Annotated in this window: 56 protein-coding genes, 2 tRNA genes and 1 other RNA gene (1 of these 59 running past the window's edge); 15 read left to right on the top strand and 44 right to left on the bottom strand. The window is 51.7% G+C overall.

All coding sequences use genetic code 11. The annotated features are described in order from the left end of the window. Window positions 1–840, top strand: the 3' portion of a protein-coding gene (locus QOR60_RS00295; RefSeq protein WP_283581365.1) for a mechanosensitive ion channel family protein. Its footprint begins 114 nt before the window's first position; the window shows 840 of its 954 coding nt (coding positions 115–954); the start codon falls outside the window, past its left edge; its stop codon occupies window positions 838–840. A gap of 121 nt (window positions 841–961) precedes the next feature. Here QOR60_RS00295 and cbpB read toward each other — a convergent pair whose 3' ends face one another. Further along, entirely contained in the window at window positions 962–1,432 is a 471-nt protein-coding gene (gene cbpB / locus QOR60_RS00290) for a cyclic-di-AMP-binding protein CbpB (RefSeq protein ID WP_283581991.1), read from the bottom strand. A 364-nt stretch (window positions 1,433–1,796) separates the two neighbouring features. Further along, complete coding sequence (locus QOR60_RS00285; protein WP_283581364.1) at window positions 1,797–3,146, bottom strand: glucose-6-phosphate isomerase; 1,350 nt, start codon at window positions 3,144–3,146, stop codon at window positions 1,797–1,799. A gap of 502 nt (window positions 3,147–3,648) precedes the next feature. On the opposite strand from QOR60_RS00285, the gene QOR60_RS00280 reads away from it, so the two are divergent. Next, window positions 3,649–5,646, top strand: coding sequence for an LTA synthase family protein (locus tag QOR60_RS00280; RefSeq protein ID WP_408612545.1), 1,998 nt, complete (start codon window positions 3,649–3,651; stop codon window positions 5,644–5,646). Between the two features lie 93 nt (window positions 5,647–5,739). On the opposite strand, the gene QOR60_RS00275 is transcribed toward QOR60_RS00280, so the two are convergent. The 10 genes from QOR60_RS00275 to gap form a co-directional block, all read right to left on the bottom strand. Beyond that, complete coding sequence (locus QOR60_RS00275; RefSeq protein WP_283581363.1) at window positions 5,740–6,033, bottom strand: hypothetical protein; 294 nt, start codon at window positions 6,031–6,033, stop codon at window positions 5,740–5,742. Between the two features lie 15 nt (window positions 6,034–6,048). After that, window positions 6,049–6,270, bottom strand: a complete 222-nt coding sequence (locus tag QOR60_RS00270; RefSeq protein WP_283581362.1) for a class II bacteriocin — start codon at window positions 6,268–6,270, stop codon at window positions 6,049–6,051. A 289-nt stretch (window positions 6,271–6,559) separates the two neighbouring features. Beyond that, window positions 6,560–7,021, bottom strand: coding sequence for an SsrA-binding protein SmpB (smpB, locus tag QOR60_RS00265; protein WP_283581361.1), 462 nt, complete (start codon window positions 7,019–7,021; stop codon window positions 6,560–6,562). A 32-nt stretch (window positions 7,022–7,053) separates the two neighbouring features. Beyond that, window positions 7,054–9,435 carry a ribonuclease R gene (gene rnr, locus QOR60_RS00260; protein ID WP_283581360.1) on the bottom strand — a complete coding sequence of 794 codons (2,382 nt, stop codon included), beginning with the start codon at window positions 9,433–9,435 and terminating at the stop codon, window positions 7,054–7,056. A 140-nt stretch (window positions 9,436–9,575) separates the two neighbouring features. Continuing rightward, window positions 9,576–9,812 carry a preprotein translocase subunit SecG gene (secG, locus tag QOR60_RS00255; RefSeq protein ID WP_283581359.1) on the bottom strand — a complete coding sequence of 79 codons (237 nt, stop codon included), beginning with the start codon at window positions 9,810–9,812 and terminating at the stop codon, window positions 9,576–9,578. 55 nt (window positions 9,813–9,867) lie between these two features. Continuing rightward, on the bottom strand, window positions 9,868–11,469 hold the full coding sequence (locus tag QOR60_RS00250; protein WP_283581358.1) for a ClC family H(+)/Cl(-) exchange transporter: 1,602 nt from the start codon (window positions 11,467–11,469) through the stop codon (window positions 9,868–9,870). Window positions 11,470–11,580: 111 nt separating this feature from the next. Continuing rightward, the gene (eno, locus tag QOR60_RS00245; RefSeq protein WP_283581357.1) at window positions 11,581–12,906 is read right to left on the bottom strand and encodes a phosphopyruvate hydratase; all 1,326 of its coding nucleotides are present in this window, start codon (window positions 12,904–12,906) and stop codon (window positions 11,581–11,583) included. Between the two features lie 114 nt (window positions 12,907–13,020). Continuing rightward, entirely contained in the window at window positions 13,021–13,776 is a 756-nt protein-coding gene (gene tpiA, locus QOR60_RS00240; RefSeq protein ID WP_283581356.1) for a triose-phosphate isomerase, read from the bottom strand. A 146-nt stretch (window positions 13,777–13,922) separates the two neighbouring features. Then, window positions 13,923–15,125, bottom strand: a complete 1,203-nt coding sequence (locus tag QOR60_RS00235) for a phosphoglycerate kinase (protein WP_283581355.1) — start codon at window positions 15,123–15,125, stop codon at window positions 13,923–13,925. Between the two features lie 98 nt (window positions 15,126–15,223). Then, the gene (gene gap, locus QOR60_RS00230) at window positions 15,224–16,237 is read right to left on the bottom strand and encodes a type I glyceraldehyde-3-phosphate dehydrogenase (protein WP_283581354.1); all 1,014 of its coding nucleotides are present in this window, start codon (window positions 16,235–16,237) and stop codon (window positions 15,224–15,226) included. A 408-nt stretch (window positions 16,238–16,645) separates the two neighbouring features. Between gap and QOR60_RS00225 the strand changes: the two genes are divergently transcribed. The 3 genes from QOR60_RS00225 (at window position 16,646) to QOR60_RS00215 (ending at window position 17,630) form a co-directional block, all read left to right on the top strand. Next, window positions 16,646–16,717 (top strand) — tRNA-Arg (locus tag QOR60_RS00225). A 159-nt stretch (window positions 16,718–16,876) separates the two neighbouring features. Continuing rightward, a complete protein-coding gene (clpP, locus tag QOR60_RS00220; protein WP_283581353.1) occupies window positions 16,877–17,470 on the top strand; it encodes an ATP-dependent Clp endopeptidase proteolytic subunit ClpP in 594 nt (197 codons plus the stop codon). A gap of 22 nt (window positions 17,471–17,492) precedes the next feature. Next, complete coding sequence (locus tag QOR60_RS00215) at window positions 17,493–17,630, top strand: hypothetical protein (RefSeq protein ID WP_283581352.1); 138 nt, start codon at window positions 17,493–17,495, stop codon at window positions 17,628–17,630. Between the two features lie 215 nt (window positions 17,631–17,845). Here QOR60_RS00215 and groL read toward each other — a convergent pair whose 3' ends face one another. The 3 genes from groL to QOR60_RS00200 all read right to left on the bottom strand — a co-directional run bounded on the left by groL (window position 17,846) and on the right by QOR60_RS00200 (window position 20,678). Continuing rightward, a complete protein-coding gene (gene groL / locus QOR60_RS00210) occupies window positions 17,846–19,480 on the bottom strand; it encodes a chaperonin GroEL (RefSeq protein ID WP_283581351.1) in 1,635 nt (544 codons plus the stop codon). Window positions 19,481–19,531: 51 nt separating this feature from the next. Next, window positions 19,532–19,816 (bottom strand): co-chaperone GroES, encoded by a 285-nt coding sequence (gene groES / locus QOR60_RS00205; protein ID WP_283581350.1) that lies wholly within the window; start codon window positions 19,814–19,816, stop codon window positions 19,532–19,534. Window positions 19,817–20,036: 220 nt separating this feature from the next. Beyond that, on the bottom strand, window positions 20,037–20,678 hold the full coding sequence (locus QOR60_RS00200) for a redox-sensing transcriptional repressor Rex (protein ID WP_283581349.1): 642 nt from the start codon (window positions 20,676–20,678) through the stop codon (window positions 20,037–20,039). Window positions 20,679–20,838: 160 nt separating this feature from the next. Between QOR60_RS00200 and QOR60_RS00195 the strand changes: the two genes are divergently transcribed. Then, the gene (locus tag QOR60_RS00195) at window positions 20,839–22,782 is read left to right on the top strand and encodes an ABC-F family ATP-binding cassette domain-containing protein (protein ID WP_283581348.1); all 1,944 of its coding nucleotides are present in this window, start codon (window positions 20,839–20,841) and stop codon (window positions 22,780–22,782) included. A 94-nt stretch (window positions 22,783–22,876) separates the two neighbouring features. Here QOR60_RS00195 and QOR60_RS00190 read toward each other — a convergent pair whose 3' ends face one another. The 16 genes from QOR60_RS00190 to QOR60_RS00115 all read right to left on the bottom strand — a co-directional run bounded on the left by QOR60_RS00190 (window position 22,877) and on the right by QOR60_RS00115 (window position 33,695). Beyond that, window positions 22,877–23,221 (bottom strand): type II toxin-antitoxin system PemK/MazF family toxin, encoded by a 345-nt coding sequence (locus tag QOR60_RS00190; RefSeq protein WP_283581347.1) that lies wholly within the window; start codon window positions 23,219–23,221, stop codon window positions 22,877–22,879. Next, window positions 23,221–23,472: a type II toxin-antitoxin system PrlF family antitoxin gene (locus QOR60_RS00185; RefSeq protein WP_283581346.1), complete on the bottom strand. Its 252-nt coding sequence runs from the start codon at window positions 23,470–23,472 to the stop codon at window positions 23,221–23,223. The genes QOR60_RS00190 and QOR60_RS00185 overlap by 1 nt, the downstream gene beginning before the upstream one ends. Window positions 23,473–23,669: 197 nt before the next feature. Further along, window positions 23,670–24,707, bottom strand: coding sequence for a tRNA (adenosine(37)-N6)-threonylcarbamoyltransferase complex transferase subunit TsaD (gene tsaD, locus QOR60_RS00180; protein ID WP_283581345.1), 1,038 nt, complete (start codon window positions 24,705–24,707; stop codon window positions 23,670–23,672). Next, window positions 24,707–25,282, bottom strand: coding sequence for a ribosomal protein S18-alanine N-acetyltransferase (gene rimI / locus QOR60_RS00175; protein WP_283581344.1), 576 nt, complete (start codon window positions 25,280–25,282; stop codon window positions 24,707–24,709). Before rimI ends, tsaD begins: the two co-directional genes overlap by 1 nt. Then, window positions 25,266–25,994 (bottom strand): tRNA (adenosine(37)-N6)-threonylcarbamoyltransferase complex dimerization subunit type 1 TsaB, encoded by a 729-nt coding sequence (gene tsaB / locus QOR60_RS00170; protein WP_283581343.1) that lies wholly within the window; start codon window positions 25,992–25,994, stop codon window positions 25,266–25,268. The genes rimI and tsaB overlap by 17 nt, the downstream gene beginning before the upstream one ends. Continuing rightward, window positions 25,991–26,755, bottom strand: coding sequence for an acyl-[acyl-carrier-protein] thioesterase (locus tag QOR60_RS00165; protein ID WP_283581342.1), 765 nt, complete (start codon window positions 26,753–26,755; stop codon window positions 25,991–25,993). Before QOR60_RS00165 ends, tsaB begins: the two co-directional genes overlap by 4 nt. Window positions 26,756–26,758: 3 nt before the next feature. Next, a complete protein-coding gene (gene rsmI / locus QOR60_RS00160; protein ID WP_283581989.1) occupies window positions 26,759–27,637 on the bottom strand; it encodes a 16S rRNA (cytidine(1402)-2'-O)-methyltransferase in 879 nt (292 codons plus the stop codon). After that, the gene (locus QOR60_RS00155) at window positions 27,637–27,984 is read right to left on the bottom strand and encodes a DNA replication initiation control protein YabA (protein ID WP_283581341.1); all 348 of its coding nucleotides are present in this window, start codon (window positions 27,982–27,984) and stop codon (window positions 27,637–27,639) included. Before QOR60_RS00155 ends, rsmI begins: the two co-directional genes overlap by 1 nt. Window positions 27,985–27,996: 12 nt before the next feature. Next, window positions 27,997–28,980, bottom strand: coding sequence for a DNA polymerase III subunit delta' (gene holB / locus QOR60_RS00150; RefSeq protein WP_283581340.1), 984 nt, complete (start codon window positions 28,978–28,980; stop codon window positions 27,997–27,999). 22 nt (window positions 28,981–29,002) lie between these two features. Continuing rightward, entirely contained in the window at window positions 29,003–29,659 is a 657-nt protein-coding gene (tmk, locus tag QOR60_RS00145; RefSeq protein WP_283581339.1) for a dTMP kinase, read from the bottom strand. 39 nt (window positions 29,660–29,698) lie between these two features. Continuing rightward, on the bottom strand, window positions 29,699–30,298 hold the full coding sequence (gene recR / locus QOR60_RS00140) for a recombination mediator RecR (protein ID WP_283581338.1): 600 nt from the start codon (window positions 30,296–30,298) through the stop codon (window positions 29,699–29,701). A 17-nt stretch (window positions 30,299–30,315) separates the two neighbouring features. Continuing rightward, window positions 30,316–30,630: a YbaB/EbfC family nucleoid-associated protein gene (locus tag QOR60_RS00135; protein ID WP_283581337.1), complete on the bottom strand. Its 315-nt coding sequence runs from the start codon at window positions 30,628–30,630 to the stop codon at window positions 30,316–30,318. Between the two features lie 37 nt (window positions 30,631–30,667). Continuing rightward, window positions 30,668–32,371, bottom strand: coding sequence for a DNA polymerase III subunit gamma/tau (gene dnaX / locus QOR60_RS00130; RefSeq protein ID WP_283581336.1), 1,704 nt, complete (start codon window positions 32,369–32,371; stop codon window positions 30,668–30,670). An 84-nt stretch (window positions 32,372–32,455) separates the two neighbouring features. Further along, an RNA gene (gene ffs, locus QOR60_RS00125) (signal recognition particle sRNA small type) lies at window positions 32,456–32,542 on the bottom strand. Between the two features lie 47 nt (window positions 32,543–32,589). Continuing rightward, window positions 32,590–33,093, bottom strand: a complete 504-nt coding sequence (gene tadA / locus QOR60_RS00120) for a tRNA adenosine(34) deaminase TadA (protein ID WP_283581335.1) — start codon at window positions 33,091–33,093, stop codon at window positions 32,590–32,592. Continuing rightward, window positions 33,093–33,695: a class I SAM-dependent methyltransferase gene (locus QOR60_RS00115; protein WP_283581334.1), complete on the bottom strand. Its 603-nt coding sequence runs from the start codon at window positions 33,693–33,695 to the stop codon at window positions 33,093–33,095. The genes tadA and QOR60_RS00115 overlap by 1 nt, the downstream gene beginning before the upstream one ends. Window positions 33,696–33,913: 218 nt before the next feature. Here QOR60_RS00115 and nrdH point away from each other — a divergent pair, with 218 nt between their 5' ends. Further along, window positions 33,914–34,144 carry a glutaredoxin-like protein NrdH gene (gene nrdH / locus QOR60_RS00110; protein WP_283581333.1) on the top strand — a complete coding sequence of 77 codons (231 nt, stop codon included), beginning with the start codon at window positions 33,914–33,916 and terminating at the stop codon, window positions 34,142–34,144. Between the two features lie 106 nt (window positions 34,145–34,250). Beyond that, complete coding sequence (nrdE, locus tag QOR60_RS00105; RefSeq protein WP_283581332.1) at window positions 34,251–36,422, top strand: class 1b ribonucleoside-diphosphate reductase subunit alpha; 2,172 nt, start codon at window positions 34,251–34,253, stop codon at window positions 36,420–36,422. Between the two features lie 198 nt (window positions 36,423–36,620). Here nrdE and galU read toward each other — a convergent pair whose 3' ends face one another. Beyond that, on the bottom strand, window positions 36,621–37,490 hold the full coding sequence (galU, locus tag QOR60_RS00100) for a UTP--glucose-1-phosphate uridylyltransferase GalU (protein WP_283581331.1): 870 nt from the start codon (window positions 37,488–37,490) through the stop codon (window positions 36,621–36,623). Window positions 37,491–37,604: 114 nt separating this feature from the next. After that, complete coding sequence (gene map / locus QOR60_RS00095; RefSeq protein WP_283581330.1) at window positions 37,605–38,405, bottom strand: type I methionyl aminopeptidase; 801 nt, start codon at window positions 38,403–38,405, stop codon at window positions 37,605–37,607. Window positions 38,406–38,543: 138 nt separating this feature from the next. Between map and QOR60_RS00090 the strand changes: the two genes are divergently transcribed. Together QOR60_RS00090 and QOR60_RS00085 are read left to right on the top strand one after the other, a co-directional pair. Continuing rightward, window positions 38,544–39,005, top strand: a complete 462-nt coding sequence (locus QOR60_RS00090) for a flavodoxin (RefSeq protein ID WP_283581329.1) — start codon at window positions 38,544–38,546, stop codon at window positions 39,003–39,005. Window positions 39,006–39,028: 23 nt separating this feature from the next. Beyond that, window positions 39,029–39,967, top strand: a complete 939-nt coding sequence (locus QOR60_RS00085; RefSeq protein WP_283581328.1) for a glycosyltransferase family 2 protein — start codon at window positions 39,029–39,031, stop codon at window positions 39,965–39,967. A gap of 72 nt (window positions 39,968–40,039) precedes the next feature. On the opposite strand, the gene sufB is transcribed toward QOR60_RS00085, so the two are convergent. Genes sufB through nrdD form a run of 7 tightly spaced genes read right to left on the bottom strand, consistent with a single transcriptional unit; the run spans window position 40,040 to window position 47,593 of the window. Further along, entirely contained in the window at window positions 40,040–41,455 is a 1,416-nt protein-coding gene (gene sufB, locus QOR60_RS00080; protein ID WP_283581327.1) for a Fe-S cluster assembly protein SufB, read from the bottom strand. After that, entirely contained in the window at window positions 41,433–41,882 is a 450-nt protein-coding gene (sufU, locus tag QOR60_RS00075) for a Fe-S cluster assembly sulfur transfer protein SufU (RefSeq protein WP_283581326.1), read from the bottom strand. The genes sufB and sufU overlap by 23 nt, the downstream gene beginning before the upstream one ends. Beyond that, entirely contained in the window at window positions 41,869–43,104 is a 1,236-nt protein-coding gene (locus tag QOR60_RS00070; RefSeq protein WP_283581325.1) for an aminotransferase class V-fold PLP-dependent enzyme, read from the bottom strand. Before QOR60_RS00070 ends, sufU begins: the two co-directional genes overlap by 14 nt. Next, window positions 43,091–44,038, bottom strand: coding sequence for a SufD family Fe-S cluster assembly protein (locus tag QOR60_RS00065; protein WP_283581324.1), 948 nt, complete (start codon window positions 44,036–44,038; stop codon window positions 43,091–43,093). The genes QOR60_RS00070 and QOR60_RS00065 overlap by 14 nt, the downstream gene beginning before the upstream one ends. Before the next feature lie 2 nt (window positions 44,039–44,040). Beyond that, a complete protein-coding gene (sufC, locus tag QOR60_RS00060) occupies window positions 44,041–44,811 on the bottom strand; it encodes a Fe-S cluster assembly ATPase SufC (protein ID WP_283581323.1) in 771 nt (256 codons plus the stop codon). Window positions 44,812–44,823: 12 nt separating this feature from the next. After that, complete coding sequence (gene nrdG / locus QOR60_RS00055) at window positions 44,824–45,399, bottom strand: anaerobic ribonucleoside-triphosphate reductase activating protein (protein ID WP_283581322.1); 576 nt, start codon at window positions 45,397–45,399, stop codon at window positions 44,824–44,826. Next, window positions 45,392–47,593 (bottom strand): anaerobic ribonucleoside-triphosphate reductase, encoded by a 2,202-nt coding sequence (gene nrdD, locus QOR60_RS00050; protein WP_283581321.1) that lies wholly within the window; start codon window positions 47,591–47,593, stop codon window positions 45,392–45,394. Before nrdD ends, nrdG begins: the two co-directional genes overlap by 8 nt. A 259-nt stretch (window positions 47,594–47,852) precedes the next feature. On the opposite strand from nrdD, the gene QOR60_RS00045 reads away from it, so the two are divergent. The 3 genes from QOR60_RS00045 (at window position 47,853) to QOR60_RS00035 (ending at window position 53,077) form a co-directional block, all read left to right on the top strand. Continuing rightward, entirely contained in the window at window positions 47,853–50,738 is a 2,886-nt protein-coding gene (locus QOR60_RS00045) for a YfhO family protein (protein ID WP_283581320.1), read from the top strand. A 233-nt stretch (window positions 50,739–50,971) separates the two neighbouring features. Beyond that, a complete protein-coding gene (locus tag QOR60_RS00040; RefSeq protein WP_283581319.1) occupies window positions 50,972–52,261 on the top strand; it encodes a glycosyltransferase family 2 protein in 1,290 nt (429 codons plus the stop codon). 33 nt (window positions 52,262–52,294) lie between these two features. Continuing rightward, a complete protein-coding gene (locus QOR60_RS00035; protein ID WP_283581318.1) occupies window positions 52,295–53,077 on the top strand; it encodes a hypothetical protein in 783 nt (260 codons plus the stop codon). A gap of 134 nt (window positions 53,078–53,211) precedes the next feature. On the opposite strand, the gene wecB is transcribed toward QOR60_RS00035, so the two are convergent. From wecB to QOR60_RS00020, 3 genes are all read right to left on the bottom strand, one after another. Beyond that, entirely contained in the window at window positions 53,212–54,369 is a 1,158-nt protein-coding gene (gene wecB / locus QOR60_RS00030) for a non-hydrolyzing UDP-N-acetylglucosamine 2-epimerase (RefSeq protein ID WP_283581317.1), read from the bottom strand. A 68-nt stretch (window positions 54,370–54,437) separates the two neighbouring features. Then, window positions 54,438–54,511: transfer RNA gene (locus tag QOR60_RS00025), tRNA-Arg, on the bottom strand. A 52-nt stretch (window positions 54,512–54,563) separates the two neighbouring features. Then, window positions 54,564–55,814, bottom strand: a complete 1,251-nt coding sequence (locus tag QOR60_RS00020; protein WP_283581316.1) for a DEAD/DEAH box helicase — start codon at window positions 55,812–55,814, stop codon at window positions 54,564–54,566. Window positions 55,815–55,996: 182 nt separating this feature from the next. Between QOR60_RS00020 and QOR60_RS00015 the strand changes: the two genes are divergently transcribed. Together QOR60_RS00015 and QOR60_RS00010 are read left to right on the top strand one after the other, a co-directional pair. Further along, window positions 55,997–56,344, top strand: a complete 348-nt coding sequence (locus tag QOR60_RS00015) for a DUF4828 domain-containing protein (protein WP_283581315.1) — start codon at window positions 55,997–55,999, stop codon at window positions 56,342–56,344. Between the two features lie 184 nt (window positions 56,345–56,528). Beyond that, the gene (locus QOR60_RS00010) at window positions 56,529–57,314 is read left to right on the top strand and encodes a sulfite exporter TauE/SafE family protein (RefSeq protein ID WP_283581314.1); all 786 of its coding nucleotides are present in this window, start codon (window positions 56,529–56,531) and stop codon (window positions 57,312–57,314) included. Window positions 57,315–57,383: 69 nt separating this feature from the next. Here the strand turns inward: QOR60_RS00010 and QOR60_RS00005 are convergent. Beyond that, window positions 57,384–57,671, bottom strand: a 288-nt coding sequence (locus QOR60_RS00005) for an IS3 family transposase (protein WP_283581313.1), incomplete at its 5' end; no start/stop codon positions are given.

Genomic DNA, 57,671 nt, shown 5'->3' with positions numbered 1-57,671 from the left:
ATCATCGGCCATGCCATCGTTCTGGTCGCTTCGCTTATTTTACTCACCCTCTTCTTCCTAATTGTCAATTCTGTCGGAAAACGGGTAATTAAGCACTCCTTTAGTCGTGCCCGTGCGGCTAAAGAACCGGCTCCTAAGGAAGAGGACCCCGAAGAGGCGGCTGAACGCTTGCGAGCACAGGGGCGGCTAAAAACGATTGAAACGCTCTTACAAAATATCTTTCATTACGTCATCCTGTTCTTCTACGTGTACGCCATTTTGTCCGTGCTGGGAATTCCGGTAGGGACCCTAATTGCTGGGGCTGGAATTGTTAGTGTCGCCCTTGGGCTTGGTGCCAAGGGGTTGGTTTCTGACATTATTACCGGCCTCTTTATTCTGATCGAACAGCAGTATGCGGTCGGCGATACCGTCAAAATCGGTGATATTACCGGAAAGGTAAAGGCGGTCGGCCTGCGAACCACGCAAATCCAGGCAAGCGACGGCACCCTCTCGTTTATTCCTAACCGGAATATTTCGATCGTAAGTAATATGTCACGGAATAACATGCTCGCCTTGATTAACGTGTACATTAACCCGCAACAGGATATCGCCAAGATGGAACGGATTATCTCTGCAATTAACGATGACCTTGATTTAGCCAAATACCCGGACATCATCGCCGGCCGAAAGCCCGTCTTAAACGGAACGGTTGACATGGGGAACGGCGCCATTGCCATCCAGGTTCAAATCAAAACGCGAAATGGTGCCCAGGGAAAAATCCAGCGGCAGTTCCTTGAGAAGTACATCATCGCTCTCCGAAAAGCTGGCTTTGACATTCGAACGGCCCCCGTTTCGTTTTAATTGTGGGGTAATTAGTAAGTAATAACTAAATGAGCGTGGCGGAAGAATGAAACCCTTGAATCACTCGATTCGTTGGTTACTAACTTCCACCACGCTCATTTTTATTCTAAAAACGGTCCGCTTATTTTCCCTTCGGCGTGAGCGAATACTGCTCCCCTAACGTATGGACCATATAATTAACGCTCTTCATTACCTCACGGCGGGTAACAATTCCCATAAAATGATTTTTCTCGTCAACGACAACTAAGAAATTCCGGTCAATCAATAACCGTAAGACTTCCTCAACGTCATACGGCGCCTTGATTGTCGCAACATCCCGTTCCATCACATCACGCACGGTCATCGTTCCTAAAACCGAAGTATCAATGCCGTCTAACCCCAGCATTTGATTCGTAATCATCGGTAAGGACAGTAAGCCCTTAAACCGCCCATCACTATCTAACACCGGAATTTTCGCATACCCGATTTTTGTGAGAACCAAGAGTGCGTGTTCAAGATTATTGCTCTCCTGAACGTTAGCAACAACATCAGCTGGAATCATGAATTTATTTTCCCGTGCCGTCAATAAACGGCGAACAGTTGCGGATAACATTCTCTCCACCTCAATTCACCCTCCATTTTAGCGAAAAATCGTCCCTAATTTCAAACTATATTGCTACAAAAAAGGCCGTGACCTCCATCACAGCCTTTCGTTCTGTTTGTTTAGCCTTGGTAATTGGGCGCCGTACCTTCTTAATCGGGCTCCGCTCGAACCACCTATGCGCAAATAATAAGCCCCTCCTTGACCGGCTATGCCGCTCAGCGTCGCGCCTTAATTTATTTGCACGATGATTCGGCTCCGCACCTTCTTAATCGGGCTCCGCCTAAAATCCGTCACCTAAGCCTGCTCCCTTGGCCGCGCGTTCCGCGCCCTACGTCTGATTACCGTTATGGGGATAAGGCCGTGGCTTCGCACCTTAGTTTAACCGCTTATCCAGTTCCGCCGTCTTTTCTTCGTAGCCTGGCCGGCCCAGCAGTGCAAACATGTTCTGCTTGTATGCTTCAACCCCTGGCTGGTTGAACGGGTTAACCCCGTTTAAGTAACCGGAGATTGCCACGGCAATTTCAAAGAAGTAGATCAGGTAACCCAGCGTGTATTCGCTTTGGTCAGGGATGTTGACGATCATTTCCGGAACGCCCCCGTCAGTGTGGGCCAAAACAACCCCTTGGCAGGCTTTCTTGTTAGCGTGATCCATCGTCTTGCCCTTCAGGTAGTTCAACCCATCAAGGTTCCGGTCGTCCATCGGAACGTCAATGTCGTGGTTCGGATTCTCAACGTTGATAACCGTCTCCATCAGAGCCCGCCGGCCTTCCTGGATGTACTGGCCAAGAGAGTGCAGGTCCGTGGTGAAGTTGGCTGATGACGGGTAAATGCCCTTGCCATCCTTACCTTCTGATTCACCCATTAACTGCTTCCACCATTCGCCGAAGTAAACCAGTGATGGTTCGTAGTTTTCTAAGAGTTCAATGTTGTAGCCCTTCCGGAAAAGAATGTTCCGCATTGCAGCGTACTGGTATGCTTCATTCTTCTTCAGGTCAGCATTTGCGTATGCTTCGCGGGCATCAGCAGCCCCCTTCATTAATTGGTCAATGTCAACGCCTGAAGCAGCAATCGGTAAGAGACCAACCGCCGTCAGCACTGAGAACCGCCCACCAATGTCATCCGGCACAACAAATTCTTCGTAACCTTCGTCATCGGCTAACGTCTTTAAAGCACCCTTAGCTCGGTCCGTCGTAGCGTAAATCCGCTCACGAGCGCCTTCCTTACCGTACTTTTCTTCCAACTTCTGCTTGAAGATCCGGAAGGCCATTGCTGGCTCCAACGTCGTTCCGGACTTGGAAATAACGTTCACTGAGAAGTCACGGTCGCCAATGATGTCAAGCAGATCGTGCAGGTATGATGATGACAGTGAATCCCCTGCAAAGAAGATCTGCGGGGCCTTCCGCTGATCAGCACCCAACAGGTTAAAGAAGTTGTGGTTTAAGAATTCAATGGCTGCCCGGGCACCCAGGTATGAACCACCAATCCCGAGAACAACTAATACCTCAGAATCGCTCATAATCTTCTTAGCAGCTGCCTTGATCCGGGCAAACTCATCCTTGTCGTAGTCGACAGGCAGGTTTAACCAGCCCCGGAAGTCGTTTCCGGCTCCGGTCCCATCCCGGAGTTCCTTGTCAGCAGCCGTGACCATCGGCTGCATTTGGTCAAGCTCGTAGTCGTTAACAAACTTGGTTAGGTTGGACATATCAAACTTAATGTGTGCCATGCGCAATCCGCTCCTTTATTACTTTGTTTACGCTTTCCATTATACAACAACCCTGCCAAAAAATAACCCGAAAAACAGATAAATTATGATTATTGCTTATAAACACTTACTGCGCGGACACGCCATCATTATTCTTCGGGACAAACCATTATTCTTCGCAAGACTGCATTATGTTTCCGTAAATTCACCGGCGAAAAATTGCGTTTCCCGACCTCCGGCGTTAAAATCAGAAACTGTAAAATTGAATAATCAAAATGAAGGGACGGTTGCAACCGTGATACTCAAAAAACTACGAAACCTTATCAACACGCGGTGGGGTTTCTTCACCCTGTTAACCGTTCTTTTCTGGCTTAAAACGATTTTTGTTTATCTTGTTGATTTTCGGCTCGGAGCCCACGGCGTTTATGAATACGCCGTGATGCTCTTTAACCCGATTGCGACAACGCTTCTCCTACTAGGAATTGCGTTGTACATTAAGCGGCCCCTTCCGGCCTACGGGTTAATGATGATTATCTACATCGCAAACACGGCACTGCTGCTGTTTAACGTGATTTACTACCGGGAATTCACCGACTTTATGACCATTAACGTCATTCTCGGATATTCTTCGGTGTCCGAAGGTTTAAGTACAAGTTCCATTGCGCTTCTCAAGCCCCAGGACATCGTCGTTGTGGCAGACGTTTTAATCCTTCTCCTGCTGTTGATTACCAGGATTATTAAACTCGACAAGCGGCCGATTCCGCGGCGCCAAGCGTTTGCGTTAACCGCCGCTTCCCTGTTCTTACTCCTCTTCAACATTACCTTAGGAGAGATTAGTCGTCCCCAGCTGCTGACGCGGACGTTTGACCGGGAATACCTTGTTCGTTACCTCGGGCTTGATTCGTTTACCGTATACAATGCCCTAAAAACGGCCAAGAATTCTTCTGTCAGGAAAAGTGCTGATAGCGAAGACCTGAATAAGATCATCAATTACACGCAATCCCACTACGCAAAACCCAACCCGAAAATGTTTGGCGTTGCGAAGGGAAAGAACGTAATTATCATCCACCTGGAGAGTTTCCAGCAGTTTCTTATTAATTACAAGCTTGACGGAAAGGAAGTCACGCCCTTCCTGAACAGCCTGTATAACGGAAAGGACTTTTACAGCTTCGATAACTTCTTTAACCAGGTCGGGCAAGGAAAAACCTCTGATGCCGAAACAATGCTTGAAACGGGAACGTTTGGGTTACCGCAGGGGTCCCTCTTCTCAACACTAGGAACCTCAAATACCTTTGAGGCGGCTCCGGCCATCCTCCAACAGGATGAGGGGTACACTTCAGCGGTCTTCCACGGCAACCACGCATCGTTCTGGAACCGGAATAACACGTACAAGAATTTCGGGTACGACTACTTCTTCTCGGCCCGGTATTACAATACCAGTGCCAATAACCTGACGGAGTACGGGTTAAAGGATAAACTACTGTTCCACGACTCAATTAAGTACCTCGAACGGCTTCAACAGCCGTTTTACGTGAAGTACATTACGGTCTCCAACCACTTCCCGTATAGCTTGGATAAACAGAACCGGTCATTCCCGGCAGCCAACACAGATGACCAGTCAATCAACAACTACTTCGTGACGGCCCACTACCTGGATCAGTCCGTCCAGCAGTTCTTCCAGTACCTGCATAAGTCAGGGCTGTATGACAATTCGGTCATTATTCTGTATGGTGATCACTACGGGATTTCAAACACCCGCAACATTAAGCTTGCTCCACTCCTCGGCAAATCGTCGTCAACGTGGAACAACTTTGACAACGCGCAGATGCAACGGGTACCGTTTATGATTCACATTCCGGGCCAAACAAATGGTGGGGTTCAACACCAGTACGGGGGCGAGATTGACGTCTTACCGACGCTTCTTCACCTGTTAGGGATCAACTCCAAGCCATTCTTAATGTTTGGGACTGACCTGTTCTCGCCGCAACACAGTCAGGTAGTGGCTTTCCGAAACGGGAACTTTGTTACCCCGAAGTACACGGTAATTGGAAGTACCGTATACCAGAACAGCAACGGGCGGGTTGTTACTCATCCGTCCGCAAAGCTTGCTCGGCAACTAAAACGGGATAAACACCGGGTTAACGAAGAATTAACCCTTTCCGATTCGTTGAACAACAAAAACCTCCTGCGGTTCTATGTCCCGCAAGGGTTTACCCCGGTTAACCCCCAGAACTACATTTACAAGGGGGATTTTGCACAGATCACTAAGATTCAACGCGAACTGGGGAAACGGTCAACGAGTCTGTGGACGAAGAACGGTGATAAAACAACGATTGGTGATTATGACTCCGACGCACCGGAATTAAAGACCACCGATAAGAACAAGAACGCTGTTCGGCACGCCCGCCGGGAAATGCAAAAAGCAAAGCAGAACCCGACCCTCCAAAAGGAGTGGCGCCGTCAAGAACGAAACCTCCGTTCGCTGTTTACGCCAAAAAAGAACGGAATTTTTAATCCATAATTTATCTTATTGATATTAATTGCTATAAGATAGGAATAGCGTAGCTCGCAATTGAGCTACGCTATTTTTATCACCACAACCACGGTTACCCTGCTAGATTGAAAACGCGTATTTAATGTTAGATAACTGACGAATTTTCTCAAATGCCTGTAACTGCCGCTTACTTAGTTCGATCTGATTCTCACGTAAACAATGCGCAACCTCTAAGTTGAAGGCGTTCAAAATGTACGGCACCGGTCTATTAGGAGACCTAAATTCTAAAATGTACTTTGCAATTAACTCCTTCAGTGGCTTTTCAGGCATCTCATCAGAAAGAGAATCATTAAGCACCACCAAAATTTTAAGCACAGCCTCTTGCCGTTCTTTTCCTCCAGCAAACCATTTCATAGTATTCCCTCTTTTTTACTCATGCCATCCTGCATGACCGCCTGTAAACCAATTTGCTGCCGAATTATTAAAAATATTCGACCAAGCTTTCCCCCAATCAACGTGACAAGTGTGTTTGTTACAATATACACCGTTACCATAATACGTATCAGCATGAACACGTGATAACGATCCATCCAAAAACCACAAAATACCCAATGTAGCAATAATTAAGCCAATCCTTTTAACAACTATCATAGCAAATACACTTCCTTTCTCAGACCATCCTTGACCTTGAGCAAAAGTTAGCACATTTTTCTGAGTTATGCAAGCGTTTTCTTTGATTTAATGTAACTCTTTCTTAGCCCTTTAAAATTTTCCCATCAAGAAAAGCGTTCATTCCCCACACCCGTAAAATCATAACAATAAAAAACAGCATCGATGGCTATTCCCATCAATGCTGAATATCATAGAACAAATTATGTAATGTAAGGGAACCGCAGTTCATCTTCTAGTTCCCCTTAACTCAGATAATTCTTTACCGTACCTACCTCTTCAGCGCCCTTCTAATCTCGCGCTCCTGGTCCCGCTTCTTGAGCGTTTGCCGTTTGTCGTACTCGTGCTTTCCTTCAGCCACTCCCAACAAAACCTTCGCAAACCCGTGTTTCAGGTACATCTTAAGCGGAACAAGCGTGACTCCCTTCCGCTGCGTTTCCCCGGCTAACCGGGCAATTTCCTTCTTATGCAAGAGAAGCTTCCGGTTACGCAGTTCATCGTGGTTAAACCGGTTTCCCTGCGCATACTGGGCGATGTGAACGTTCATTAACCACACCTCACCATTCCGGACCTGGGCAAACCCGTCCTTTAAGGTCACCCGGCTAGCCCGGACCGACTTAATTTCCGTTCCCGTCAGGGCAATTCCCGCCTCAATGGTCGAAACAATCCGGTAATCATGCCGGGCCTTCTTGTTCTGTGCGAGTGGTTTTTCATGGTGCTGTGCCTTTGCCATTCAATCGCCTCCCTTTACTTTATTCGCCTTAACTAACGCCGCCGACTATGTTCCCGGCTATTCCGCCGGTGGTAGCCCTGGTTATGACCGTTTTCGCGGTTTCCGTGATAATTATGGTTATTCTGCCGGTTTCCACTACGATGGTTATCCCGGTGGAAGCCATTACCACTTCCCCGTGATTCCCGCGGCCGCCGCGTATCCGCAACGTGGTACTTCTCTAATAGATTAGTCTTCGGTGCACCCGGTGCATCAACCAGCGTAAAGTCGACCTCCTGTTGTTCAACGTTAACGTTGATTAACTTAACCCGAACTTCCTGCCCAATCCGGAAGGTCCGTTTCTTCCGCCGCCCAACCAGCGCTAAAGCCTTCTCAACAAATTCATAGTAGTCGTCCTTCAGTTCGCTGATGTGGATTAACCCCTCAACGGTGTTCGGAAGGGCAATGAACATTCCAAACTTGGTTACCGAGCTAACAACGGCATCGAATACTTCACCGACGTGCTCCTTCATGTATTCGGCCTTCTTCAGGGCATCGGAATCCCGTTCGGTATCGACCGCACGCCGTTCTGTTTCTGAACTGTGGGCCGTAATCTCATCAAGCTGGTCGCGGTACTTGGCCTGAGCCTCTTCCCCCGTACCATTTTCCTTGTACCACCGAATTAACCGGTGCACCATCAAATCCGGGTACCGCCGAATTGGTGACGTGAAGTGCGTGTAGTCCTTCGCAGCCAACCCAAAGTGTCCTGCCGGGGACGGTGCGTACTTCGCCTGTTGCATCGCCCGCAACATCATCGTTGAAACGGTCGCCTCTTCCGGGTTCCCGGCAACCTGCTTGAGCACGCCCTGGAAGTCCTTCGGTTTGAGGTGCCCATGCCGGCCCTTCACGTGAATGCCAAAGCTTTGAAGGAGTTCAAGGAACGCATCCACCTTTTCCTGATCAGGGTTTTCATGAATCCGGTAAACAAACGGAACGTTTAGGTCGTGATAGTGCTTGGCCACCGTCTCATTGGCGGCCAGCATAAACGATTCCACCATCCGTTCACTGGTCCCCCGTTCCCGGAGCTCAATCTTCACCGGATGCCCCTGATCGTCCAGAATTACCTTGGCTTCGTTATCATCAAATTCGATGGCGCCCCGCTTATGCCGCATCCGTAAGAGAATCTTGTGGAGTTCAGCCATATCACGGAACATCGGAACGAGATCGTGGTACCGCTCCTTCATGGCCTCGTCATCGGATTCCAAAATCTTGTTAATTGCCACGTACGTCATTCGTTCCGTTGAGCGAATGACACTCGGGAAGATCTTATGGTTAACCACCTCACCCTGCGAATTAATTTCCATTTCACAGGTCATGGCCAGCCGTTCAACGTGCGGGTTTAACGAACAAATCCCGTTTGATAACTCCTTCGGTAGCATCGGAATTACCCGGTCCGTTAAATAAACCGACGTCCCGCGTTTAAAGGCCTCCTTATCCAGGGGCGTTCCCGGCGTCACGTAGTGGGACACGTCGGCGATGTGCACCCCGAGGTGGTAGTTCCCGTTATCTAACTTCCAGACATTCACCGCATCATCGAGGTCCTTTGATTCGATACTATCAATCGTAACGAGGGGCTGATCAGTCAGGTCAACCCGGCCTTCCTTTTCAGCAGCTGTAACGTGGTCCGGAATATGTGAGACCTGTTCCTTCACTTCATCCGGAAATTCATGCGGGATGTCGTGCTCGTACACGATCTGCGTGATGTCCATTCCTGGGTCATTAACGTTCCCTAAGACCTTGGTAACCGCTCCTTCCAGCACACCCGGAATATGCTCATCCGGGTACGCCGAAATTGACGCAATGACCAATTCGTGCGGCTTAGGTTTCAGGCCGGTGTTCATCACCAGAAAACGGTAACTTGCCAGCTTTTTATCCCGTAAATGTAAGGTTCCAATCACGCCATCCGGGTAGTGTTCATCCCCATCAGGCAGTAAAAATTCACCCACGGCCCGGTTCAGCACCCGGGTAACAATCCGGGTCACCTTTCCCTCAGGACGGCGACCACTCGCAGGGTCTCCGGGGTTAATCATTTGCACGGCCACCTCGTCGCCGTTCAGAGCAGACATAGTGTTGGTCGGCCCGATAAAGTAATCATCCTTATCCGGATCAACCGTAACAAACCCAAATCCCCGGTCGTTCGCGTGAAACACCCCAACTTCTTCGGGATGGTTTCCTGCCACTGCAGCCAACTTAAAGTGGTCGTCCTTGAGCGTAATTGTTCCTTCGTGCTCTAAGTCCGTAAGGGCCTGAACGATAAACTTGAACTGGCCACCACCGGCCATATACAAGGTATTCGCCAACTCCTGCACCGTAAACGCCCGGGTTGGTTCGTCCTTAAACCGCCGCATTAATTTATCTTTTAGTATCTCTTTTTCCATCTGTCTTCCCCGTTTACTTATGGTTTTACATAAAACGGGAGCCAAGACCAGCGTCATGGCTCCCGCGTTACGGATAGTAATGGCTCCACAACCATTTTTTCTTCCATCAAATGAATCGTGTCCACCACGTTAATCAGTTACTAGTGTGATGATAGGAACACCAACCCAAGCGCAAGGCCAAAGAAGATAATTCCTAAAACTGCCGTGACCCGCTGCATGAAAGCTTCAAATCCGCGGGGCTTTTGCTTGCTAAACAGATCACCAGCACCCCCACTAAGGGCGGTTGACGCATTATCTTCCTTAGCGGGCTGCATCATCACCGCAATGATAATCAACACTGAAACAACAATCAGCGATGTGAGTAGTACGTTATACAAGTGCGCTCCTCCTTTATCCTTCTAAATTACACCACATTTAATCTACCATAAACCCCTAGTCTTTTCCAGCCTGGGAAGTTGACGGCTTGATGGGACCACCCTTATTATTGCGGCCGACCGCATACTGGTGTAGCCTGTTCCGGAGCCATGCTCGGTTTTCGTGTGGCGTAACCACGATCAACGTATCACCGCTCCGAATGACCGTATCACCGTGCGGAATCCGTTCCTTTTCACCCCGCCGAATTGCGGCTAACAGACAGTCCTTCGGCCACGGAATATCCCGGACCTGCTTGTCCTGCAAGTTTGACCCGGCAAAGACCGGGATTTCCACCTCATCCTCCTGCGTCGTTTCAGAAATTGCATTCTGCGGGAAGTGCCGCAGGTTGGCAAGCATCGCTTCGTAAATCGGTTGTCCCCGAAGAATGTCGACGACAGTGTACGCCGTTAGGGAAACTACCGCAAGCGGCATTAGGTGCCGGAGTGATCCCACCATTTCGGTAATCAGGAGGATGGCAGTAAACGGTGCCTTCCCGATGCAGGCAAAGTATCCGGCCATCGCATAGATCACGCAGTTCGCAACCAAATAAGTTGGCATCAAATGCAGGTGAACTAAAACCTCACCGTAGAGCGCCCCTAAAACAGCTCCCAGTGCAAGAATCGGCAAGAAGATTCCCCCAGGGGTCCCCGAACAGTACGAAATCGTTGAAAACAGCAACCGCATAATAAAAATCGCAAGTAAAATTAACAAGGTTGGGTTGGTCGTTCCCAGGGACTTAATTAACCCGTTTCCCCCACCTAGAAGGTGCGGCCAGAAATAACCAATCGCAATCACCATTAATAATGGGATTAACACATCATACTTCCGGGGTAAAAGCTTCAACTTAGCATAGACTTTCTCCCCATTAAGGGTCATGTACTGGTAAAGGTATCCTAATAAACCAAGAATAACCCCCATCACTACCAGATAAACGTAATACCGGAGCGGGAACGAATGACCGTAATGAATATCCAAAACCGGCGTTAGCCCGAAGAATTCCATCGAAACAAAGTTTGAGGAAACCGCCGCTGCCAGCGCGGTCGTCCATACCAACGGTGAAAAGTTATGGTACACCTCTTCCAGTACAAACAACGTGGAAGCAATCGGGGCGTTAAAGGCTGCAGATAGCCCGGCAGCCGCGCCACCAGCGATTAACACCCGCCGGCCAGCACCCTTTTTTTTCATGCTATCGGCAATTCCCTGGCCGACGGTTGCTCCTAGCTGAATTGACGGACCTTCCCGTCCAAGAAACAGCCCGTACGAAATTCCTAAAATTCCGCCGATCCATTTCCGCCATAAAACAGACCACCAGTTCATTTCAAGGTCACCTGATAACTGCCCTTCAACCTGCGGAATCCCTGAACCCTTAATGTTTGGCTCTGCCGTAATCAGCCGGCCGTTAATCAGGGTAATTACCAGTGCACCCAGGATAACCGGGAGTAGGAGCCATAAATGGTGATGCATCAATCCGTACACCCACGTCATTAGCTGTAATCCCCGCTCACACAGCAGGCGGAAGACACTGACAACCAGGCCAGACAAAAGGCCAACCAGAATACCCCGTAAAATAAACGTAAACCGCGTTGTATCAAAGAAACGGTGTTCCTCCGAACTACCCACCGTTTTCACCCCTCTTACCATAAAATATGTAGACAAAAACAAGGGACCGATTCAATCAATCCCTTGTTTTCATTTTATTGCAAGTAAGTTTTCCTCGTCAATACCGGAAAATTACTTGTTCATAATGTCTTCACGAGCCTGCTCGCTTAAGTTGTAGAATGAGTGGATTCCCTTGTATTCTGCAACGTTGCTTGTGAGCTGGTCTTCGATCCGCATTAACTGGTTGTACTTAGCGATCCGGTCCGTCCGGCTCATTGAACCAGTCTTGATCTGGCCGGCGTTCATAGCAACAACCAGGTCAGCGATCGTCGTGTCCTCGGTTTCACCTGAACGGTGGGAAACAACGGCCGTGTAGCCGGCTTCCTTAGCCATTTCGATGGCTTCTACCGTTTCAGTCAGGGTACCAATCTGGTTAACCTTGATTAAGATTGAGTTTGCGCAACCCATCTTAATCCCCTTCTTCAGGTATTCGGTGTTCGTAACGAAGAAGTCGTCACCAACAAGCTGAACCTTCTTACCAAGTTCCTTGGTAATTTCAGCCCAGTCGTCCCAGTTGTTTTCGTCAATCGGGTCTTCAACTGATACGATCGGGTACTTGCTGATTAAGCCTTCGATGTACTTAACGAATTCTGGCGTTGAGAATTCTTCACCCGTTGACCAACGAAGCGTGTACTTCTTCTTGTCGTCGTCCCACAGTTCTGAAGCGGCCACGTCCATGGCAATGGCAACGTCCTTGCCTGGCTTGTAGCCGGCGTCACTGATAGCCCGAACAAGGTACTCTAACGGTTCCTCGTTGTTAGCAAAGTCAGGAGCGAAACCACCTTCGTCACCAACGGCCGTTGACTTGCCGTCAGCCTTCAGGAGAGCCTGCAGGTGATGGAACGTTTCTGAACCCATCCGAACGGCTTCCTTCATTGACTTAGCTCCAACAGGCATAATCATGAATTCCTGGAAGTCGACCTTGTTCGTTGAGTGCGCCCCACCGTTGATAACGTTCATCATTGGTGTTGGCATTACGTGAGCGTTGAACCCGCCAAGGTAGTTGTAAAGCGGAATTTCAAGCTCATCTGCAGCAGCCCGGGCACATGCAATTGAAACGGCTAAGATGGCGTTGGCACCAAGCTTACCCTTGTTTGGTGTCCCGTCTAAAGCAATCATTGCCTTGTCAATGGCAACCTGGTCCGTAACTTCGTAACCAACGATTTCCTTAGCGATTACGTTGTTTACGTTGTCAACGGCCTTGGTAACACCCTTGCCCATGTAACGAGACTTGTCGCCGTCCCGCAGTTCAACGGCTTCGTGTTCACCAGTTGAAGCACCTGAAGGAACAATTCCCCGGCCAAAAGCACCTGCTTCGGTGTAAACCTCAGCTTCAACAGTTGGGTTACCCCGTGAGTCTAAGACTTCACGAGCGTAAATTTCTGTAATTGCAGACATAGATATTTCTCTCCTTTGATGTTGTTAACTTGAGAATACTGTCCTCAACGTTATTTTAGTCCGTTCAGAACCGATATTCAACTTGTTATATGAAAACCTTCACGCACTAGCAGACTAGTCGTTGTAGTGGGCTAATGCTAAGAATGAGTCTGGCTTAAGGGCAGCGCCACCAATCAGGCCACCGTCGATATCCTTCTTAGCCATGATTTCCTTAACGTTAGCCGGCTTTACGGAACCACCGTACTGAATCCGAACGTTTTCAGCCGTTGTTTCGTCGTACAGATCAGCAACCGTCTGCCGAATAGCAGCGCACATTTCCTGGGCCTGATCAGCCGTAGCGGTCTTCCCAGTTCCGATTGCCCAGATTGGTTCGTAGGCGATTACCAGGCTAGCAACTTGGTCAGCCGTTAAGTTCTTTAAGGCTGCCTTGATCTGGTCTTCAACAAAGCTTTCTGCGTTCCCAGCTTCCCGGGTCTCAAGGCTTTCACCACAGCAGATGATCGGCTTCATGCCGTTCTTAAAGATGGCGTGCGCCTTCTTGTTGATGTCCTCGTCCGTTTCGTGGAAGTAACCACGCCGCTCGGAATGCCCGATAATAACGTAGTCAACGCCCATTTCGTGCAGAACCTTTGGTGAAGTTTCACCAGTAAAGGCCCCTTCGTCTTCAAAGTAGCAGTTTTCAGCACCAACATGAAGCTGGGAACCCTTAGCGCTGTCAAGCAGTGCTGGCAGGTCAACTGCCGGTGCACAAATTAAGGTTTCAACCTCACTGTTTTGTGGCAACTGATCCTTAACCGCCTTAACAAATTCAACGGTTTCCGTTGGGTTCATGTGTAACTTCCAGTTACCCGCGATAATTGGTGTCCGCATTAAAATCATCCTTTCATTTTTAGTTGGTTGTGAACAACCATACAACATTTTTAATTATACCACGAACTGATAAAAACCTCTGGTAAAAGCACAATAAAAGGAGGCTGGAACCAATCGTTCCAACCCCCTTAAAGTCTGCTATCTAACTACTTGTCAGAAACAGCTGCGATTCCTGGTAATGTCTTTCCTTCGAGGTATTCAAGGGAAGCACCACCACCAGTTGAGATGTGCGTTAACTTGTCAGCAACGCCGAGTTTCTTAACGGCAGCAGTTGAGTCCCCACCACCGACAATCGTTGTGGCGTCCGTTAACGTTCCAAGGAACTTGCCGATTTCAAGCGTTCCCTTGGCGAAGTTCGGCATTTCGAACACACCCATTGGTCCGTTCCAAACAACCGTCTTAGCGTCCTTCAGTACGCTCTTGAAGAGTTCAACTGACTTCGGGCCGATGTCTAATGCCATGTAGCCGTCTTCGATGTCGCCTTCAAAGATCTTGCTTGGTGCATCGTTCTTGAAGTCCGTTGCGCAAACGTTGTCAACTGGCAGAACCAGCTTGTCGCCAGCTTTGTCCATGATTTCCTTAGCCAGGTCAATCTTGTCTTCTTCAACCAGTGACTTACCAATCTTGATTCCCTTAGCAGCGTAGAACGTGTACGTCATTCCACCACCAACGATAATCTTGTCAGCCTTGTCAATCAGGTGGTTGATTACACCGATCTTGTCAGAAACCTTGGCCCCACCAAGGATTGCAACGAACGGGTGCGCCGGGTTATCAACAGCGTTCCCTAAGAACTTGATTTCCTTTTCAAGCAGGTAACCCGCAGCAGCCTTCTTACCAGCAGCCTTCATTGCTTCTGAAATGCCGACGTTTGAAGCGTGCTTCCGGTGAGCCGTCCCAAAGGCGTCGTTAACAAAGACGTCACCAAGTGATGCCCAGTACTTGCCTAATTCAGGATCGTTGCCTGATTCCTTCTTACCGTCAAGGTCTTCAAACCGCGTATTTTCAACCAGCAGAACGTCACCATCGTTCATGTTGTTGATGGCGTCTTCAAGTTGAGCACCCCGGGTTGCAGGAATGAACGTTACCGGCTTGTTTAATAATTCAGCTAAGTGTTCAGCAACCGGCCGTAATGTGAGCTCCTTCTTGTCTTCTTCGGTCTTTACCCGGCCAAGGTGTGAGAAGAGGATTGCCTTCCCACCCTGTTCAATGATGTGCTTAATTGTTGGTAAGGCGGCAACCATCCGGTTATCGTCACCAATCACACCGTTCTTAATCGGGACGTTGAAGTCGACCCGTACAAGAACCTTCTTAGACTTCAGGTCTAAGTCGTCAATCGTTAATTTAGCCATTTTATTCCCTCCAGAAAAATGTATTAAAAAAGCGGGAGGAGTTTTGCCTCCCCCCGCCATCATCTGCCAAGCAGAAAATATTAGCGTTCAGCTAAATATTAAAGCATGCTTGCAAACTTCTCTAAGGTCCGAATCATCTGAGCCGTGAAACCAGATTCGTTGTCGTACCATGAAACGGTCTTAACAACCTGTCCTTCATCGCCGCCAACAACCTGTGTCTGTGTTGGGTCAAATACTGAACCGAATGACGTCCCGATAACGTCTGATGAAACGATTTCGTCTTCGTTGCAGCCGAATGAAGCGTTACCTTCCGTAGCCTTCTTAACAGCGGCGTTAACTTCGTCAGCCGTAACCTTCTTGTCAAGAACAGAAACTAATTCTGTAACTGAACCCGTGATTGTTGGAACACGAAGTGCGTGGCCATCAAGCTTGCCGCCCAGTTCAGGAACAACCTTCCCAAGAGCCTTAGCAGCACCAGTTGAGTGAGGGATGATGTTCTGAGCAGCAGCACGGCCGTTCCGGAAGTTAGCCTTGCGGTCCGGACCATCCTGAAGCTTCTGTGAAGCCGTGTAGGCGTGAACCGTCGTCATCGTACCAGCCTTGATGCCGAATGCATCGTTAACAGCCTTAGCCATCGGTGCAAGACAGTTGGTCGTGCATGATGCAGCTGAGATGATGTCGTCATCTGGTGTGATAATGTCATCGTTAACACCGTAAACAACCGTCTTCATGTCACCAGCAGGAGCTGAAACAAGAACCTTCTTGGCACCAGCCTTCAGGTGTGAAGAAGCCTTTTCTGGTGATGTGTAGAAACCAGTTGATTCAAGAACAAGTTCAACACCGTCGTTCTTTACCCAAGGAATGTTTGTCGCATCTGCTTCGGCGTAAACAGGAATTTCCTTTCCGTTTACAATGATTGCATTGTCCGTAGCTGAGATTTCAGCGTCAAACTTACCATGAGCCGTGTCGTACTTAAGAAGACGAGCAAGCATTGATGGTGAAGTTAAGTCGTTGATAGCAACAACTTCAAGGTCATCTGAAACAGCAGCGATCCGACGGAATGCTAACCGACCGATCCGGCCAAACCCATTAATACCAACTTTAGTAGTCATACTAAAATTTCCTCCTTGTGGAAATAAAATTTATTTTAAAAAGTAGCACAGAAGCACCACCATTTTAAAAACACTTTCAGTCCCGCGTACAAAAATGTTTCCATTCTTGCCGGGCGACCCATCACTTGATAGCTCTCACTATCCCGATCCAAACCGCAGGAAACCCGATCTCAATTACAATGATATTGTAGCAATTCTCCCCCCCGCTTGCAAGCAACTTCACTTATTCACCCTTATCAGGATTCACCCCTTTCACTGCGCCCCCGGTTCTCCCTTACAGTACCAGGCATTCAACGGGTTTTTATCGGTCAATCCCCAAAGATATGGGCGGACATATCTACGCCTCCCAAAAACTCGAAAAAAAGACTTGCAATTTAATTCCAATCACGATACTATAATAAGCGTGCTGCGCCGCTAGTGTAATGGATCGCACGCAAGATTCCGGTTCTTGTAATCGGGGTTCGACTCCCCGGTGGCGCATTCAAGATTGAAGCGAAGGTTGGGACGTTGGTCTCAGCCTCTTTTTGTATCCCGCATTTATCCAAAACATGATTTGACCATTTTTGACCTTTGTATTAAAATTAAAGCAACGCACGGTGAAGACTGCGCAAGTTACATTATAAGTAGGAGGCGGTTCACATGAACTTAGTACCAACAGTGATTGAGCAATCATCTCGCGGTGAACGCGCGTACGATATTTACTCCCGGTTGCTCAAGGACCGGATTATTATGCTTTCAGGCGAGATCAATGACGACATGGCAAACGCAATTATTGCCCAACTGCTCTTCCTGGATGCTCAGGATTCTAATAAGGATATTTACCTGTACATTAACTCACCCGGTGGCAGCGTTTCAGCCGGATTAGCCATTTACGATACGATGAACTTCGTTAACGCCGATGTTCAGACGATTGTGATGGGAATGGCAGCATCAATGGCATCTGTGCTGGCAACCGCCGGCACTAAGGGAAAGCGGTTTGCCCTTCCCCACTCTGAGATTATGATCCACCAGCCACTTGGTGGGGCACAGGGGCAATCCACTGAAATTCAAATTGCTGCTGAGCACATTTTAAAGACCCGGGAATTAATTAACAAAATCCTTGCTGACGGTTCTGGCCAAACAATCAAGAAGATTAACCAGGATACTGACCGGGACAACTTCATGACTGCTCAGGAAGCCGTTGACTACGGGTTGATTGACGGCATCATGGAAAACAAAAAGGCAATGAAATAACAACTAATCAGGTGATTTTATAATGGAAAAAGATGCTCCACTATGCACAACGGGAATGACCTGTACGAAGGGATACCCGTGTGCCGGGCCTGATGGAATTTGCCACTGCCCCATGAAGACTGACAAGGTCTGCATGTGCAACGGCAAGTGTCAGGTTTAAAGTAAAACTCCTTCCCGGAATGAGTACGGGAAGGAGTTTTATTTTATGGGTACGACGGGATTACCGCCTAACCCATCTCACGATTCTCTACTAGATTCCATTAATATGATTAAACGTTACGTTTGAGAAAATAGCACAAAAGCACCCCAGACCACGGTTAGCTTAACCACGATTTGGGGTGCTTATTACTCTTTTCTAATTACTGTTGGCCAGAATTACATCATTCCGCCCATTCCACCGGCAGCCGGGTTAGCGGCACCAGCAGCGGCGTTGTCTTCCTTTTCAGGCTTATCAGCAACAACCGCTTCCGTTGTGAGCAGCAGGGCTGAAACGCTGGCAGCGTTCTGCAGTGCTGAACGGGTAACCTTTGTCGGGTCAACAACCCCGGCGTCAACCATGTCGACCCATTCACCGGTTGCAGCGTTGAACCCAACACCTGGCTTCTGTTCCTTCAGCTTCTCAACGATAACGGAACCTTCTAAGCCGGCGTTTTCAGCGATCTGCCGTACTGGTTCTTCGAGGGCGCGCTTAACGATGTTAACCCCCGTCTGAACGTCGCCGCTTTCCTTGATGGCAGCAACTTTGTCAATGACGTTAACAAGTGCCGTACCACCACCAGGAACGAAGCCTTCTTCAACGGCAGCCCGCGTAGCGTTGAGGGCGTCTTCAATCCGGTACTTCCGTTCCTTCAATTCGGTTTCGGTTGCGGCCCCAACCTTGATTACGGCAACCCCACCGGCTAACTTAGCCAGCCGTTCCTGGAGCTTCTCCTTGTCAAAGTCAGACGTTGCTTCCGCAATCTGCTTCCGGATCTGGTCAACCCGCTCGTCGATGGCATCCTTAGCGCCGGCACCCTCAACGATCGTCGTGTTTTCCTTCGTAACGGTTACCTTCCCAGCTGAACCTAACTGGTCAAGCGTAACGTCCTTCAACTGCAGGCCAAGGTCGTCCGTGATAACCGTAGCACCCGTCAGAATGGCGATGTCTTCAAGCATTGCCTTCCGCCGGTCACCAAAGCCAGGAGCCTTAACAGCAACGGCCTTGAACGTTCCCCGGATGTTGTTCAAAACAAGTGTTGGAAGAGCTTCACCGTCAACGTCGTCAGCGATGATTAACAGTGAACGTCCCTGCTGAACAATCTGCTGTAACAGGTCCATGATTTCCTGGATGTTTGAAATCTTCTTGTCCGTAATCAGGATGTACGGGTTGTCCAGGTCAGCTTCCATCTTGTCGTTGTCCGTTACCATGTACTGTGACAGGTAGCCGCGGTCGAACTGCATCCCTTCAACAACGTCGAGAGTCGTGTCAATCCCCTTTGACTCTTCGATGGTAATAACCCCATCCTTACCAACTTTTTCCATGGCGTTAGAGATTAATTCCCCAACCTTTTCGTTAGCGGCTGAAATTGAAGCAACCTGTGCAATGTCACTCTTTGATTCAACCTTGTGGGACTGTTCGTGCAGGGCCTTAACGGCAACATCCGTTGCTTCTTCGATCCCCTTCCGGATTCCAACAGGGTTAGCACCCGCCGTCACGTTCTTCATCCCGGCGTTTACGATTGCCTGCGTCAGAACCGTTGCGGTCGTCGTTCCGTCACCAGCGATGTCGTTGGTCTTTGAAGCAACTTCAGCCACAAGCTTAGCACCCATGTTCTCGAAGTGGTCTTCTAATTCGATTGACTTGGCAATCGTTACCCCATCGTTTGTAATTGTTGGGGAACCGTATGACTGCTCCAACACAACATTCCGTCCCTTTGGTCCAATCGTTGACTTAACTGTGTCGGCTAACTTGTCAACCCCAGCTAACATCTTCTTGCGTGCGTCTTCCGCAAACTTAATTTCCTTAGCCATTGTCATATCACCTCATGTGTTAGATTTTAAACTCGTCATCACCGCTGACAACTAGTCAACGATGGCCATTAAGTCCTTTTCGTGGACAACTAAGTATGACTCACCATCATGCTTAACTTCGGTTCCAGCGTACTTGTCAAAGAGAACCGTGTCGCCCTCCTTAACCTTCGGTGCAACCGTCGTGCCGTTTTCAAGGGTTAACCCTTCACCAACAGCAACCACCTTAGCGGTTTGTGGCTTTTCCTTGGCGTTGCTTGCTAAAACAATGCCCCCAACCGTTTGCTCTTTTTCTTCTTCTACTTTTAAGATTACGCGATCTCCTAATGGCTTAAGCACAAGCTATCCCTCCAAATGATTTATTTAGCACTCATCATTGGTAAGTGCTAACCTACAATTCATATACTACACACTTTTGCCATGAAGTGCAAGCATTTTTTGTCACTCTTTGCAGGAGAGTGCTAATTAATTAGTAAATAAAAAACCACCGGCTAATTTCGTGTCCTAAATGTCCACTTAGCATCGTCCGTTAACCTGGTAGCTTTCTTCATTAATATGATTATTCTTCATCCTTCTTCGGCCCAAAGTGGTCCAGGAAGTAGATCAGCGTCTGCAGCTCGTTCGTCAAATCCACGTTTTGAATCCGGACTGTTTCCGGGGCTGCAATCCGCATCGGGGTAAAGTTCAAAATTCCCTTCACCCCCGCCGCAATCATCTGATCGGCAACGCTCTGGGCAACGGACGCCGGCACCGTGAGGATTGCCACCTCAATCTGCTGGACGGTCAGCTGCTCCTGCATGTCCGCCATCGGGTAAACCGGCACACCGTTTTGAATTGTTCCGGTAATGTCGTCGTTAATATCAAACGCCGCACTGATCCGCACGTTATTGCTCTGGTGGAAATTAAAGTTGAGGAGCGCATGCCCCAGATTCCCGACCCCAATCAATGCAACGTTTGTCAGCTTATCCTGACTCAGGGTCTTTTTAAAAAATGCTAGTAAACTATCAACGTGGTACCCGTACCCGCGTTTTCCAAGCGCACCGAAGTACGAGAAGTCCCGCCGGATTGTTGCTGAATCAATCTTGACCGCCTCGGCAAGTTCCGTTGAAGAAACCCGCTCTTTCCCCGCATCCTTAAGAAAATTAAGGTAGCGGTAGTAAATTGGTAACCGCCGGGCAGTCGCCTGTGGAATTTTTGCCATGCTGTTAAACTCCCTTCAATTAATCTTCACAAGCAACTATAACATAAACGTTGATATTAGTACGAATTAACCCGCTAACTTCACAATCTCTTTACGTGTTTTTCGAAAATCATATGCTAAAATAGGTAGGATTATTACTTTGAACGAAAGGATGCATACCATGATACTGCTCCAAGCACAAAAAGTTGCCCGGCATTTCGGGGCTGATACCCTCTTCCACGACATTAACCTGGACATCCAGGACGGCGACCGGATTGCGCTCGTTGGCCGGAACGGCGCAGGAAAATCCACCCTCATTAAGATGCTCACGGGAGAAACAGAACCCGATGAAGGGCAAATCATCCGACGGAAGGACCTTACCATCGGTTACCTTGCCCAGAACGCCGGCTTATCGTCGGGCCGATCCCTGTACGATGAAATGTTAAGCGTGTTTGCGCCCCTTCAAAAAATGGAAGCGGAAATTCACCGGTTAGAGGAACAAATGGCCAACCCACCGATGGATCCGGCCTCGCCCGAATACCAGCAACTCCTCGACCACTACGACCAACTGCAGCACGATTTTAAGGAGCAAAACGGATACGGTTACGAAACAGAGGTTAAGTCCGTCCTGACCGGGTTTAAGTTTTTCCCCGAGGACTATGACCGCCCGGTTGATACCCTCTCCGGGGGTCAGAAAACGCGGTTAGCCCTGGCAAAACTTCTCCTCGAAAAAAAGGATCTGTTAATCCTGGACGAACCGACCAACCACCTCGATATCGCCACGCTTACCTGGCTAGAAGGTTACATTCAGTCGTACCAGGGCGCCCTCCTAATCGTTTCCCACGACCGGTACTTCCTCGACCGGATTGTGAACCAGGTTTACGAGATTGGGAACGGCACCAGCGCCCACTACACCGGCAACTACTCCCAGTATGTTAAGGAACGGGCCGCCCGGCAAAAAGCAGCGTGGAAGGCCTACGAAAAACAGCAGGCAAAAATCCATGAAATGGAGGAGTTTGTCAACAAAAACATTGTACGGGCCTCAACCACTAAACGGGCGCAGAGCCGGCGCAAACAGTTGGAAAAAATGGAGCGGCTGGATAAACCGGCAGGAGACGAGCGCGCCATGCGGTTTACGTTTACCCCGGAAAAGGAGAGCGGCAACATTGTCCTGACGGTCAAGGACGCCGCCATTGGTTATGATGGGAACACACTGGCTGCCCCCATTAACTTTGAGCTCCGGAAACACCAGGTGTTGACAATCGTGGGCCCGAACGGAACGGGAAAGTCAACCCTGCTTAAGAGCATTCTGGGCATGATTCCGTTCATTCACGGCAGTGCCACCCGTGGCACAAACGTGACGGTGGGATACTACGACCAGGAACACCAGGTCCTCCATGCCGAGAAGACCGTTCTTGATGAAGTCTGGGACGACCACCGGACAATGCTGGAACGGGACGTCCGCTCCGTCTTAGGAAGTTTCCTCTTTAGCGGTGACGACGTTCAAAAGCAGGTTGCCAGCCTCTCTGGCGGGGAAAAGGCCCGGCTTTTGCTTACTAAACTGGCCCTCAACCACGACAACCTGTTAGTCCTTGACGAACCGACCAACCACCTTGATATCGAAAGTAAGGAAGTGTTGGAACGGGCAATTAAGGACTTCCCGGGAACCGTATTAATGGTTTCCCACGACCGGTACTTCATTAACCAGGTCACCACGAACGTCTTAGAACTCGCCCCAACTGGCAGCACGCTTTACCTGGGGGACTACGATTACTACGTGCAAAAACGCGACGAACAGGCGCAGCCACAGGATACACCGACCGCTGAGAAAGCCACCAAGGCGCCAACACCAGCGGCCCTTGCTAATAGTAAGCAGGACTTCGCCACCCAGAAGGCGCAACAGCGGGCGCACCGGAAGCTCGAACGCGCAGTGCAACAGGCGGAAGAGCAGATGGCCGCCCTTGAAGCCCAAAAAGAAGAGCTTGAAAAGGAAATGGCCACGCATAGCGATGACCTTGGGAAACTAACGGATTTGCAAAAACAACTCGACGCCCTGACCCCGCAGCTTGAAGAAGCTGAGCAAGCCTGGGAAGAAGCGGCGTTAGCCCTTGAAGAGAACGAATAAATTAATCCATTAAAATAGACGAGCATGTCTGAAGCAATCAACTTCTACGTGCTCGTCTGTTTTTAAAATCTTATACCAAACCCTGTTGATGTGGTTAAAAGAATTGCTGGATTATTGCTGTAACCGCACGGATTTGCTTAGCTGATAGTTTCCCTTGAACGCCACTTTTAATTCGGCTATGAATATCTAATGAACGAATGTGCTGTAACAACAAAGTTCCATGAACCTCATTAACATCAACCGGGATAAATAACGGTGATTTCACATAGCGCGTATCCTTTCGGTATTTAGGTGCCGAGCTAATCGGCGCGACAATTACCGTGTTAAAAAAATGATTGTACTGCGCGTTACTAATAACAACACACGGGCGGACCTTGCTTTCCTCATGTCCCCGTGTTGGATTTAAATCAACAAAAACAATCTCCCCCTGTTGGTACACTAATCAATCACCTCTGTCCCCACGTCACTACCCCAATCAAATTCTGGGGTATCAATGCTTCCATATTCCTTTTCCTGTTGGGCAACTACGTCCCACAAATTGGCATTTGATTCCTGTTTTTCTAACGTAATCTGTCCCTCATCAGTGACAACAAATTCTAGCGTATCCGCCCGTTTCAAATTTAATAAATCACGGATTGCTTTCGGGATAGTTACTTGATTTTTAGCGGTCATCGTTGCTGATACAATCATCTAATTACCCCCTTACTTTTACCTTACGTACAGTGTATTCGTCCTTACATTGTAAGTCAATTCTTATTCATTAAGAAAAGGCGCTTAAAATGGGCACCGCGTTCCCTTCATCACCAGAACTTGACAAAGAACCATTAAAACAGACGAGCACGTCAAAAGCAATTAACTCCCACGTGCTCGTCTGTTTTTCAATCTAATTATTTTTCAATTTCGTCAAGGTACGGGAACTCGAGGGATGGATCGGCGTTAAGATTAAGGTCTGCCTGGACTCCGTGCTGGTAAAGCATCGTCCCGGCCGCCCCAATCATGGCGGCGTTATCCCCGCACAGTTTTAACGGCGCTTGGAGAAGCTCCACCCGCGGAAAAGCCCGCATCGCATCCGTTAACTGACTGCGCAACCCCGTATTCGCAGCGACTCCCCCGGCGAGGATCAGTTGCCGGGTCGTTGGGTACTGGCGAAGAGCCCGCGTGGTCTTGGTCACAAGAATGTCTACAACAGCCTGCTGGAAGCTAGCTGCCAGGTCATCCCGTGAGAGTTGTTCCCCGACCTGGTCGGCATGGTGCACCGTATTAATAAACGCACTCTTCAGACCACTAAAACTGAAGTCGAGGTTATCCTCCTGCAGCATCGCCCGGGGAAAGCTAAACGTGTCGTGGCCGCGGTGGGCCATCGCATCCAGTTCCTTTCCTGCCGGATACGCAACACCGAGCACCCGGCCGACCTTATCGTACGCTTCACCGGCCGCATCGTCGCGGGTATCCCCAATAATCACGAAGGAACCCTCTTCCTTCAACCACACTAATTCGGTGTGCCCGCCGGAAACAAGGAGAGCGAGTGCCGGGAACTTGATTTCCCCTGCAAACCGGGCCGCATAGATGTGCCCAGCCATGTGGTTGACCGGAATCAACGGCAAGTGGTGGGCAAACGCCACCGCCTTGGCAGCAGCCACTCCCACCAAGAGGGCGCCTACCAACCCCGGACCGTACGTTACGGCCACCGCCGTAAGATCATCGTAGGTCACGTGGGCCTCCTGCATCGCCGCGTTTAAGCACCACGTCACCTGTTCGATATGGTGGCGGCTGGCAACCTCCGGAACGACACCCCCAAAACGTTGGTGACTCTTAATTTGGGTAGCCACAACGTTAGAAAGGATTGTTGCGCCGTTTTCAATCACCGCAACGCTCGTCTCATCGCAACTTGATTCAAATGCTAAAATCAGGGTTCGTTTTCCCATTATGATTGGTCTCCCTTGTCATACTGCATTTCAACGGCATCCTCTGCTTCGTGGTCGGTTAACTTATAGTAATTCTTAACCGTCCGCCGTTTGCCAAAGCCAACCCGCGCATACCGGTGTTGTTCATCGGTGTTTGTTTCCTTAACCGCCAGTTTGATTTGCTGGCACCCGTGCTGCTGGGCCTCCTGCGTGAGACCGCGGATTAACCGTTCCCCCACGCCCCGGTGAAGGTACTGGGGAAGGACGGCAATCCGCGTAATGTCGGCCGTCCCGTTGGCTAAGTCAAACCGACACCCGGCAAACGCAACTAACCGGTCATTGTGCCGGAATGCGAGGTACATGTAGTGCTGGCGGTCGTTTAGTTCCCGTTCTAACTGAGCCGCTGACCACGGCGCATGGCCGTGAAAAATCGCCTGTTCAAGCGTAATCATTTCCGGGATATCCGGGACAACCGCCCGGCACACCAGGTAATTATCGTGCTCAACCTGCACGTCGTGGTTCTGAAACTCCAATGCTTCCCGGCGCTGCCGCCGCTGGGTAATGGCATTCGTTAACTGTTTAATACTTTTCCACATAGTTGGTTGGGTGCCCCTTTTCTTCTGGATGTTGCTGGTACCAATCAGCTTCGGCCTGGGTTAACCGCAAGTACCGCGGAACAAACGCATCCACGTTTGTTACCGGCGCCCTTTGCCGCCCCAACAGACCGAGGACGTATGCTTGCGGATAGTTAAACTGCGCCGGAGCAACGTGAACGTCACGCCCAAACAGGTCAACGAGTTGCTCGTGGAGCTGCCAGCAATCACTCCCAACAAACACGTAGTCCTCATCCCGGATGGCCGTTGCCAAATCAACCAGTGAAATATGTTGGTCCGGAATGACCTCCGTCAACTGATCCCGGTGCCACCGGTATGCGCCGGCAAACACGTTATTTCGCCGTGCATCAAACACCGGCACAATTAGCCGGTGATGTTCTGGCCGGTATCCGGCCGCCAACACCCGCAGGCTGGAGACACCAACTAGTTCCCGGTTGAGCGTTGCCGCCAACGTTTTTGCGGTGGTCGCCCCGATTCGCAGTCCGGTATATGAACCTGGGCCGGCTGCGACGACAAAGCGGTCAATCTCATCCACCGAAACCGCCGCCCGCTCAAGCAGAGCTGCGATAACGGGCATCAGGGTCGCCCCGTGGTCCCGCCGCACGGTCGTAGTCATCGTTGCAAGGAGCCGCTCATCATCAAGGACCGCCACCGTCAACGGCATATTAGAAGTATCAATCGCTAAGATTTTCATTCGTGGTCTCCTTTACCAGCCGCGATTGGCCGCCACTCGATTTCAGCCACGCAGTTGACCTCATCACCGTTTTTAATCTGATGGGCCGTCCGGAGGTGGTCATCACTAATAAACTGGACCTCACTGCGGGCGACATCGCCGTAGTGTAGTTCTTTTTCATATTTAATGTTGACCCGCACTGGTTCGTGCCGGAGTAAAAATTCCCGGTCCAGGGCATCCGTCATCCAATCAAAATAATTGGTATTATGCACGTGGCGGTTTAAGTCAAGGTCAGTAAACCGAATGGCATAATCCTTTCCGGCGTCCGGAGCCGTCACCTTGGCGGGGTTGGTAATCCGTTCTCCGCGCCGCACCTTATCCGCCTGAAAAATATCGACCAGGTCGGCAGCCACCGGGACGATTTTGCGCTTATCCAGGTCGATTAACACAAAGACGGTGTGCATGCGAACAATCTCCGTCCCCTGGGCGTCCTCAATCCAAAAATCACGGTAACAGAAGTATTTATTATACGACGTTGCCTGGGTGAAAACCGTAATGGTCTCACCGTAATGGGGCCACCGGGTGACGTGCAGGTCGTGCTGGGTAACAATCCACCCTAAACCGCGCGCCTGAACCTGCGCTGCGCCCACTCCAAGTTCGGTACTCTGCTGTTCTGACGCCAGCATTAATAGGTTAAGCAACGTTGTCAGCTTAACGTTGCCCGTCACACTCATTTCATAATCAACAATCTGGTGACGATACGAATAAATCTTCCCTGCCATGTGCTACTCCTTATTTAACCCGTGATATTCATTGTAGACCGCTTGTTTTTTTAGCCCGTTTTGCTTGGCGACCCGCTTAATCGCGTCGGTCGGCCGGAGATGCTCGCTGGTAATTAACCGGTCAACCTGTTCGGTTAGGGAGCCCTGCTCCTGCGGCTCTTTCTGTACAGTCGGGTGCTCATTCCCCGCCACAATAATAACAAATTCTCCCCGGATTGTGGCATCTTTCGCCCATTCAACGGCATCCGCTAACGTCCCCCGCAAAAACTCCTCGTACCGCTTGGTTAATTCCCGGCACAGGCATACGGAGCGCTCTGCACCCAACCCATCCGCAAGGGCAGTCAGCGTTTTGGCTAACCGGTGCGGCGCCTCATAAAAAATTAGCGTCGGCCGCTCGTTTACAAGCTGAGCAATTGCCGCTGCCAATGCCCCCTTCTTCCGGGGTAAGAAGCCATAAAAAAGAAACGGCTGCGGGGCAATTCCCGAAGCAATCAAGGCTGTAAGTGCGGCGTTTGGCCCCGGTAAGGGAATGACCGGAATCCCCTGCTGCGTGCACGCCGCAACCAGTTCCCGCCCCGGATCACTAATCGAAGGCATCCCCGCGTCGCTTACCTGGGCAATGTTTTCCCCCGCCTGCAACTTAGCGACCAGCTGGGGAACCCGCTCGCGGGTGTTATATTCATGAAAACTAATCTGTGGGGTCGTGATTTCAAAGTGATTAAGGAGTCGCTGGGTATTCCGCGTATCCTCCGCCGCAATTAAATCGGCGGCTTGAAGCACCTCAACGGCCCGGGGAGTCATATCATTTAGATTTCCAATGGGGGTCGGCACTAAGTACAACTTTCCCGTCGAAGACTCCTGAAAACTACTTGTTTGCCTAATCATGCGCGTTGCTCCCCGTAAATTAAGGTGACACAAAAGGCACACGGCTCATCGTTCTTCCGCCGTTTGCCATAAAAGTTATTGCAAACATGAAACCCTTCATTATATAGGCGTTCAAGGTTGCGGCGTGACTGGGTCATCTGCCCTGTCGCCGCCTGGTCGCTTGTATTCTCCTGTTGTCCCAGTTCGGCTAACCGCTCATGAAGATGCTCGTTTTCAATCTCCAATTCCGCATTCTTTTCGATGGCAGTAGCCGTTGCTTCCTTTAACTTCTCGACCGTCGCCGTTATCTGGTTCAATGCCGCCGTTAACTGATCAAAACTATCGTATAATTCCTTTTTTTCCATCGGATCACCTTCCTAATGCAATACGGTAATTAACCGTAATGTTAGCCCCTCAAAGGCGTTCTGAAACGAAACGTTCGCGGCTAACTGCCGGGAAACCCCAAGCGCTGCCGTGACTCCTGCCGTAAGTTGCTTTTTGGAAACCCGGGCAACCACCTGGTTAAACAGGGCCGCCATATCCGGAAAGGGCGGAGTCTCATCCTGAGCGGAAACAGCAGTCAGAAGCAGGGTACGGGTTAGTTGAACCACTAAATCCACAGCCATGGACCGTAGTTCCGGACTTGTCGCTTCCGGCATAATCCGAGTTTGAACGGCCACAAACGCCCGGTAATCACCCTGGCAAATCTGGGTAAACCACTGTTTAATCGCCGTGATTAGTTTGGGAACTACCGGATCGCCCGCCAACCGTAAAGCAACCTGCTGGTCCCGCGTAATGAGCGGCAAAAGTTCCTGCAGCTCCGTGGTTGCCCCCGCCGCCCGCAACGCTTCTCTGAGCTGAGCAACCGTTGGCGGTGCAACCTTCACCACCTGGCACCGAGAAACAATTGTCGGGAGCAGCTGCTGGGGGTGTGCACTGAGAAGAAACGCCGTCACCTGCCCGGTAGGCTCCTCCAAAAACTTTAACAGGCTGTTGGCAGCACTGGCGGTCATCTTCTCCGCTTCGCTAATGATGAAAAATTTTTGGAGCCCCTCAACCCCACTCTTACTAAACTCACTGCGCAGAAGGCGGATTTGATTGACCTTAATGGTTTGGCCGTCCGGGACAATGTGCAAAACATCAGGGTGCTCGTCCCGTTGAATTCGGTGGCACTCGTCACACTGGCCGCACGGCTGCCCGTTTACTTGCGGCTGCACACATAAGCACGCCTGTGCAACCCACCGGGCCAACGCAGTCTTCCCCGCCCCAGTTGCTCCCGTAAACAGGTACGCATGGGCGAGCGTCTTTTTCTGCGCCAACCGGGCGAAATGGGTCGCGAGGTGAGGGTGTTTAGTTGTCACCGGAATCGTCAATTTACTCTCCTTACTGCAGCTCTTTTAGGCGCGCACGCATTACTGTCAAGGCTTGCTCGGTCACCGTTGCCAGTGGCTGACTGGCATCCAACGTTATAATCCTGTCCGGTTCCTGAGCGGCTAGTTTAAGGTAGGCGTTCCGCGTGTCCTGGTAAAACTGCAACCGTTCCTGATCAAGCCGGTCAACCTTTTCCCCAGCACGATGACTATTAATCCGTGCCAGCCCCTCAGCCGGCTCAATATCAAAGTACAACGTTAACTGCGGCATCAACCCGTCCGTTGCAAATGCGTTAATCTGCCGTACCGGATCAATTCCCAGATGGCGCCCACTTCCCTGGTATACCAGGGAGCTATCAACATACCGGTCAGAAATCACCAGTTTCCCGGCCCGCAATGCTGGCAGCACCGTTTCTACCAGGTATTGCCGGCGGGAAGCAGCGTATAACAGAGCTTCCGTGCGGGCATCCATTCCCGTATTCCGGGGGTCTAAAATCACCTGCCGAATTGCTTCAGAAATACTATTCCCGCCAGGCTCCCGGGTAATCACGTACTGGTCAACGGAAAGATGTGCTGCCAGGTAAGCAACAATCTGCCGCAGGACACTCGTTTTGCCCGAGCCGTCAATTCCCTCTAACGTTACAAATGTTCCGGTTAACTTGTCTGCCATCCTTAAATTTCCAATCCTATCTTCTTGTTTTCTCGCCGGCTACAGTTCCTGCCGGCCTTCAAGCGCCTTAAAGAGCGTCATCTCATCCGCGTATTCAATATCACTACCGACAGCCAACCCGTGGGCTAGCCGGGTAACCTTAATCCCCGCTGGTTTGACCAACCGGGCAATGTACATCGCCGTGGCCTCCCCTTCCGGCGTGGCGTTGGTTGCCAAAATAACTTCCTTAATCTGTTCGTTTTGCTGCAAGCGGGTCACCAGACTGCGGATATTAATGTCTTCCGGTCCCTTCCCATCAATCGGGGAAAGCACCCCGTGCAACACGTGGTACAACCCGTGGTACTCGTTCATTTTTTCGAGTGCCATCACGTCCTTGGGTTGCTCAACCACAATCACCTGGTCCTGGTCCCGGGTTTTATCCCGGCACACCGCACACGGGTCACTCGCGGTAATGTTACCACAGATTGAACAGTAGTGAATGTCCCGCTTGGCGGCAACCAATGCCTGAGAAAACGCCGTAACGTCATCGTTATCCATATCGAGGGTGTAGAACGCTAACCGCTCTGCCGTCTTACTCCCGATTCCCGGTAGTTTCATATAACTATCAATCAACCGGGCAATTGGTTCTGGATACTGCACGGCCACCCCCTCCCTTCTTACCGTAACTTATTTGCGTACTGGCCTAACGCCTGCTGGGTTTGCTGATCAATCTGCTGCATTGCGTCGTTTACCGCCATTAAAATGAGGTCCTGCAACATTTCCACGTCGTCCGGATCAACGGCTTCCGGCTTGATCGCAATGTCCTTCATTTGCCGGTCACCGGTAAACGTCACCGTCACCATGTCATTAGCCGCTTTTCCGGTAAAGGTGGTGGTGGTCAGTTTTTCCTGATCCGCCTGCATCTGCTTTTGCATCCGCTGAACCTGCTTCATCATGTTTTGCATATTAGGCATTTGTCCCATTCCACGCATTTTATTCATCCCTTCATTAATTCATATCATCAATCTTCTAATCATCCTTGACGGTGACCGCATCGCCAAACAACTGCTGCGCCTTCGTCACCGCTTCCGGTTGGGCCTGTTTAGCTGCTGCCGGGGCAGCGGCGGCATCAAACTGGGAGTGCTGGTGCTTATGCTTGGCGTAGTAGTCCTGCCGCACCTGAGCCCACCGTGATACCGGTAAAATCACAATCGTTGGCTGGTATCCCAGCAAGCCCGCTAACGTGGCCGCCAGCGTGGCCGGGAAGTCCTGGGTTTCCATCCGCTGATACAGGTAATCGTACTTGCACCCCAATAAAATCCGGTCGTGCCCTGCCGCAAGGGGCGTCAAGGTCCGGACATAGGCCGCATGCTGGGCGTTCATCTGAGCGGGCAGGTTATCCCACTCCCGTAAAACTTCGTCCCGGGCCTGGCGCGTAGCTCCGTCTAACACACTGGTAACGGCTGCCATATCCACTTTAATGGGGGCTTCCGGCTGGGGTTTCGTTGGTGCGGGCTTATTTCCGCGAGGCGCCGCACTCTTCCCGGGTTGAAGGGCAGTCAGCTGTTGCTGAAGGTGCTTAACCTGCTGTTGAAGCGCCGCCAGCTCGGCACTTGTTGCACCCCCATCCACTTGACTATCACCGGTTGACTTGGATTGGGCCAACCGCACCGTCATCACTTCCAGGTAAACGGTGGCGTGGGCGCTAAACCGCATGGCCTCCAGTTCCTCGTTCAAAACATCAACCATCGTAACAATCCGCTCCGGGTCAATCTGAGCAGCCAGCTCCTTAAACTGGGCACTTAACCGGCCCAGCTCAAGGTGGGTGACCTCATCTGGCGCTTGCCGGTAAAGCATTAAGTCCCGGCAGTATAAAAGAACGTCCTCAACCAACCGCTGGGCGTCCTTGCCTTCATCAAGCAACTTATGAATTAGCTCCAGCGCAGGCGCCGTTTGTCCGGCAATCACCGCAGCCACGTAATTATCCAAGTCCTGTTGCGTGGCACTGCCCGTCACCATCAGGGCGTTCTCCAGGGTAACCTCGTTTTCACCAAACGAGATCACCTGATCGAGGATGCTTAACGCGTCCCGCATGCCCCCATCAGCTGCCTGGGCGATCACCTTCAGGGCTTCTTCATCAGCGGTGACCCCCTTTTGTTCGAGAATCATCGTCATCCGGTCCAAAATCACCTGGGGCTTAATCCGATGGAAGTCAAACCGCTGGGTCCGGGAAATTATCGTTGCCGGAATCTTTTGGGGTTCGGTTGTTGCCAGGATAAAGACGACGTTTGCCGGGGGTTCTTCCAGTGTTTTTAACAGCGCATTAAACGCCCCGGTCGACAGCATATGAACTTCATCGATGATGTACACCTTATAGTCGGCCTCGGTCGGCGCATACTTCGCCTTATCCCGGATGTCGCGGATTTCCTCCACCCCGTTGTTGGAGGCCGCATCGATTTCGATTACGTCACCCAGCGTCCCGTTGGTGATTGCCTTACAGGTGGCGCACTCGTTACACGGCTCACCGTCCTGCTGGTGATGACAGTTAATAGCCTTGGCAAAAATCTTAGCCGCAGACGTTTTCCCGGTCCCCCGGGGGCCAGTAAATAGGTACGCATGGGACGTTTGCCCGGTTGCTAAGGCGTTCCGCAGCGTCCGGGTAACTAGCTGTTGTCCGACTAAATCCGCAAACCGCTGGGGCCGCCATACCCGATAAAGTGCTTGGTAAGCCATGGTTCTCCTCCTTACTCCGTTAAATATGTATGTTGGGGGACAAAAATCTCCCGGTTCGGGAACGAACCGGGAGTTTCCATTCATATCAACTTAGGACACATGCTGAACCAAACTTAGTGCTGCTTCCTTCCGGACCTGACACGGTTCGTAAGGACAACATTGTCCTAAGGCCTTACGGCAAAGTCTATGATACATGAAAACTCCCCAAAAAGCTAGCCTTAATCTTCCCGCTTGGCCCGCCGTCGTGCCAACCGCTGTTTCCGCCGGACTTCCTGGAAGAACTGGGTTAACCGGGCAGCGCACTGCTCCTGCAACACTCCCGGATACACCTCAGCCTGATGGTTAAACCGCGAATCAGTCAGTAAATTCATCAGGGTTCCCGCTGCGCCAGCCTTTTTGTCCGGCGCACCGTAATAAACCCCCCGGATCCGGGAATTGATAATGGCCCCACAACACATTGGGCATGGTTCAAGGGTCACGAACAAATCACAATCAACCAACCGCCAACTATCCAGTGCCGCGTTTGCCTCCTGAATTGCCATGATCTCGGCGTGCATCGTTGCGTCTTCACTGTGTTCGCGCAGGTTATGCCCCCGCCCGATAACGCGGCCATCCCGGACCACTACGCACCCAATCGGCACTTCTCCGATGGCAGCAGCCTTTTGAGCCTCATAGAGAGCTTCTTGCATGAACTTCACCTGTTCGCCTGCCGCTAACACCATTACCGTTCACTCCTTAGCACGTAGTAGCCCTTTTGCTTCAGAACAACCTGACAATTACCAAACGTTGCTTCCATTAGTTTCTTCGCCGATGGCGCCCCCTGTTTTTTCTGTAACACAACATATAGTGTGCCTCCAGAAACAAGGTGGTCACCTGCGCCGGCTAAAATCCCGTGGACAACCTTTTTCCCCGCCCGAACCGGTGGATTAGTGATAATCAGATCATAATCCGTTGCGGGAATTGCTGCGTACCCGTCTGACTGGCAAACCGTTACGTTCTTCACCTGGTTGGCATCGGCGTTCCGCCGCGCAAGCGCAAGCGCCCGTTTGTTAACGTCACTCATCGTTACTTGACTATCAGGAAAACGCCGCGCTAGTGCAAGTCCCAGCGGACCGTATCCGCACCCCACATCAAGAATTTTATGAGGGACAATGGTTGCCTGTTCGAGGGCCGTAAGGAGGGTCCGGCTACCGTAATCAACGGTCCGCCGCGAGAACACCCCGCTATCGGTCGTAAACCGTAAATTACTTCCTAATAAGGAAAACGAAAACGTCTGCTCATCGTGCGCAGCCGTTGGTTGTGTTGAGTAGTAGTATTCCGTCACCCTCGGACACCCCGTTAGTAAATTTGATACTTTTATCATACGCTAAATTGCCCCCGTTAAGCAACAAAATCCAGGAATTATTCGCAGCCGTTATCCACCATATATCGGATTTTAATCGATTATTATCCACAATATCTTGTGTTTTAGCCTTGCTTTTTTCCGGAAACACGGTATACTAGGTTCACGTAAGCAAAAGAAACGGAATGGTGATGATAATCATGAGTCTAACGGTATACACGAAGAACAACTGCATTCAGTGCAAGATGACAAAGAAATTTCTTAAAGCCCACGGGGTTGCCTTTGAGGAACGGAACATTTCCGATCATCCTGAATACGTTGACTACTTAAAGGAACAGGGATTCCAGAGCGTTCCGGTCGTTGAACGTGACGCTGAGCCCGTTGTCAACGGGTTCCGGCCAGACCTTCTACAACAGGTTATCGCCGAATAATCCGTCTAAGACATTACGTAAAAGCAAATTGTGACTAATGAAAAGTGAACACGTTGTTGGTTCACTTTTTTTAAACCAGTAATTAACTAAGAAAGTGGTGGAACCAGTGAGTCTATCTGCGATTGATCGTGATAAAGTAACGTACTACGACCTCAACAACCAGGTCAACATCCCCCTCAACGGTAAAATTCAACTCGAAAAGGATCAGGAAGCCCTTCAGGCGTTTCTTAAGGAAAACGTGGAGCCCAATCTCAAACACTTCGATTCACTTGAGGAGCGGTTCGACTACCTCGTAAAGAACGGGTACCTCGAGGAAACCTTCGTTAAGAAGTACAGCATGGACTTCATTAAGAAGTTATACGCCCAGCTTAATGCGGCGCACTTCCACTTCAAGTCGTTTATGGCCGCCTACAAGTTCTACAACCAGTACGCCATGAAGACGCTTGATAACGAGTACTACCTGGAAACAATCATTGACCGGATGGCAACCAACGCCCTATACATGGCAGACGGCGATGAACAGTTGGCCCTCGATCTTGCCGAAGAACTCGTTACCCAGCGGTACCAACCAGCGACCCCAACCTTCCTGAATGCTGGCCGGGCCCGGCGGGGAGAAATGGTTTCCTGCTTCCTGCTTCAAACGACCGACGATATGAATTCTATCGGCCGGACGATTAACTCCGCCCTGGAACTTTCCCGGATCGGTGGTGGGGTCGGCATTTCCCTGAGTAACCTTCGGGGCGCTGGTGCCCCCATCAAGGGAATTGAGGGGGCTGCTTCCGGGGTGATCCCCGTAATGAAGCTGCTCGAAGATAGCTTCTCCTACTCCAACCAACTGGGACAGCGACAGGGCGCCGGCGTGGTTTACCTGAACGTTTTCCATCCCGACATCATGGCCTTCCTGGCAACCAAGAAGGAAAACGCCGACGAAAAGGTGCGGGTGAAGACCCTTTCTCTCGGGGTGGTTATTCCGGATAAGTTCTACGAGTTAGCCGCCAAGGACGAGGACATGTACCTCTTCGATCCGTGGGGGGTTGAACGGGCCTACGGGAAACCGTTTGCCTACGTCGACATCACCAAGGAATACGACAACATGGTAGCAAACCCGGACATCCCTAAGAAGAAGATCCGGGCCCGGGAGCTTGAAACCGAAATCAGCAAGCTCCAGCAAGAATCCGGCTACCCGTACATTATGAACGTCGACGTAGCCAACCGGGCCAACCCAGTTAAGGGCAAGATTATCATGAGTAACCTGTGTTCGGAAATCATGCAGCCTCAGGAAATTTCCCGGATTAACAACAAGCAGGAGTACACGGAAATGGGAACCGACGTGAGCTGCAACCTTGGGTCCACCAACATCGTTAACCTGATGGCCAGCCCTGACTTCGGGAAGTCCGTTGAAACGATGGTGCGGGCGTTGACGTTTGTTACCGACAACGAAAACATCGACGTTGTTCCGTCCATCGACTACGGTAACAGCGTGGCCCACACGATTGGGCTGGGCGCAATGGGAATGCACGGCTACCTGGCTAAGAACCATATCTACTACGGTTCTCCGGAAGCCATCGAGTTTACCAGCGTGTACTTCATGCTGATTAACTACTGGACGCTAGTTGCTTCTAATAAGATTGCCCGCGAACGGCAGGAAACGTTCAAGGACTTTGACCAGAGCAAGTATGCGGACGGTACCTACTTCGACAAGTACCTTGACCAGGACTGGGGGCCAAAATCAGAGAAGGTGAAGGCCCTCTTTGACGGCATCTTTATCCCAACTAAGGACGACTGGGCTAAGTTAAAGGCCGCTGTCATGAAGGACGGCCTTTACCACCAAAACAGAATTGCCATCCCGCCAACGGGGTCCGTTTCGTACGTTAACGATGCAACGGCAAGCCTGCAGCCAATCATTAATCTCGTGGAGGAGCGGCAGGAAAACAAGACCGGAAAGGTGTACTACCCGGCACCGTACCTTTCAAACGATACCCTGCCGTACTACCTGTCAGCTTACGATATTGATATGCGGAAGATGATTGACATGTACGCCGCTGCCCAGGAGCACGTTGACCAGGGAATTAGTATGACGTTCTACATGCGCTCAACGATTCCAGAGGGGCTCTACCCGTGGAAGGACGGGCGCACCAATAAGATGACTACCCGGGACCTTAACATTCTCCGGAACTACGCCCACGCAAAGGGCTGCAAGTCCATCTACTACGTCCGGACGTTTACCGATGATAACGGTGAGGTCAGCGTCAACGAATGTGAGAGTTGCACAATCTAATAACTGATTACCTATTATTCAAAAGGGGCTGAGACCTATTTGGTCCTCAGCCCCTTTGAGACCTATTTGGTCCTCAGCCCCTTTTTGGATATCACCACACCCGTCACACCCGTTTCATGCGGCGGGCGCCCCTTCACTTTGAAACGCAAAAACGAGCGCCACCCGTCCGGATAGCGCTCGTTCCTGTTTCGTATTAAATTAGAGTTTCTTCGCTAATTGCTTAATGTAAGCCGTCAGCTCGTCCTTCACCTCAGGGTGCTTTAACCCGAACTGAATTGACGTCTTTAAGTAGCCAAACTTGTACCCCACGTCGAAACGATCACCCTTAAATTCATGGGCAAAGACCCGTTGAACCTTATTCAACCGGTCAATGGCGTCGGTCAGCTGGATTTCGTTTCCGGCCCCCGGCTGCTGGGTCTCCAGCATCCCAAAGATTTCCGGCGTCAACAGGTACCGGCCGATGATTGCCAGGTCTGATGGGGCTTCCTCCACCGCCGGCTTTTCAACAAACCGCCGAACGTCGTACAACCCCGGCCTTGTTTCGGCAGCAGGATCAATCACCCCGTACTTATTAACCTCTTCGTGCGGCACCTTCATTACGGCTAGCGTTGAGGCATTTGTCTCCTCATACCGGTCCATCAACTGCTTAGTCAACGGCACCTCGTCCTTCATCAGGTCATCCCCAAGCATCACGACGAACGGCTCGTTCCCAACGAAGTCCTTTGCCATCAGAACGGCGTCTCCCAGACCACGTGGGTGGGACTGCCGGATAAAGTAGATGTTTAGGTCGGTTGTTTCCTCCACCAACTCCAGCATCTTCGTCTTGCCCTTAGCCTTCAAGTTTTGTTCAAGCTCCGGCACGGAATCAAAGTGGTCCTCAATCGGCCGCTTGTTCTTTCCGGTGATAATCAAGATATCCTCAATTCCGGACTCCCGGGCTTCCTCGACAATGTACTGAATCGTTGGCTTATCAACGATTGGTAACATTTCCTTCGGCATCGCCTTTGTCGCCGGTAAAAAACGGGTCCCGAGTCCCGCTGCCGGAATAATTGCTTTTCTAACTTTCATAGTCAAATACCTCTTACTTTGAATTATTGGTATTCCCGTTAAATCCATATACAAGTACGAAGCGTATTCTACCAGTATTCCCGCGGCGTGGCAATAAAATACAGGAAGTTTTGCTTAATCGTTGGATTTGCTCCACAAATAGTCGCGGTCCGTTACCGGGTCCTGAGAAGTCAAAATTTTCGGTCCATCGGTAGTAATCGCAATCGTGTGTTCAAACTGGCAGGAGACGCTCCCATCGGCCGTCCGGGCAGTCCACCCATTCGGGTCATCCATGACAGCCTTCCAGTCGCCCAGGTTAACCATTGGTTCAATCGTAATCGTCATTCCAGGACGGAGCCGGACGCCCTTCCCGGCAACCCCATAATGCGGAACGTCCGGGCTTTCGTGCATCGTTGGCCCAATCCCGTGGCCGATAAACTCGCGCACATCCCCAAAGCCGTTTTCATCTTCCACGTAATGTTGAATAGCTGCCCCGATATCGCCAATCCGGTTCCCCACCTGGGCTTGGTCAATCCCCAGGTACAGGGCGTCATGGGTGACCTGCATCAACTTGTCTAATTCCGGCGTGCTCTTCCCAACGACGTAACTCCAGCACGAGTCACTCATGGCCCCGTGATAGTTAACCACCGTATCAACCTTTACCAGGTCGCCGTCCTTTAAGATCAAGTTCTTCCGCGGAAAGCCATGACAAATTTCGTCGTTAACGCTCACGCACGTGGCGTACTTGTAGCCCTCAAACCCAATCTGTTCGGCGATGGCATCGTGCTCCTTGTAGTACCGCCGTGCTAGCTTTTCGATTTCCCAACTAGAAACGCCCGGCTTGATTAATTTCCGCACTTCCCGGTGAAATCCCGCAAGGATGGCACCAGACTTAGCCATTTCATCAATTTCACGTTCTGACTTTAACGTAATCATGTCCTACCCAACCCTTCATACTGATAATTACCTTCATTATAAGCCTAATTGCAACCACCGCGGAATTTTTTATAAACGCCACCACCGTTTTTGTTATAATGGAAGGAGCAAGTTTATTTTTCAAGGACGGTGAATTCTATGCAACCACGCGTTCAAATCGTTTACGCCACGATTACCGGAAACAACGAAGAGGTGGCCGGCGTAATTGCCGATGCCTTTGAAGACCTCGGCGCGGACGTCACGATGACCGAAATCTCCCAGACAGACGTTAGTGCGTTTACAGCAAGCGACATTTGCATTGTTTGTCCGTACACGTATGACGATGGCGCCCTCCCCGAGGAAGGCCTGGACTTTTACGACGACCTCGCAACGGTTGACCTCAGTGGTAAAATCTTCGGCGTTGCGGGCTCGGGCGATACGTTTTACGGTGAATTCTTCTGCACGGCGGTTGAAAAGTTTGATGAGGCCCTGGCTGCTACTGGCGCCCAGCGGGGAAGCGCCCCGGTTAAAATCAACCTGGCACCCGATAATGATGAGGCCATCGATCAGCTTGACGCCTTTGCGAATAACATTATGCGCAAGTTCACCGCAACCGATTAAATGAAAGGAACCGACATATAAAAATGACAAAGAAGCTTTCAATCATCGTCCCGTGCTACTTTGAGGAGGAGTCCGTCCCCCTCTTTTACGATGCCGTTCAACGGGTCGCCCCGGAGCTGAAGGACGTTGAACTCGAATACTGGTTTATTAACGACGGATCAACGGACGGCACCCTCGCCGAAATGCGCAAGCTCCAGGAAAAGGACCCGCAGCATGTTCACTACGCCTCGTTTTCCCGGAATTTCGGGAAGGAAGCCGCCCTGTATTGCGGTTTACAACAGGCAACCGGCGATTACGTCGTTGTCATGGACGTTGACCTCCAGGACCCGCCGGAAATGTTGCCAATCATGCTCAAGTACCTGGAAGACCCTAACGAGGACTACGATTGCGTGGGGACCCGCCGCCTAACCCGGGAAGGCGAACCGCCCGTCCGGTCCTTCTTCGCCCGGATGTTCTACAAACTGATTAACCGGATCTCGGATACCGAGATCGTTGACGGGGCGCGGGACTACCGGATGATGACCCGCCAGATGGTGGACGCCATCCTGTTAATGAGCGAATACAACCGCTTCTCTAAGGGCATTTTCAGCTGGGTTGGGTTTAACACAAAGTACCTGGAATACAAGAACCGGGAACGGGCTGCCGGAACAACGAGCTGGAACTTCTGGAAACTTTTCCAATATTCGATTGACGGCATCGTCAACTTCTCCCAGGCACCGCTTGATATCGCCACGTTTATCGGGGCGTTGACCGCCTTTGTTTCGTTAATTGGAATTTTATGGATTATCACCGCCAAAATTTTCTTTGGTAATCCAACCGCGGGCTGGCCGTCAATGGTCTGCATCATGCTTTTCATCGGCGGAATTCAGTTGTCCTGCCTGGGAATTGTCGGCAAGTACATCGGCAAGATTTACGCCGAGGTTAAACACCGGCCAATCTACATCTTAAAGGAAAAGAAATAATCGCATACAGTAACCCGCACACCACTGAACCGCTCAGCGATGTGCGGGTTATTTACTATTCCTCCCCGGCCGTTACCCTACGGCACCGTCCATCTGGTATTCAATCAACCGGTTTAATTCAACCGCGTACTCCATCGGCAACTCCTTCGTAAACGGCGTCAGAAAGCCCATCACAATCATTTCGGTGGCCTGTTTTTCGGTAAGCCCGCGGCTCATCAGGTAAAACAGTTGTGCTGCCGAAACCTTCGACACCTTTGCTTCGTGCTCAATTTGGGCATCCGCCGCCTGCTGCACGGTGTTCACCGGCAGGGTATCGCTTCCCGAATGATCGTCGAGGATCAGCGTATCGCATTCCACGTGCGCAAACGCCCCCGTGGCTGCCGGGGTCATCCGTACCTCCCCGCGGTAATCGGCGTGCCCCCCATTCTTACACAGCGACTTGGACACAATCGTTGAGGACGTTTGCGGCGCACGGTGAATCATCCGGGCTCCCGTGTCTGAAATAATCCCGTTTCCGCGGGAATCACTGCCCGCAAACGCAACCGACAGCATCGTTCCCCGGGCTCCGGGGCCATCGAGGTAAACACTCGGATACTTCATCGTGACCTTCGAACCCAGGTTACCATCAACCCACTCCATCGTAGCCTGCTCAAAGGCCTGCGCCCGCTTCGTTTCCAAACTATAAACGTTATCGGACCAATTTTGAATGGTGGTATACCGGCAGGTCGCGTGGGGCTTAACAAACACCTCAACCACGGCGGCGTGTAAGCTATCCGCGGAGTAATTAGGCGCGGTACACCCCTCAACGTAGTTCACCTGAGCCCCCTCATCGACAATGATTAACGTCCGCTCAAACTGCCCCGAATTCCCGGCGTTAATCCGGAAATAACTTTGAAGTGGCACGGTACACCGGACGTGGGGCGGAACGTAGATAAAAGTTCCCCCCGACCATGCCGCCGAATTCAACGCCGCCATCTTGTTATCATTCGGCGGCACAAGGGTCCCAAAGTACTGGCGCACCAGTTTCGGATACCGCTGAACCGCGGAGTCCATCGCCATAAAGACCACTCCCTGCTGCGCTAACTCTTCCTGCACGTGGTGGTACACCACCTCAGACTCGTACTGGGCGGACGATCCCGCTAAGTACTGTCGTTCCGCTTGGGGGACCCCTAGCCGTTCAAAGGTTTCCTTAATCTGGGCGGGAACGTCTTTCCACCGCCGGACCGGCCGGGAAGTATCCCGCCGAAAATAGTTAATCTTCTCAAAATCTAACGCACTCAGGTCAGGGCCAAACTGCGGGAGCGGGAGTTTGCGGTACGTTGCGTACGCCCGCAAGCGAAACCGTAACATCCACTCCGGTTCGTGTTTTGCTGCCGAAATTTGCCGGATTACCGCTTCGTTTAACCCCTGGCCGGTCGTTAGGATGGGAGTAACTCGGTCCTTAAACCCGTACTGGGACTTCTTCTCACCTGGAACTGTTACTGTCAATGATCCGTTGCACCCCCTCACACGCTAATAACGCACACTTCACGCGAACGGGAAACCGGGCAACCCCGGTAAACGCCATTCCGTCACCAAGTTTCTCCTGTTCTTCGGTCGTTAGCGCCCGTTTATGGGTTACTAATGCGGTAAACGCCCGGAGACGCGCCTGCGCTTCTTCAACCGGCTGGTGATCCACAAGATTGCAAACAACCGCCGCAGCTGCCCGGGCAATCATGCACCCGTCCCCCGCGGTGATTGCTACCCCGGTAATGCGGTTGCTGTCCCGAGTAACCGCCACGGTAAACGCATCCCCGCACGTCGGGTTTACCACGGCCCGCTGCACACTTCCCTTGAGCGGATGAAACCACCGCGGATCCTGCGCCCGCTCAATAATTACCTGGCCGTATAATTCCGACAACTCATCCCATTCCATATTTTTTAAAAAACGCCTCCGTTCGTTCAACCTGCGCTACCAGTGCATCTACTTCTGCCGTGGTATTATAAAACGCCACGCTCGCCCGCACCGTCCCGGACACGCCGAGATGCTTCATCAGCACCTGCGCACAATGGTGGCCCGCCCGCACCGCCGTTCCCTGAGCGTCCAACGCCGTTGCGACGTCGTGAGCGTGTAGGGAACCAACGTTAAAGGCCACCACCCCGTTCCGTTGTTTTCCGGATACCGGGCCGTACACCGTCACTTGCGGAAGCGCACGGAGCCCCGTCGCAAGGCGCGCAGCTAACTGCTGTTCCCGGGCCTGAATCGCCCCAATTCCCTGCCGTTCCAGGTACTGGATTGCCTTTCCGAGCCCGATGACCCCCGCAATGTTTTGGGTGCCCCCCTCAAAACACCACGGAACTTCCTTAAAGGTCGTTTCGTCCCGCGTTACCGCGCTAATCATTTCCCCGCCGTATTCAAGGGGGTGCATCCGTTCGAGCACAGCGCGTTGCCCCCACAACACGCCAATTCCGGTCGGGCCAAGCATCTTATGGCCCGAAAACGCAACGAGGTCTGCCCCCCATTTCTGCACGTCAACCGGCATGTGCCCGACTGCCTGGGCCGCATCCACAACAACGAGCGCTCCCGCTTTATGGGCAATCCGGGCAATTGCTGTCACCGGGTTAACGGTTCCCAACACGTTTGACGTTGCACTGACCGCCACTACCCGGGTTCGCGCCGAGAGTTTTCGCTGAAAGTCAGCCCAATCCAGGATTCCATCCGCTGTTACTTCAACGAACCGAAGAACCGCACCGCTTCGAGCAGCAAGCACCTGCCACGGTACCAGGTTACTGTGGTGCTCCATCACTGTTACTAAGATTTCATCCCCGGGCTTCAGGGAAACCGCCCCACCAAACGCCGCCCAGTTTAACGCTTCGGTCGTGCCCTTCGTAAAAACGACCTCGCGGGCTGACGGCGCGTTAATTAGGTGGGCCACCCGCGTGCGAACCTCCTCGTACTCCGCCGTGGTAGCCGCCGCCCGGGCGTAACCGCCCCGGTGGACGTTAACGTTTTCCTGGGTGTAATACTGCCGCAACGCCCGTAATACCGGCCGTGGTTTTTGCGTGGTAGCGGCGTTGTCCAGGTAAATTAACGGGTGCCCGTTCATTATCTGATTTAAAAACGGAAAGTCCGCCCGGACCGCATCAACCGACTGCATCCGCCGTCACCCGCCTTTCAATTAATGCCTGCAGGGTTTGCCGCACCGCCGCATTCTCAACCTGATCAATTACCGGCCTGAGAAATCCCCGGGCAATCAACCGGACAATCTGTTGCCGTGACAAGCCCCGACTCTGTAAGTAAAAGAGCTGATCCGCCGCCAACCGGCCAATGCTGGCAGCATGGGCGGCCGTCACGTCATCCTCATCAATCAGTAGCTGGGGATTAACCGTTCCCGTTCCCTGCGGGGTCATCAGGAGCACCTTACTTTGCTGGGTCATCGCCGCCTGATGAGCCCCCGCAACAATCCGGCCCGTAGTATCAAAGTTTAGCTGACCAGCCGTCAACACCACCCCGTACTGGGCAATGGTTGCCGTGGTAGCGGGAACCTGGTGCGTAATGTCCGCGGTAATTCGTTGCTGGCTTAACTGACCTGCTAACGCCGCTACGGATAACGCCACGTGGGCGCCCGCGCCAACCAAATCCGCCTTGAGAACCACGTGATCCTGACCGGTAGTAAGTTCTCCCACCCGCCAGGTCACCTGCGCATCCCGCGCAACCCGAACGTAGTTAACCCGCGTTTTATTCGAGTCCTTTCCGGCATTCACCACCGTCCAGTCAACGTGACTTGCAGGCTCCGCTGCAATAAGGGTAGGACTCCCAGCTACGGTTGCTTGGTGCACTTCACAGTACCGCACGCGACTTGCGGGACCCGCAAGCACCACCGCTGGCCCACTGCCCTGAATGGTTACGGTCGCATTTTCCGGAACAACCACAACGGGCGTTTCCGCTGAAAGCGCACTAATCACTTGCGGGGAAAGGGTTGCTTTCAGGGCCCGCCACTGTCCCCGGGCCGCCCCCGTAAGGGCGTTCACCCGCACTAGTTGGGCAGTGCCCGTTAACACGCACCCGCCATCCAATGCCTGTTCCTCCATTCCTATACCCCCTCATCTACCAGCGGAATATCCAGTCCAAGCTCATCCCGAACGCGGGTGTATCCCTTCTGCTCCAGTTCGGTGGCAACCGCTGCCCCGCCCGTTTTTACGATTCGACCACCCATCATTACGTGCACAAAGTCCGGTTGAACATACGTCAACAACCGCTGGTAGTGGGTAATTAATAACCCAGCGAAGTGGGGCCCCCGCATCGCATTAATTCCCCGCGCTACCACCTTCAATGCGTCAATATCAAGCCCCGAATCAATCTCATCAAGCAGCGCCACGGCGGGAGTAAGCATCATTAACTGCAATAACTCCGCGCGCTTTTGTTCTCCGCCCGAAAACCCCACGTTCAGGTCCCGGTTGGCCATTTCGGGAGGCATATCCAGAAGTGCTAACGCCCGCTTTAACTTCCTCATGTAGTCCAGTAACTGGACTTTACCCTCTTTTGCCCGCAGCGCCGCCCGAATCAGCGTACTCAGGGTCACCCCCGGAACGGCTACCGGAAGCTGCATCCCCATGAAAATTCCTAGACGGGCCCGCTCATCAACGGGGAGCCCGACAATGCTTTCCCCGTCAAGCTGAATATCACCGGCAACCACCTCATAACGGGGATCACCCATGATGGCCCCGGCCAGCGTTGACTTTCCCGTCCCGTTTGGCCCCATAATTGCGTGGACCTCACCGGAACGAAGCGTCAATGACACCCCGTGCAGGATAAGTTTTTTGTCTACCGCTACCTTTAGGTTGTCAACCGTTAACGTCGTCATTCCAAATTCCCCCTACTTCTTCAAACCGGCCCACAACCGCACTTCACCAGCTTCAAGCGAGGCGGGCACATCGATAATTCGCTGGTTGCTACTCCCCCGAAACTGTAACGTGAGGTCCTTTTCGTCCTCCAAAAACCGGCCGTCAACTAAAATGTCCAGCAGTGACAAAAATTCCAGCTTATCATCCGATTCGAGCATCAACTCGTCCCAGGTATACCCGGTCCATGACCAAATATCCTTGGTATGACCAAAACGCTGCCGAATGAGGCGGGCTAACCGAAGCGTAATTTGCGTGTTCAGGAACGGCTCGCCGCCCAAAAAAGTAATCCCTTGAACGTACGGTTCAGCAAGGTCGGTCATAATCTGTTCCTCAAGGGCCTCGTCGTACGGCTGCCCGTAATTAAAACTCTGCGCCGCCTTGTTGTAACATCCCGGACACATAAACTTGCACCCGCTCACGTACAGGCTGCAGCGGACCCCCTCACCGTCAACCATGTTAAACGGTTTATAGTCCGCCACCTTCATCTGGCTAAGGTCATCCGCGAGCCATTCCTGGGGACGGGGGTTATTCGGTTTGCGGTTAGTCATCTGCTACCCCTCCCCTTACATCGCGCTGCTTGCTTTGAGCATGGCTGGCCATTTCGTGGGCCATCGTTGGCGAAAGGTGCTTGACACGGGCCGCAATCTCCTCGTGCCGGCCGTGAACCATTGGCCGTTGGAGTGGGTTTCCCAGGTACCCGCACGTCCGCTTAACACAATCACACGTTTGCGGGTCGTGGTTGCCACAGTCCGGGCACTGGAAGCCCCGGGCGGTCGCCGCAAACTCCCCCTCAAACCCACACTTATAACACTTATCAATCGGGGTATTCGTTCCCAGGTACCCAATTTTGTCGTACGACCAGTCCCACACGGCTTCCAGGGCCTTCGGGTTTTGCCGGAGGTTCGGGTACTCACAGTAGTGGATAAACCCGGCAGTTGCGTAGTGCGGGTACTCCATTTCAAACGTCAACTTCTCAAACGGGTTGGGGTGCTTCCGGACATCATAGTGGAAGCTATTGGTGTAGTATTCCTTATCCGTAATGTCCCGTACCTTCCCGAAACGTTGCGTATCAAGCCGACAAAACCGGTCAGTCAATGATTCACTTGGCGTTGAGTACACGCTAAAGTGGTACCCCGACTCCTTCGCCCACTGCTTACAGTGTTCGTTAAGGACCCGCACAACCCGCACGGTAAATGCGTGGGCCGTTTCGTTATGTTCCCAGTTAGGGCCGAAAAAGGCCGTCCCCACTTCGTATAAACCGATGTACCCCAGCGAAACCGTCGCGCGGTCGTGGTTGTAAAACCGGTCAACGGACTCGCCGTCCTTGGCCTTCATCCCAAACGCACCGTACTTATACAAAATCGGGGCGTTTTCAGGACGGGCATCATCACGAATCCGCTTCACCCGCACCATAAGTGCTTCATGGGCGAGTTGAAGCCGGTCCTCCAGCATTGTCCAAAACAGTTCCTGATTCCCGTGGGCCTCCATGGCAATCCGGGGAAGGTTTAACGTCACCACTCCCATGTTGGCGCGGCCATCGTTGACCTCCCGGCCGTCTTCATCCGTCCACTTGGGAAGGAATGACCGGCACCCCATCGGCGACTTAAAATTACCGGTAATCGCCACAATCGGCGGGTAATTAAGGATGTCCGGATACATCCGTTTAGTAGCGCACTCAATCGCTAACTGCTTAATGTCATAGTTAGGATCCTCCGGACGGTGGTTGATTCCGTCCTTAATCGCAAAGAGAAGCTTCGGAAAAATGGCCGTTCGGTGGTTTTTCCCGAGCCCGTCAATCCGCACCTGTAGGATGGCCCGCTGAATCTCCCGGCTAGCCCACGATGTTCCAAGTCCAAACCCCACCGAGGTGAACGGCGTTTGGCCATTCGTGGTAAACAGGGTGTTAATCTCGTATTCCAGTGACTGCATCGCATCGTAAATATCCTTGACGGTCCGTTCCCGGGCATACTGCTCCTGGGACCCCTTCCCTGAAATATACTTTTGTGCGGTGTGCTGGTGCTTTGCGTAGTTCATCATTGCGTACGGGGCCAATAGCGTATCAATATGGTCCACCGTACAGCCGCCGTACTGCTGACTAGCAACGCTGGCAATCACCTGAACGATCTGGGCGACAGCAGTCTGAATTGACTTAGGCCGCTCAACCTCCGCGTTCCCGATCTTGAACCCGTCACGGAACATCGTTTCAAAGTCAATCAAACAGCAGTTGCTGTACGGTTCAAGCGGTGAATAATCCAGGTCGTGGAAGTGAATGACCCCCTTCAGGTGGGCATGGGCAATGTGCGGGGGCATCATCGTTAACCCCAGCGTTTTCCCCACCGTCCCGGCGGTTAAATCCCGCCGGGTGCTGAAAACGGTGCTGTCCTTATTGGCATTTTCATGAATAATCGTTGGATCACCCTTTACTAGGCGCTCTAACCGGGCCGTTGGGTCGGTCTGCTTAGCAAATTCCTGCGCCCGGTGTTCCTTGTAGTCCAAGTACCGCTGACGGGCTTCCGTAAGGTGGAGCCGCTCACAGGTGGCTAAAACCGCATCCTCTACCTGCTGGGCGGTTACCCGTTTCCCGGTTAGTCGGGCCGCCGTTACCGCCGCAACCTTTCCCGGATCCTCAACTTCCAACGCCGCAAAAACTAACTCTAACTTGTATTCCCGGAACGGATAGACCGCCCCGTCACGCTTAACAAACTGCTGTGGCATAAATTCTTCCCCTTTCGCTGTTGCCATTCCAATCAACGTCTCCATCGTAGCACTTAATACCACATGTTGTATATAGTTAATTTATACACACCACATATTGTGGATAAAAAGGAAATCACCACACTTGCTTAACACCAGCCATTCCCCAAATCATTTGGAGAATTTCCAGGCACTAATTTATTTTTGACCGACCCAACCACCCTCCTTTTTTAAAATGGACTGTTCTTCCTGCCGAATTCGTCATTTTACGGTAAAATACAAGGGAATGGAGAGAGGAGCAGTTACCATGCAGTTTTCGTTTGATCAAAAAAAGAGCCATCACCGGCTATACCTGAAGTACACCGCGGCGTTTCTCATCGTCGCGCTCTTCGTGTACGGAACGTACCTCGTTACGGGGCACTCGTTTATCTGGTACATTGACGGAGCCAACCAGCACTTACCATTGCTGAAGGCCTACCGGCAAACCCTCGCCCAGTTTATTCACCACCCCTTCCACACCCCCCAGTGGTCGTGGAAAATGGGGCTGGGGGCGGCCAAGTTCCCCATCTTTGCCTACTACGACATTGGGGACGTTTTTGCGTACCTGACCCTCCTCTTTCCGGTTAGCAAGATTGTCTTGGCCTACCACCTGATCATTGTTTTGCGACTATACTGTGTCGGGCTGGCGTTCTGCTTCTTCGCCCGCCACTTTAAGGCGCTGCACACCCCGGCAATCATTACCGGATCCTTGGTTTACACCTTTAACGCCTTTTTACTGTACGCCAACTGCGCCCAGCCGTTCTTTGCGACGCCGTTTATCATTTTTCCACTGGTGCTCCTGGCCATCGAACGGGTGTTGCAGGGTAAAAGTTGCTGGCCACTAATCGGTGCATTCACGTGGATGCTCATTAGTAACTTCTACTTTGCCTACATGCTGGGAATTGGAGCGTTCATTTACCTTGCGCTCCGGGTTCTGATTACCTACCGCAGCCGGTTAAACTACCCGGTTGTGCTTGCCCGCTTAGCCGGGGCAACCATCACGAGCCTGCTACTGGCCGGCTTTATCCTCGTTCCTGAACTCCACGCGGTCCTTAACTCTACCCGTTCCGGCAGTCCGTTTGCCAACGGGATGCACGTGTACCCGCCGTACTACTATCTGGCACTCCCCTCCCAGCTAATTAACGGCGGCAACCGCGACTTCTACTTCTGGACGGCGCTCGGATTTGCCAGCGTCGCCCTCTTCGGGATTACCTATGTTCTCCGGCACATTAAACGCTACCCGGTAATCGCAACGAGCATTCTGATTAGCGGTGGCATGCTGCTCCTCCCGTGCTTTGCGGCCTTCATGAACGCCTTCATGTCACCGTCCAACCGCTGGACGCTAATGCTGTGCCTCCCAGTAGCGCTCGCGTGCGCCATCCTCGCCGAACGACTGCCGCACCTGTCTGGGAACACCCTCAAACTCTTTACGCTTGTTACGGTAGGCTACACCGGGATTATTTTCCTGGACTACCTCTTTGAAAACAACGAGATGCTGTTTATCCCGATGGTCTTCCTGTACGTTACCCTGCTGGCCCTGTGGCTGCTTCACCGGCACGGCGGAACCCACTCCCGGCACTGGTTACTGGCCGTCGTGCTCCTCAACGTCCTCTTTAATGCGGTCTACTTTGAGGCCCCGTATAACGGCGGCTACTCCAAGGAAATGCTGCCCCTGGGAGCCTTTCAAAACCTGGAACAGGACAGCTATAATGGGTTGGCAGATGGCCTTACCGGCAAAACGGGATACCGGGTTTCAACCCTGAGCCAGAACTACCAGCTTGGTGCGGACTACACCATGTACAATAACCTCGCCGCTCCGGTAAATCTGCTCAACTCGTACTACTCAATCCAGAATAAGTACGTCGGCCAGTTTGCCCAGGAAATACAAAACACCCAATATGAGGCCAACTATCCACTCCAGCAGCTCGATGACCGGACGGCCCTCCTGGACTTCCTAAACGTTAAGTACCTGTTCACCCAGATTGGGAATCCTAATGCCAATAAGATTCCGGCCGGGTTTGTCCTGGACAAGACGACCCAAAAGGTGACGGGCATTAACGGTCAACCAGGTGATAGCCAGCAAACCCGCCGGTACAAGAATACGGCGGCCTTCCCGCTTCTTTACTGGCAAGACCGGGTAGTAACACCCCACCAGGCTAAGAAGCTCAGCGCAACCCAACGGGAACGGGCCCTCGCTGCGGGCGTGACCGTCAGTGATGCCCACGATGCAGCTGGTCTTACTCCCGCCTCACTCTCCAACCTGACCGTCACTATCCCCTACGAGCTCGTTTCAAGCCACGGGGTACGGATTACCGGAGCAACCAAAACACTGCAGCGGCAGGACGCCAACGAGTCGTACACCATCGTGCTGAATCCACGGGTTAAGGGGAAGCAAAATAAACAACTCAAGAAACTCCGGAACTACGAACTCCACCTTGAGTTTACGAACGTTCACTACACGCCGATGAGTCTCCGGCAACAGGTCCGGATCGAGGCCCAGACGAAAAACAACGATCTTACCAGGGGCCCACTGGCGAAGAACACCAAGATGGACTACTACCGTTACCTGCACTACCACGTTGTCAACGGCACGCCCAACCATGGGTTTACCCTGAAGGTGGCGGGGCCGAACGGGACGGAGAAACTGTACCAACCAAAGCGGACGATTCTGTCGTTCTATAAGATCGTCCACGCCGGAACGATGAACCTCGGCTTCATCCAACGCGGACTTCCGCAAACGCTCACCCTCACCCCGTCAAAAATGGGGACGTACCGCTTTAAGCTCCGCGTTGTAGCCGAGCCCCTCGGAAAGCAGTACTTCAACCAGGTAAAGACGGTCCAGCGCCATGCCCTCCAGAACGTCCGGCTTAACGGGGACCGCGTCACGGGGACAATCACCACGTCACGGGTAGGCATCCTTGCCTCGTCCATTCCGTACTCCACGGGATGGCGGGCAACCGACAACGGCCATCCGGTGAAGGTTTTGCGGGTGAACACCGCCTTTGTGGGCCTGCGGCTTCCTAAGGGCCAGCACCACATCGTGTTGTCCTACCACGTCCCTGCCCTCAAACTTGGAGCGCTCGTCTCCCTGGTAGGAATCAGCGTGACGCTCATTGCAGCGGGGGTAACCCTCGTTATTCGGCGAACCCGGTAAGCGCCGGTTTAACCCGTGCTTACCAAATTATTTAACAATGTTTTAAATTTACCGTGACTTTTTAGAAGCTATTCTGCCAGCTTACAGCGCCACTATCCGCGCCAGCTCCGACTTTTGCACAACCTTTTACTTTCTTAACCATCGTAACCAGTTGCCTTCATGATATTTAACTAGGTGAACTATGTATGGTATCATCGCAGACGGGAGGTAGAATTTTGTAGAAGGGAAAGGTTATGCTGGCAGTATCTCGTTTCTTAGTCCGTTACATCCTGCCCTGGTTCATCCGGATATGCGGCTGGGTTTCGGCATTTGGCATTTTCTACTACACGTTATGGGTACTTGTCCTGGTTTTTGGGTCCATCCGCGAACCGTGGCGGCGAAAGCGCGACTTCGCCCTGGCCGCCGGATACCACCTATACGTTATGATGCCGATGCTCAGCGAAGCCGGGGTGGTTAACAGTACGCTTAGCAAGTTTCTTGAAAACACCACGTCAATCGACCAGATCACCCTCCTCGTGATTGATGACGGGTCGGATGACGGCACCGGTGATTTGATCAAACAATTCATTGCGGCGCACCACTGTGAAAAAAAGATTGCGCTCCTGCAGCGCTTTAAGCCCAACGCCCAAACGGGGAAGGGCAACGCACTTAATTTTGGGTTGAACTATATCCGGAAGCTCGCCTCCACCGACCACGAACGCACCATTGTTGGTGTTCTGGATGCGGATGCTGTCATGAAGGAAAAGGACTTCAAAAACGTAATCCTTGAGTATGTTGTGCACCCTCAGCTGGCCCTCTTGCAAACAAAGGTCCGGATGATTAAGGTTCACAACTGGCTGGAACTAATGCAGGACGTTGAGTTTGCAACCGTGAATGACTGGATTCAGCGGGTCCGGAACGTCATTGGCAACGCCGCCGCATCAGGCAACGGCCAGTTTATTCGCCTATCAGCAATGGACGATAAGCAAAATCCATGGGGAAACGCGCTTCTTGAAGACTTTGAATTCAGCACTAACTTTCTCCTAAAGGGTGCCCAAACGAAATACTGTTCTGATATTGTGGTCTATCAGGAAGCCGTCAATAAAACCAAACCGTTTATCCGCCAACGTTCTCGGTGGGTCCAGGGTGGGTTAGATTGTGCGCAAAAGTATTTCTCCCGGGTGGTTAAGTCCCCCGAACTGGGTTTCTGGGCAAAGTTTGAAATGGTCTTCTTCATGTTATTGCCGTTTTTCACGGTGCTAGTCGGCTTTTCAAACCTCGTCATTTTACTGTATGCGTGTGGACACTTCATCCACTTCATCGGACTGTTTGTGTTCCTTCTCGGTGCAGTAACGGCCCTGTCGTATTACATGGCGTTTAAGTATGCCCTGAATGATTTTCGAATCAGCCCTAAGTTAGTAATCATCTGCAGCACGATGACGATCTACAATGTCATTCTATTTCCAGCGATCCTCATTGCGTTCTACCGTAAAATAACGGGCGCATCGAGTTGGATCAAAACAGCACACGGCGTTCAATCATAAAACGCCACTTTTCAGAAAGGGGTTTTCTACCAAATGAAGAATAGTAGTAAATTTGTTACTGCCCTGGCAACTGTGGGGCTAGGAATTACGCTCGGCTTTGGGCTTCCAGCCGTCCACGCTGACGCCGTAACGGCTCACTCAGCAACAACGGCAACCGTTAAGGGCGTTGCTGGAATTGCCGGCACCGCTGGAACGGCTGGCACTGCTGGGACCGCTGGAACGGCCGGCACTGCACCAACCGCACCAACCGCACCAACCGCACCAACCGCACCAACTGCACCGACTGCACCAACTGCACCGACTGCACCAACCGCTGGGACGGCTGGAACGGCCGGCACTGCTGGGACCGCTGGAACGGCTGGCACTGCTGCTACGGCGCCAACCGCTGGGACGGCTGGCACTGCTGGTACGGCTGGGACCGCTGGTACGGCCGGCACTGCACCGACTGCGCCGACTGCACCAACCGCACCGACTGCACCAACCGCACCGACTGCACCAACCGCACCGACTGCACCAACCGCACCGACTGCACCAACCGCACCAACTGCACCAACTGCACCGACAAAGAAGCCGGCAACCAAGCCAGCACACCACAACAAGCCAATTTACGGCCCTGGCCCAGTTAAGGTAATCATCCCTGGCCCATGCCACCGTGTTCCTGTTCACCACCACAACCACGGCTGCGACAACGGCCCGTCAATCATTATTTGGTGGTGGGACGACAGTGACACCTGCAGTGACATCTGGTGGACATGGTCTGACACGACTACCGTTACTTGGTGGGCATGGTCTGACACGACCGTATGGTTCTTCTAATTAAACAATAGCGGAAGACCGCTGCTTCCGTAAGCAAACGCGACCGTGCAACGCACAGCCGCGTTTTTTATACTATAAAGGAGGTCCGCCAATGAGGCGCAACCTCCTGCAATTTCTCGTTTTAACGCTTTCTCTTACTTCCGTGCTAGCCCCGAATCAAACTCTACTGGCCGCGTTCCCCCGTTAAAGTAGAACTGGATGGCCGCCAGAATCCGGTCAGTTGCATGCCCATCACCGTACGGATTTCGGGCGGTTGCCATTTGCTGGTAAGCATCTTCATTAGTTAAGAGATCAACCATTGCACCCGTAACCGCCGCTGTTTCCGTGCCGACTAACCGCAGTGTCCCAGCCTGAACCCCTTCCGGCCGTTCCGTGACATCCCGGAGAACCAACACCGGCTTCTTTAAGGCTGGCGCTTCCTCCTGGACACCCCCAGAATCAGTCATAATAAAGTAGCTCTGAGCAGCTAAGTTATGGAAATCAACCACTTCAAGCGGTTCAATCAGGTGAACCCGGTCCAACCCATTAAAGACCTTGTGGGCCACTTCCTGGACCGCCGGATTAAGGTGAACCGGATAAACGACTTCGACGTCAGGATGCGTTTCAACAACGTGCCGGATGGCCTTGAAAACCCGCTCCATCGGCGTCCCCTGGTTTTCCCGCCGGTGCATTGTCAGTAAAATCAACCGGTGATCCTCAGGAATTACCGGTAACCCCGTAACCTGGTGCTCCGCCCGCACAGTGTGCTGTAAGGCATCGATGGCCGTGTTCCCCGTGATGTAGATGTTCTTCTCTGGGTGATTTTCCTTAAGCAGGTTTTCCTTACTCAACTGGGTCGGGGCAAAGTACAAATCACTAATATCATCCGTCACCTGCCGGTTTAACTCCTCCGGGTACGGCGCATTCTTGTCCCACGTCCGCAAGCCAGCCTCCACGTGGCCGACCGCAACATGGTGGTAGAAGCCCGCCAAACTTGCGGCTAACGTCGTGGTCGTGTCGCCGTGAACCAGCATAATGTCCGGCCGTTCCTTTTCGAGAACCGGCCCCATCCCCTGCAAAACATTCGTAGTTACGTCCGTCAGGGTTTGCCGTTGGTGCATTACGTTAAGGTCGTAATCCGGCGTGATGTTAAACGTTGCCAACACCTGATCAAGCATTTCCCGGTGCTGGGCCGTTACCACCGTTACCGGAACAAATTCTTCGGGCCGCTGTTGAAGTGCCAGCACGATTGGTGCCATCTTAATCGCTTCCGGCCGAGTTCCGAAAACCGTCATTACCTTAAGCTGCTTCATCCTAAGACTCCCCTTTTAAAAGCGAAGGGACAGTTTCTTCAACCATCCCACCGCATTAATTCCACTAGTGCGTCCGATCGGAATCGAACCGATGACCTACCGCTTAGGAGGCGGTTGCTCTATCCTGCTGAGCTACGGGCGCATGCTAACCACTAATTAGTATAATTAGTGGTAATTATAAAAGTCAACCTTAACTAGGAACGCCGCTTCCGCCGCATTCCCTTGTTTTTCTGGTTGCGCCGGCGATTTTTCCGGTGCTTCTTCCGCTCGCTTCCGGCTGGCTGTTGCTGTTCCTGCTTAACCGGGGCTGATTGCTTGTTTTTCGCCGGCCGCAGCCGCTTTCCTTCAACTAATTCGCCGTGGACAATCATCCCGTCAACCACGGAATAGCCGTTTGGCCGAATTAACTGGCGAAAAGAGCGCAACTGATGCTCGTTTCCAAGGTTGATAACCGTCCCGGTTGCGCCCATCCGACCGGTCCGCCCCACCCGGTGCACGTACGTCCGGAGATCACGGGCAATGTCGTAGTTGATCACGGCCGGTAACCCCGGAAGATCCAACCCGCGGGCAGCCACATCAGTGGTTAGCAGTAACTTGATTTCCCCCTTACGGAGGCTACTAAGAGCATGCGCCCGGCCCTGGTGGTTCATGCCACTAACTAGCGCCGCCACCGGAACGTGGTGGTACTGCAGTTTGGCGGTTAATTCACGCACAGTCGCCGTTTGACTACAAAACACCAGCGCCCGCATTTGTGGCATCCGCGCCAACTTCCGCAATGCGTCCACCCTTTTCCTCGTTGGGACGGCAACCATATAGTGCGTAACTGCTCCCTGCGTGTGGTCCGTTGCCCGCACGTCGATCCGGGTAATTTGCACCCCAAACCACCGGTGCAATTCATCCAAAATAGGCGTGGCGGTTGCTGAGAAAAAACCGAGCTGAACGTCAGCATGGGCATGACTTACGATGGTCCGGCACAACTCACGGGAAGCCTCTTCGGCCAGTAGCGCATCGGCCTCATCCATCACGATTGCCGTCACCCGGTGCATTTTTACCCGTTTAGCCGTGATTAAATCGTTAACCCGGCCCGGAGTACCAACAACCACCTCTGGCCGGTCATGCCGTAGTTTTTCGACCTGGCGACGGATGTTCGCTCCCCCAATAAGCGCCTGAACCTTAACGTCAACCAACTGTGCCCATGCCTGGGTGACACCCGTAATCTGAACAGCCAGTTCCTGGGAGGGCGCTAGGATAACCACCTGGGGACCATCACCAGGCAAAACCTTTTCGAGCAGTGGCAAAACATACGCCAGGGTTTTCCCCGACCCGGTCGGCGCTAACCCCACGACATTTTTCCCCGCCGCAAGGGCAGGAATCACTTCTTTTTGAACCGGCGTTTGGGTCGTAAAACCCTGTTCCTGAAAATACTTCGCAAACTGTTCGTTCATAGTGTGCTCCTCACATCAATTTAAACTACTTTCATCTTACCGGAAAACACCCACCACTGAAAAGTTTATGACAAAACTATCACAATATTTTATTTGAATTACACTTTCTAAGAATCGCCCGCAGTCCGGCCGGAATAGGATATGATTATGGTAACGAAAGCGACTGAAAGGAGGAGACGACCGTGCAGCGGCCCCGTTTGCGGATTCCTAAAATTAAACGGCTCGACGGGTGGTGGAACAAAAAAAGCCCAGCGCCCATTAACTTCCCCGCCCGGTATACGGGTCAGTGGACGTTCGTCGACTCCACTAACAAAAAGCAACATACTTTTTCAATTGCTCCTAGCCTGCACCTCTTCATTGACCGGCGGGAAATTGAGGGCCACATCGTTAAGATTGACCAAAACGAACTCCTTTTCCTCGATAAATACGGCTACCACGTTAAGGTGACGGCGGGACTCAACGGCCCAACCACCGTTTATGATGAGGCCGATGATGTAACATATAAATTAGAAGCAGTTTCTTCCCGGTGATCGGCGTAATCACCGGGTTTTGTTTGACTATGGCTAAAAGGAAAAGTAATTAAAATTCGACTACAAGTGTAACCGTTCATGAAAAATAGTGGTATAACGAGAGCATGGTTGGTTTTTACACTCCCAACCACCGAAACTATCCGGTAAAAACAATAATTACCGGCAAGTGAGGCGAATCCTTCTAATGGAAATAACACTTTTACTCCTCGTCGGGTTTATCATCGGATTCATTATGATTTCACTCGGCATGGGCGCAGCGCTGTACATCGGGAGTTTCATCACCCTGTTTGGGCTCACCGCCAAGACGGCCGCTGCCAGCGCGCTGGTTACAACCTTACCGGCGTTAATCATTGCGACCCTGATTTATCACGGCGTGCGGAAAAAACACGATCGTGAATCCCACCACCACCGGCAAGAACACCGTCTCCTATTCTGGGCACTTGTCGGAACCCTGGGTGGAAGTCTGCTGGTTAACCGGATTAACCAGCACTACTACCAGATCATCATCAGCGTCATTCTGGTGGTTTTGGCGCTATCAATCCTGTACAAAACCATCATTGCCCCCCACCTTCACCACCAAACCCGGCCGACGCAAACGCGACTCAACCAGGTAATGGCCGACGGAACCGGAATTGTCAGCGGCGTTATGACTGGTTTAGTCGGGATGTCGGGAGGCGGCCCACTCGTGGCGGGCATGTTTTTAGTAAACGCATCACTTGAAGACGCTGTCGCCGCTTCGGCCTTTATTCGGACGTGGACTACCATCGTCGGCATCGGCCTGCACTGGCCAACCATGACGATTGCCTGGCACCCCGTCATCATCATGTCACTCGGGACAATTGTTGGCGCCGCCCTTGCCCCACTGGTAATGCAGCACCTTCCCGGAAAGACAAAACAAACCTTCTCTCGGGTAATGAAACCAATCATTGCCCTGATTCTGCTGTACTTGGGGGTTAAGCCGTTTATCTAACAATGAAACACAAAGAAAGAGGCTGGAACACATTGAAGTGCAAGACAAAAGTTAGACAAGATTAAATTATCAAGCTACTAAGGCGTGATTTCGGTATTCAACCGGAGTCATGCCGTTTGTTTTTAAAGTCGTTCTAACATTATTAAAATACTGAACGTAATTTTGAGAAAGTTTCCGTAGTTCTGTCATATCTTTACATGGTGGAAAGCCGGCCAGTAATTCTGTTTTGAACAAATGAAAGAAACTTTCTACCGGAGCGTTATCTAAACAGTTTCCCTTGCGGGACATACTTTGAACAAAGTGATAATCCGCGAGTTTTTGGGTATAGTAAGCCAACTGATAATGCCAGCCTTGGTC

Source organism: Ligilactobacillus hohenheimensis (genome assembly GCF_947381805.1).
GTDB lineage: Bacteria > Bacillota > Bacilli > Lactobacillales > Lactobacillaceae > Ligilactobacillus > Ligilactobacillus hohenheimensis.
Note: the sequence above shows the minus strand (reverse complement) of the source record. Positions and strands in the feature narration are given on the sequence as shown.

What these genes read in the sequence shown, in the direction of transcription:
- nrdH (WP_283581333.1), top strand. Translation starts at nt 33,914, where the DNA reads ATGAGTCTAACGGTATACACGAAGAACAACTGCATTCAGTGCAAGATG.
- QOR60_RS00040 (WP_283581319.1), top strand. Translation starts at nt 50,972, where the DNA reads ATGCTGGCAGTATCTCGTTTCTTAGTCCGTTACATCCTGCCCTGGTTC.
- tadA (WP_283581335.1), bottom strand. Translation starts at nt 33,093, where the DNA reads ATGGTGTTAGCGGCAGGCGAACAGGTGAAGTTCATGCAAGAAGCTCTC.
- tsaB (WP_283581343.1), bottom strand. Translation starts at nt 25,994, where the DNA reads ATGAAAATCTTAGCGATTGATACTTCTAATATGCCGTTGACGGTGGCG.
- QOR60_RS00070 (WP_283581325.1), bottom strand. Translation starts at nt 43,104, where the DNA reads ATGCAGTCGGTTGATGCGGTCCGGGCGGACTTTCCGTTTTTAAATCAG.
- QOR60_RS00275 (WP_283581363.1), bottom strand. Translation starts at nt 6,033, where the DNA reads ATGAAATGGTTTGCTGGAGGAAAAGAACGGCAAGAGGCTGTGCTTAAA.
- QOR60_RS00195 (WP_283581348.1), top strand. Translation starts at nt 20,839, where the DNA reads ATGATACTGCTCCAAGCACAAAAAGTTGCCCGGCATTTCGGGGCTGAT.
- QOR60_RS00035 (WP_283581318.1), top strand. Translation starts at nt 52,295, where the DNA reads ATGAAGAATAGTAGTAAATTTGTTACTGCCCTGGCAACTGTGGGGCTA.
- QOR60_RS00090 (WP_283581329.1), top strand. Translation starts at nt 38,544, where the DNA reads ATGCAACCACGCGTTCAAATCGTTTACGCCACGATTACCGGAAACAAC.
- QOR60_RS00045 (WP_283581320.1), top strand. Translation starts at nt 47,853, where the DNA reads ATGCAGTTTTCGTTTGATCAAAAAAAGAGCCATCACCGGCTATACCTG.
- rnr (WP_283581360.1), bottom strand. Translation starts at nt 9,435, where the DNA reads ATGGAAAAAGAGATACTAAAAGATAAATTAATGCGGCGGTTTAAGGAC.
- QOR60_RS00135 (WP_283581337.1), bottom strand. Translation starts at nt 30,630, where the DNA reads ATGCGTGGAATGGGACAAATGCCTAATATGCAAAACATGATGAAGCAG.
- QOR60_RS00270 (WP_283581362.1), bottom strand. Translation starts at nt 6,270, where the DNA reads ATGATAGTTGTTAAAAGGATTGGCTTAATTATTGCTACATTGGGTATT.
- QOR60_RS00200 (WP_283581349.1), bottom strand. Translation starts at nt 20,678, where the DNA reads ATGGCAAAAATTCCACAGGCGACTGCCCGGCGGTTACCAATTTACTAC.
- rimI (WP_283581344.1), bottom strand. Translation starts at nt 25,282, where the DNA reads ATGTGGAAAAGTATTAAACAGTTAACGAATGCCATTACCCAGCGGCGG.
- QOR60_RS00010 (WP_283581314.1), top strand. Translation starts at nt 56,529, where the DNA reads ATGGAAATAACACTTTTACTCCTCGTCGGGTTTATCATCGGATTCATT.
- QOR60_RS00020 (WP_283581316.1), bottom strand. Translation starts at nt 55,814, where the DNA reads ATGAACGAACAGTTTGCGAAGTATTTTCAGGAACAGGGTTTTACGACC.
- QOR60_RS00235 (WP_283581355.1), bottom strand. Translation starts at nt 15,125, where the DNA reads ATGGCTAAATTAACGATTGACGACTTAGACCTGAAGTCTAAGAAGGTT.
- cbpB (WP_283581991.1), bottom strand. Translation starts at nt 1,432, where the DNA reads ATGTTATCCGCAACTGTTCGCCGTTTATTGACGGCACGGGAAAATAAA.
- QOR60_RS00280 (WP_408612545.1), top strand. Translation starts at nt 3,649, where the DNA reads ATGATGATTATCTACATCGCAAACACGGCACTGCTGCTGTTTAACGTG.
- sufU (WP_283581326.1), bottom strand. Translation starts at nt 41,882, where the DNA reads ATGGAATGGGATGAGTTGTCGGAATTATACGGCCAGGTAATTATTGAG.
- tpiA (WP_283581356.1), bottom strand. Translation starts at nt 13,776, where the DNA reads ATGCGGACACCAATTATCGCGGGTAACTGGAAGTTACACATGAACCCA.
- dnaX (WP_283581336.1), bottom strand. Translation starts at nt 32,371, where the DNA reads ATGGCTTACCAAGCACTTTATCGGGTATGGCGGCCCCAGCGGTTTGCG.
- groL (WP_283581351.1), bottom strand. Translation starts at nt 19,480, where the DNA reads ATGGCTAAGGAAATTAAGTTTGCGGAAGACGCACGCAAGAAGATGTTA.
- QOR60_RS00085 (WP_283581328.1), top strand. Translation starts at nt 39,029, where the DNA reads ATGACAAAGAAGCTTTCAATCATCGTCCCGTGCTACTTTGAGGAGGAG.
- nrdG (WP_283581322.1), bottom strand. Translation starts at nt 45,399, where the DNA reads ATGACTAACCGCAAACCGAATAACCCCCGTCCCCAGGAATGGCTCGCG.
- smpB (WP_283581361.1), bottom strand. Translation starts at nt 7,021, where the DNA reads ATGGCAAAGGCACAGCACCATGAAAAACCACTCGCACAGAACAAGAAG.
- wecB (WP_283581317.1), bottom strand. Translation starts at nt 54,369, where the DNA reads ATGAAGCAGCTTAAGGTAATGACGGTTTTCGGAACTCGGCCGGAAGCG.
- QOR60_RS00065 (WP_283581324.1), bottom strand. Translation starts at nt 44,038, where the DNA reads ATGGAGGAACAGGCATTGGATGGCGGGTGCGTGTTAACGGGCACTGCC.
- QOR60_RS00285 (WP_283581364.1), bottom strand. Translation starts at nt 3,146, where the DNA reads ATGGCACACATTAAGTTTGATATGTCCAACCTAACCAAGTTTGTTAAC.
- QOR60_RS00185 (WP_283581346.1), bottom strand. Translation starts at nt 23,472, where the DNA reads ATGATTGTATCAGCAACGATGACCGCTAAAAATCAAGTAACTATCCCG.
- nrdD (WP_283581321.1), bottom strand. Translation starts at nt 47,593, where the DNA reads ATGGCAACAGCGAAAGGGGAAGAATTTATGCCACAGCAGTTTGTTAAG.
- galU (WP_283581331.1), bottom strand. Translation starts at nt 37,490, where the DNA reads ATGAAAGTTAGAAAAGCAATTATTCCGGCAGCGGGACTCGGGACCCGT.
- QOR60_RS00215 (WP_283581352.1), top strand. Translation starts at nt 17,493, where the DNA reads ATGGAAAAAGATGCTCCACTATGCACAACGGGAATGACCTGTACGAAG.
- tmk (WP_283581339.1), bottom strand. Translation starts at nt 29,659, where the DNA reads ATGGCAGACAAGTTAACCGGAACATTTGTAACGTTAGAGGGAATTGAC.
- sufC (WP_283581323.1), bottom strand. Translation starts at nt 44,811, where the DNA reads ATGACGACGTTAACGGTTGACAACCTAAAGGTAGCGGTAGACAAAAAA.
- clpP (WP_283581353.1), top strand. Translation starts at nt 16,877, where the DNA reads ATGAACTTAGTACCAACAGTGATTGAGCAATCATCTCGCGGTGAACGC.
- QOR60_RS00165 (WP_283581342.1), bottom strand. Translation starts at nt 26,755, where the DNA reads ATGGCAGGGAAGATTTATTCGTATCGTCACCAGATTGTTGATTATGAA.
- map (WP_283581330.1), bottom strand. Translation starts at nt 38,405, where the DNA reads ATGATTACGTTAAAGTCAGAACGTGAAATTGATGAAATGGCTAAGTCT.
- eno (WP_283581357.1), bottom strand. Translation starts at nt 12,906, where the DNA reads ATGTCTGCAATTACAGAAATTTACGCTCGTGAAGTCTTAGACTCACGG.
- tsaD (WP_283581345.1), bottom strand. Translation starts at nt 24,707, where the DNA reads ATGGGAAAACGAACCCTGATTTTAGCATTTGAATCAAGTTGCGATGAG.
- gap (WP_283581354.1), bottom strand. Translation starts at nt 16,237, where the DNA reads ATGACTACTAAAGTTGGTATTAATGGGTTTGGCCGGATCGGTCGGTTA.
- QOR60_RS00155 (WP_283581341.1), bottom strand. Translation starts at nt 27,984, where the DNA reads ATGGAAAAAAAGGAATTATACGATAGTTTTGATCAGTTAACGGCGGCA.